A 57,671-nucleotide genomic window follows, 5' to 3' on the forward strand; every position below is an offset into this window, starting at 1 on the left:
GCCTGCTGCACCAGGTCCAGCAGGCCGTGCTGGATCTGGAACCGCTGCCGCTCGATCCGGCCCGGCGTCAGGCATGGCGCGACAACGACGCTTCGTTGCGCTTCCATGTTGCGCACAATCCGCAACGCGAGATCGAAATCCTGCACGACCAGCTGCTGGCGATGTTCGAGGCCGCCGAGCGGCGGGGCACGCCGCTGGCACCGCGCGACGTGATGGTGATGGTGCCGGACATCCAGACCTACACGCCGCACATCCAGGCGGTGTTCGGACGCCTGCCACCCGACGATCCGCGCTACCTGCCCTGCAGCATCGCCGATCGCCCCTCACGCGGCACCGCGCCATTGCTGGTAGCGCTGGAACACCTGCTGCGCCTGCCGGAGTCGCGCTTCAGCGTCGGCGAGATCCTCGACCTGCTTGACGCACCGGCACTGCGTCGCCGCTTCGGCCTGGACGACAACGATCTGCCCGTGCTGCGAAACTGGATCGAGGGCAGCGGCATCCGCTGGGGCCTCGATGGCGAACAGAAAACCCGTTTCGGCCTGCCGCCGCTGGAACAGAACAGCTGGCGCTTCGGCCTGCGCCGCATGCTGCTGGGCTATGCCGTCGGCGACGGTCCCTCGCTCGACGGCATCGCTCCTCATGCCGATGTCGGCGGTCTCGAGGCGGCCCTGGTCGGCCCGCTCGACGCCCTGCTCGAGCGGCTGGAGCACCACGGGCAACAACTGGCGATGCCGGCAACGCCCGGGGCATGGTGCGTACACCTGCGCGCCCTGCTGGCCGACTTCTTCGACGCCGGCCGCGACGACGACGACCTGCTCCGGCTGGAACGCCTGGACGACGCGCTCGACCAGTGGGAACAGGCCTGCAGTGGCGCCGACTTCAGCGCTCCGCTGCCGCTGGCGGTCGTCCGCGAGCACTGGCTCGGCAGCATCGACGAGCACCGCCTGTCGCAACGCTTTCTAGGCGGCGCGATCAGTTTCGGCACGCTGCTGCCGATGCGCGCGATTCCGTTCCGCGTGGTCTGCCTGCTGGGCATGAACGACGGCGACTACCCGCGTCGCCAGCACGCGCCCGACATCGACCTGATGGCCCTGCCCGGCCAGCAACGGCCTGGCGACCGCTCGCGTCGCGAAGACGACCGCTACCTGTGGCTGGAAGCCCTGCTGTCCGCCCGCGAGACTCTGCATGTGAGCTGGGTCGGACGCAGCGCACGCGACAACAGCCCGCTGCCGCCATCGACCCTGGTCGGGCAGCTGCGCGACTACCTGGCCGCCGGCTGGCACTGCGCCGGCGACCATCCGGACGACCCGAAAGCTGGGCAACGCCTGCTCGACGCGCTGACCACCGACTACCCGTTGCAACCGTTCAGCCGTCGCTACTTCGAGACCGGCACCGGTCTTTTCACCTATGCCGCCGAATGGGCGCAGGCGCACCGCGCCGCATCGTCCACCGAGCACGCGCCACTGGCACCATGGGTACCCGAAACAGGTGTGGACCTCGGCCTGCTGCAGCGGTTTCTGCGCGCACCCGCCAGGACATTCTATGCCGAGCGACTACGGGTGAATTTCGCCAGCCTGGACGAGCTCGACGACGACAGCGAACCGTTTGCACTCGATGCGCTGCAACGCCACGGCGTGACCGATGTCCTGCTGCGCACCGCGATCACCGAAGGCAACGATGCGCTGGCCGCCACGGCGATACGGCTGCGCGAAGAAGGCATCCTGCCGCCCGGCGATTTCGGCACGCTGGTCCTGGCGCCCATCGAGACGGCTGCCGCCCAGGCCGGCAGCGCCTGGCGCTCGCTCGTTGCGCGCTGGCCACAGGCGGCTGATGTCCGCGAGTTGCGCTACGAGGCCGACGGCCTGACGGTCGAGGACTGGCTCGGCGACCTGCGCCACGACGCTAACGACGGCCTCGTCCGGTTGATCGGCACGGCTAGCCCGCTGCTGGACAAGAACACGCCACGCTACGACAAGCTGCTGGACGCCTGGGTCGCGCACCTGCTGGGCAATGCCAACGGACTGCGACTGACCACGCATGTCGTCGCCCCGGATGCCACCGTTGAACTGATGCCGCTGCCCGTCGATGCAGCCAGCCGCCACCTCGATGCGTTGCTGGCCGGACTGCGCCAGGGCATGCAGTCGCCACTGCCGATCGCGCGCCGCACCGCCTATGCCTGGCTGCTGGCCGAAGCGGATGGGAAGAAGCCCCCCTACGATGTGGCCCGCACGCGCTACGACCACAGTGACAGTGGCTGGAGTCATGGCGAGGTGGACAGCGATGCCTGCCTGGCCCGCGACTGGCCCGACTTCGCGCGTCTGCACGCCGCCGGGTTCGAACGCTGGCTGCATCTGTATCGCCCGCTGCTGGATGCGGTGCAGACGACCGGACATACGCCATGAATGCGACGGCGCCCCTGCACCCGCTGCGCCTGCCGCTGACCGGTACCCAGCTGATCGAGGCCAGCGCCGGTACCGGCAAGACCTGGACCATCGCCGCGCTGTACCTGCGGCTGGTCCTGGGGCACGGCCAGGACACACCGAAACTGCCTGCGCAGATCCTGGTGATGACCTTCACCAAGGCCGCCACCGCCGAGCTGCGCGAACGTATCCGCGCCCGTCTGACCGAGGCCGCCGCGGTCTTCCGCAGTGACCAGTCCGGCGATGACTTCCTGCGCGGCCTGCTCGCCGACTACCCCGACGCCGGATCGCGAGCCCATGCGGCCCGCCAACTCGAGCTGGCGGCGCAATGGATGGACGAGGCCGCCATTTTCACCATCCATGGCTGGTGCCAGCGCATGCTGGTGCAGCATGCCTTCGACAGCGGCGAGGCGACCGCCTCGGGCGGCATCGCCGACGAGGCGGAGCTGCTGGACGAGGCGGTGCGCGACTACTGGCGACGCTTCTTCTTTCTGCTGCAAGGCGGGGCCGTCGCTCTGGTCGCCCGGCTATGGAAAACCCCGCAGGACCTGCTGCACGATGTGATGCCGCTGCTGTCGCGTCCCGCCGGCAGCCTGCGTCTGGGCGGACGCCCGCTGCCGACCATCACCGATCCTGCTGCATTGCTGAGCGCACAGGCAACGTCCCTGCTCGAGGCGGAGGCCCGCGCACGCGAGGCCTGGCGCGCCGACATCGATGCCATCGAGGCGGCGCTGCAGGGGGCGGTGGACACCAGGATATTCCACGGCAACAAGGTCCGGGCCGCCGACCTGCCCGGACGCCTCGCCAGCCTGCGCGACTGGGCACACGGCGCCAGCATCGACGACGACACGCTGGAACGTTTCACCCAGCATCGTCTCGACGCGTCGGTCAATGCGAACAGGACCGCACCGACGCATGCGGCCTTTGCCGCCATCGGCCAACTGCTCGCCGTCCGGGACGAGGCCGGATCACTGGCGCCGCCGCTGCTGGCCCACGCGGCGCCGTGGATCGACGCACGTCTGGACGACGCACGAAGACAGCGCGCCCAGCTCGGCTACGACGACATGCTGAAGCGGCTCGACACCGCACTGCATGGCCGCAACGGCGACACCTTCGCGCACACGCTCGCCCGGCAGTACCCGGTGGCCCTGGTCGACGAATTCCAGGACACCGATCCACTGCAATGGCGCATCCTGCATCGCCTGTATGTCCGCCATGCAGACACCGCGCTGCTGCTGATCGGCGACCCCAAGCAGGCCATCTACGGTTTCCGCGGGGCGGACATCCACACCTACCTGCACGCGCGCCTCAGCGCCGCCAGGCCCACCTGGACGCTGGACACCAATTACCGCTCCACCGATGCGCTGGTCAAAGCGGTCAACCGCGTCTTCGAGCATGCGGACACACATCCGGAGGGTGCTTTCGGCTTCGGCAAGGCCCTGCCTTTCAGCGGCGTGCGCGCGCACGACCGTGACGATCATCTGCTGCTCGACGGCGTCCCGCTGACCGCGATGCAGATGGCGGTTCTGCCATCCGACGCACCGCTGGGCATGCCGGCCTATCGCGAACAAAGCGCCGCGCATGCGGCAGCCCGGATCGTGCACTGGCTGGACAAGGCGCAGGCCGGCAAATGCGGCTTCAGCGGCAAGGACGGTCGTTTCACGCCACTGAAGCCCGGCGACATCGCGATCCTGGTGCGCGACCGGCATGACGCCGATACCATGCGCAAGGCACTGCGCGAACGCGGGCTGGCCCATGTGTATCTGTCCGACAACCAGTCGGTGTTCGCCTCGGCCGAAGCCGCCGACCTGCTGCGCTGGCTGCATGCCTGCGCCAACCCCGCCAGCGACCGCGCCATGCGCACCGCACTGGCCACGCCGAGCATGGGCTGGAGCCTGGCCGAGCTGGACCGCCTGAACCTCGACGAGCCGCACTGGGAACACTGCAACGAACAATTCCGCCAGCTTCACGAGCTGTGGCTGCGCCAGGGTGTGCTGGCGATGCTGCACGAACTGATGCACCGGTTCGACCTGCCGGCCCGCCTGCTTGCACGCCGTGGCGGCGAGCGCGCCCTGACCAACCTGCTGCACCTGGCGGAACTGCTGCAGCAGGCCGCCACCGGGCTGGACGGCGAGCAGGCGCTGATCCGCCACCTCGCCACGCACATCGCCCGCCCAGGCCACGGCAAGGCCGCCGAGGAGCAGGTCGTGCGCCTGGAAAGCGAGGCCGACCTGATCAAGGTCGTGACCATCCACAAGTCCAAGGGACTCGAATACCCGGTGGTGCTGCTGCCGTTTGTCTGCGGCTATCGCGAAACGAAGCGCGACAGCGGGCTGCTCTGGCACGATCGCGAAGGCATGGCGCATTTCGACCTGAGTCCCGATCCGGCCGCGTGGTTGCAGGCCGAACGCGAGCGACTGCAGGAAGACCTGCGCCTGCTCTACGTGGCCCTGACCCGCGCCCGCCATCTGTGCTGGCTGGGTATCGCCTGCCTCAAAGACGGCGCGAAGAAGGACAGCGGACTGCACAAGTCGGCCTTCGGCTACGTGCTTGGCGGCGCACAGAGCATCGCGCCGGACGACCTGTTGCCGAAAGTGCTCGCCCTATGCGACGGGCAGCCCTTCATGGCGGTGGAAACGCTCGACGAACCGGCCTCGACGCAGCGCCATGTTCCGTCGGCCGACACCCTGCCGATGCATGCCGCCCGCCCGTGCACCCTGCCATCGCGTACACCCTGGTGGATCGCCAGCTACAGCGCACTCGCGCACACCGACACCCCGACCGAACCGGCTGCCCCGGAGACGGCCGGGCAAGCCACCCTTGCCGAGAGCAGCATCGAAATCGATGCATCGCCCGGCATCGCGATCACCGCAACGCCACAAGGCATGCATGCCTTCCCGCGTGGCGCCGCACCCGGCACCTTCCTGCATGATCTGCTGGAAGCCTGCGCCGACGAAGGCTTCGCCCGCGCCGCCGAGCCTTCCGCCGCGATCCGCGACGCCATCGCCCGACGCTGTCAAAAGCGTGGCTGGCAGGCATGGATCAAGCCATTGACGGACTGGTTGCCGGCCTTGCTGCGTACCCCACTGGCATGCCTGGGTGCGCCACCGGTAGCGCTGGCCGGGCTGACCGACAGCTGCCGTTACCGCGCCGAACTGGAGTTCTGGTTCGAAGCCCATCACGTCGACACCCATGCGCTCGACCGCCTGGTAACCCGCTACACCCTCGGCGGTGTGCACCGGCCGCCGCTTTCGGCAACTCTCGTCAACGGCCTGCTGAAAGGATTCATCGACCTGGTGTTCGAGCACGACGGCCGCTGGTACGTGGCCGACTACAAGTCCAACTGGCTCGGTCCGGATGCGACGGCCTACACCGCTGACGCCATGCGCACATCCGTCTTGCAGGCCCGCTACGACCTGCAGTACGCCATTTACAGTCTGGCCCTGCACCGGCAGCTGCGGGCACGCCTGCCCGACTACGACTACGACCGGCACATGGGCGGCGTGCTTTATCTGTTCCTGCGCGGCGTCGATGCCGATGGACACGGCGTGCACCACGAACGCCTGCCGCGCCGGTTAATCGAGGCTCTGGACGCGCTGTTCGCCGGCCACGGAGAGCAGCATGACGCGTGACCTGCTTTTGAAAAGTCTGGCCGAGGCAGAGAGCTCGGGTATCCTGCGCCCGCTCGACCTGGCCTTCGCTCGCTTTCTGGCGCAGATCGACGCGCAGGCACCACCCGCGCTGCTGCTGTACGCAGCGCTGGCCAGCCGGCAGCTGGCCGATGGCCATCTGTGTCTGGACCTGCAGGCGCTACCGTCCCTGCCCGACCGGAAGACCTGGCCGTCGACGTGGCACACGCTGCTGGCCGAGCCCCCCGTGCTTTCATCGCTGCTGGCCGATGCCAGCGGCCTGCCGGCAGCGGCCCCGCTGGTGCTCGATGGCCAGCGCCTTTACCTGCGTCGCTACTGGAATCACGAGTGCGACGTCGCCGCCGCGATCAGTGACCGGCTGCAACAGCCCATAGCTTTGGCGCAAAGCTTCCGCACCGAACTGGACCGGCTGTTTCTGGCCAACCCGGCAGGGCCGGCCGATTGGGCACGCGTCGCCTGCGCACTGGCTGCACGTGGTGCCTTCAGCGTGATCACTGGCGGCCCAGGCACCGGTAAGACCACCACCGTGGTACGCCTGCTCGGCCTGCTGCAGACCCTGCACCTGCGCGATCACGACCGTCCGCTGCGCATCCGCCTGGCCGCGCCCACCGGCAAGGCCGCCGCCAGACTCAACGCCTCCATCGCCGCCCAGCTCGAACAGCTGAATGTCAGCGATGCCGTGCGCGCGTCGATCTCGCCCCGCGTCGATACCCTGCACCGTCTGCTCGGCGCCCGCAGCGGCAGCCGTCGCTATCGCCATCATCGTGCTCAGCCGCTGCACCTGGATGTACTGGTCGTCGACGAGGCGTCGATGATCGACCTGGAAATGATCGCCGCGGTGCTCGACGCGCTGCCGCCCCATGCCCGCCTTGTGCTGCTGGGCGACAAGGATCAGCTCTCCTCGGTCGAGGCCGGCGCGGTGCTCGGCGACCTGTGCCATCGGGCCGATGCCGGTCACTACGACGCGCAGACCGCCGCCTGGCTGCACGATGCCGGTTGCGCAGACATCGGCACGTTCGTGCGTGACGACGCCCGACCGCTGGACCAGCACGTCGCCATGTTGCGCCACAGCCACCGTTTTACCGCGGACAGCGGGATCGGCCAGTTGGCCAGGGCGGTCAATGCCGGTGAGCTGGATACGGTGCGGCAGCTGCTCGCGACGACGCACGAGGATATCGCCTGGCATGCCGATGCATCCTCGATCCTGGACATCGCGATCGACGGTCATGCCGGTGTCGCCACCACAAGCCCGCCACCGTCAGGCTATCGCCATTACCTGGAGCTGCTCCGTCGCAGCCGCCCCGCTCCCGATGCACACGAAAGCGCCTATGTGGCCTGGGCCGACGAGGTTCTACAGGCCTATGCCCGGTTCCAGTTGCTGTGCGCACTGCGCAACGGACCGTTCGGCACGCAGATGCTCAACCAGCGCATCGCCAACGCACTGCTTGCCGCAGGCCTGATTGAATCCGGGCATGGCTGGTACGAGGGCCGCCCGGTGATGGTCCTGCGCAACGACTACACGCTGGGCCTGATGAATGGCGACGTGGGCATCGCCCTGCGCCGACCCGACCGGCACGGTACGCCGCGCCTGCATGTGGCGTTTCCGGACACCCGCAGCGAAGCCGCCTCACGCGTGCGCTTCGTGCTGCCGTCGCGACTCGAGGAGATCGACACCGTCTTCGCCATGACGGTGCACAAGTCGCAGGGCTCGGAATTCAGTCACGCCGCCCTGCTGCTGCCGGATGCACCGGAATCCACGGTGGTGCGCGAACTGCTCTACACGGGTATCACCCGTGCAAAGCATCACATCAGCCTGGTCGGTTCGGCCGCTGCCATCGAACACGCCGTGCGTCATCGGCAGCGGCGCCACACCGGACTGGCCATGCGCCTCGGCATCGCCCAGTCCTAGCCGGCCGGGCTGAGCGCCCGGCAAACGGCAGGCTTACCAGCAGGTATCAGGCGTGGTGGGCGTGCGTGCGCCGGTCTGGCTCAGGGTCAGCGTCCCGCAGGTCGTGTCGTTCTGCTGCTGGCCATTGATCGGCGTCGCCTGCAGGACATAGGCCGTGGACGAGCTGGATGCCAGCGTGTAGTCGTAGAAATCACCGGTCTGCGATGTCGATTCGCAGTCGAGGGTCGGCAGGGACAACGCGTTGCCGCTCGAATCCAGATAGCTGAGGTTGGTGGTGTAGTAACGCTCCATGTAGTTCGCGTATTCGGACAGGCAGCCTTCCGCCGCCACGCGGTGCGTCTTCGTCATGTAGGACACGTAGGACGGATAGGCGATCGCCATCAGGATCGCGATGATCGCCACCACGATCATCAGCTCGATCAAGGTGAAGCCGGCCCAGCCACGAAGGCATGCCACCGTTCGCGACAGAGCCGCCGGACGCCCCGATGATGTGGTTCGCGTACTCATGTTCATTGGTTGATCAACTCCTGCCAGGAGACGCGCTGCATGGCACCGGTCGAACCCGATGTCATCAGGCTCGATGTATTGCCGTTGTCGAAACTCATCAGCATGTCGCCGCCGACGAAAATCGGGTTGTTCGGCAGCGAGCTGAAGCCGACGCCGGCCACGGGTTCGACCGTGCCGTTGGGTAACGTGACGGTGCCCGAGCCACCGTTCAGGAAGAAGGCGCCTGTCGGGTTGGTGCCGCTGAAGGGGTTGACCGCCATCACCCAACCACTGCCCGACGGGTTGCAGATATCGGTGACGACCGGGATGCGTGTGGTGCCCAGGAGCAGATTGCCCTGGAATTGGTTCGGGGTCACCATGCGCTCGCCTTGCGCGTTATAGCTGACAACATTCCCACTACTGTCGGTCACCGGCTGCTGCAGATTCATGTACCAGCCCAGTTTCCCGGTCATGTCGCTCGGTGTGGGTAGCGGGGTCACGGTACGTGCACCCAGCGTGGGTGGTGTCGCACTAGGATCGCCATCCTGTTCGTAAGTGATGTAACGCTGCACCAAATTACCGTCCAGCGTTGTCATGGGCAGCTTGGGAATTGTCGTACCTGTGCCGGCCTGGACGATCAGGCCATACCAGCTCTGCACCTGATTATTTGCGAGGTCACCGCTGGTCAGATACTTGCCAGTACCGAAGAACAACCACACGTTACCGGTCGACGGGTCGCGCCCCGCCAACATGCCGGACGTGATGGGCTGAGCGGCCCCACTGGAATCGGTGGCAAGGAATTCCTCGGTACCCGACGACGACAGGTCGGCGCTGGCAGTCCCGCTCCCTGTCGTCTTGGCGAGCGGAAACTCCCAGACGCGCCCAAGCAGATCGCCAGCATAGGCTTCGGTACTCACGCCATTGCTGGCATCGTCCATCCAGGTGACAGGTGCCGCCAGGCCATTGCCGGTGGAGCTATCGGTCGCGTGCACGCTCAGCGCACCAGTGACCAAGTTGAACTCCAGCAGGGCCGCCGTGCCACTGGCACTGTTGTATCCATTGCCGATCAACACCTGCCAGTTGCCGTCGGCAACCTGGGCGATCACCGGCTTACCGACCATCTGGCCGATGTAGTTGCTGTTGGTCTGACCATCGCCGGCCGAACGTTCCCATAATGGTGTGATGTTGCTGGGATCAGTCACGTCCAGCGCATATATGGCTTCCGCTGGCCCCCGGCCGGTAGTGCCCACCAGGATTGTGTGCCAATACGAGCCACTGGGATCAGGCTGGTTAGGTAGATAGACGTCGGCCACCGTCAGCTCGCCGTCGTTGTAGTACTCGTGAGGTACACCGGCCGAGCCGTAGGACGGATTGGCGAGGTTGGCCACACCAGCGGTGATCACCGCGCCTGGCAGATAGGCATACTTCTCATCGCCAGTGTTGGCATCGAATGCGTGCAACATGCCGTCGTTGGCCGCCACATAGACTAACGGTTCGCGCTGCAATGCTGCACTGGCCACCGGGTTACCGCTGCTGTCGGTGGTACCAACCGCCCAAGCGTAGAAGGAATCCGTTCCGGTAAACGTCTGGTTCTCGAATTCATTGGGATCCGGCGCACCGACGTAGACCGGCTGCGAGTCGACTATGTCACCCAGGACAATGTGGCCATATTGGGGACTTGTCCGGTTACGATAGATCCCCTTGTTGCTCACCTCCAGCGTGCTGTCGCCACGCAGATAGTTGACGATGTCCATCTGCGCAGTCGTCGAGCTGCCCAGAGCGGCGAGTTCGGTCGCCGACAGTGCAGGTGGCGCCGATGAGCTATTGATGAAGGGCACGAACTGCGAACCACTGGACGCGCTCGGATTGAACGTCACGATATCGCGCGTCGGATAGGTAATGACTCCTGTACTGGAGACAGAGGCAGCCTTCTGCAATTGCGTGACCGCCGCCCATTTCGTGGTCGTCACAGCGCCCGTACTGGAGTCGATGTTGAGCGCGTTCAGTTCTCCAGTCCATACACCAGTGTGATATTTGGCCTGGTAGGCCACCGTACCACTGGTCAGCTGGGTGGAGTTCGCGGCAAGACTGGCGCCGCTACCGGTTCGAGTACTGGCATTCTTCAGCGCGCTAAGCAGTCCGCTGGCGAATGTCTGCGGATTGGTGGCCGAATAGAACCCGCCATGTCCGTCGACACCGGTATGGACAAGGTCTGCAATGTTGTAGAGCGAATTTGCCGACGGTTTAGGCCATCCGAAATTCGCGATGGCCGTGGCCGGACTTGGATTATCAGCCCAGTCGAAGATCTGCTGGACCGTGGTGCCTGTGGGGCTAATGCCGTACGGCGTGAAGCCAAGCCCCATGGTGAACGTTGTCATATGCTGCCAGAACGCCGGATCACTGGTATTGATCGGCACCTCGTTGGCCAGGTTCGGGTTTAGATCAGTCTCCCAGTAATGCATCGCTACGTCGGCCAAGGTATTGCTATTGTCGTCTTGGTATGGACTAGTCGGCGTATAGGTATAACTAATCCCGTTGGGACCGTCGACCGTCGCCCCCTGGGTGCCATCGACATTACCGACACCCGAATAGTTGGAATTCCAGAAACCATCCGTGGTGAGAATAGTGTAGGACTGCCGGCATGCAATATTCGAATCAGTCGTCGGATCGGATGACATGGTCGTCCATGGCTGACTGCTCTGGTAATACTGACCCACGGCATCAAGCGCATAACGCAAAGGCGTACCTCCACCCGGATTGATGCTGGTGACCCAGTTCCAGAAAAAGTTCTTCTGGGTGCCGGACGTGCCATCGCCGAAGGGCCAGACTTCGGCGATATACTTGCCGTTGTATTGAGCGGTACGCCCCGTATCGAATATCTCCTGTTGAGCCGAGTTATTGATCGAACCGAAGCCAATACGGAATTTCGGGTCAACATCGGAAAACGCGGTCAGCAACCCAGACTTAGCCATCAAGATACGCGTGTGGTAATACGCGAACCAGTTGGCGATATTCTGCCCGGCAGCAATACCTGCGGGCGCAGCCACGCCACTGGTATCAGTATCCAGTACGCAATTGCTTTGCGTGCCGCAGCCCTGTGTGGCGGGCGCCACATAGTTGACCGTATACGGCCCGGCCGCCAGGCCGGTCGAATACTGGAAATAACTGTACGTGTAAGAGTATGGATACTGAAAGACGCACTCGCCCGAGACCCAGTTTTGACCGTGTTTTGAGATACCGTTGAAAGTAGGTCCTGAACCGATACCATGATAAGTATTGAAATCATTGATGCATACTTGATCGGCGTAAGTGGAGCCCGAGCTAGTCACCACATTATCGAACGTTTTATTCCAAGGCACAGCCTGCTGGTTACTAGTGGAATAGTAAATATTTTTAGCTTGATAATAATATTCACCATTGAAATCATTATTTGAATAATTGGTCAGATTGACCCAGCTTCCCGACGTGCTGTAGCCATTCAGTGGCACGTTGGTGATGTCGTTATAGGACGGGTAGTTGGTCCCTGTGGCGGCCGTCGGCGGAGCCAAATAGGTCACTGTCGGGTTGTAGTAAACGCCATTGTTGTTGGCATCGATTACCGCATCATTGTTGATCGAGGTGATGTAATCGGTGCCTTGGCCATTGATCGGGTTCGTACCGGAGGCAGTACCAGCACAGGAAACGCCATACAGATAGCAGGCATCGGGCATGTAATCCCAAGCCATCGAGCCAGAGTCATCCAGCATCAGCACCACGTTGGGCGGAATTGGCGGCTGCAGCGTCAGTGGCTGTTGGTCAACCGTCACTGTCGTGGCAGCCACGGCAGCGGGCGCATACACCGCGCCGTACAGCCCGACCAGGAGCGCAACACCGGCCATCCTGACAAGGGAGCGCATGGAGCGCTGGAAGAGCGAGGACGTGGTTTTCATGCTAGATCCAGTATGACTCGTGGCCACAACGGCCACCGTTGGTACGACACCCGAACGTTGCCGAGCACATCAACCCTGCTTGATCACAACCTGCAATGTCACCACGGCGCGATCACCCACCACGGCGGGATCGCCGCTGCGGGCCGTGATGCGGTAGTACACCGATGTACCGGATGAGCCCTGCACACCGTAGTTGCGGGAATTGGCCGTGCTGCCGAAGCCGGTATTGGTGCTCTGGTCGACCCAGTTGCCCATGTTCTCGACCACATACTGCGGCTGACTCGCCGCGACCGTACTGGCCGTGAAGTCGCCGGTGTTATTCCCGGTTGCGACCGAGTGAATAGCACTGGTTGGCAGGGTGGGATCGTTGAACGGATTGGGCAGACAGGTAATACCGCCAGCCTGGCAGTTGTGCCAGATAAGCGTGGGCGATGTGGGAACCAGCGCCGTGGCCGCACGCAACGCTGCTTCGGCACTCTGGAAGGCCACCTGCCGGTCGTAGAGATTGGAAGACATCTTCTGCTGCATGATGGTGCCACGCATGGCTGCAAGCCCGACCAGGCTGATCAAAACCAGCAGAATCAGCGCCACCACCAGGGCGATGCCCTGCTGGTGGCCGGCACGCTGACGAAGCGTGCCGGGAAAAGAACGTGGAGCGATCAATGCGTTCATGTCATTGCACCCTGTTCCGCACCGTGGTGGTGAAGGTGAAAACGCGCTGGAGCGGCTTCTGATCGGTCCCTGCCCGCTGGTTCGTGCTTTGCACGGTCAACTGTACCTGGGCCGCAGTCACCGTCGCCCAGTCGGTTACATTCGCCGCAGTCACGAACGTCGTATTCGGCGGCTGCAGGTAAGTCACTTTCATTGCCGTCACGTTACGCACCATTTCTTCCGGTGTCGTCGTCACACCACCGGAGTTGTAACCCACGCTCATGCGATACAGCGAAGTTGTCTGGGGGGTCGCCGAGTTGTACCCGATATACCAATCGTCTCCGGTCAACACTGCGACGCGCGCGTTGCTCTGGAAGGTGTATTTGTTGCCGTTGGCAGTGCAGAGTGGCGGATAGCCCAGACCGTCCGTGCAGTTGCCCGGGCTGACCTTGTTGCCGGTGTTGTGGATTACAACGGTATTATTTTGGTAATCGGTAATCTGCATGATCGTGGCGTGATCGAAATCGCACACCATGATCAGCTGCCCGGTAGACAGATCCGAAGTCGCGGCATTGATTTGGAAGTTTGCCGGGGAACCAGTACTGCTGCTACTTGCAGGTGTAAACGACACCACCACGTTGGAACTGGCTGTACTGATGGTGCGAATCGAACTCGTACCCGCCACCGGTGCCCCTGCGCTAGTACCGGTGTAGGCGTTGAGTGCCGGGTCCTGCGTGGCGTCGTCATAGCCGTACAACGCGTCGCCCCAGTCGGCATACCAGAGCGAGGTGTTGTTCAGGTCGTTGGCTATTCGCCCGCTGCTGTTGTCGCATCCACTCAGTCCTGCATCGCGGATATCGCGTGCCATCAACTCGAAGGCGATACGCGAGCTTTCCTGCACGTCTCCCAGTGCATCGTTGGTGCGATAGGTCTGCTGCCCGGCAAGGAAAACACTGACCACGCCAGCAATCACGATCAGGCCCAGCAGCATCGCCACCATCAACTCGACCAGGGTGAACCCGCGCAGTTTCTGCATGGCTGCAACTCGGTATTTCGTCCTGATATACGCGTTCATAGCATCGCCTTGGTAACGACCGTCTGCGTGCTACCACCGCTGCTACCGGAATAGCTCTCGTCGAACTTGATGGTGACCGTGCAGTAGGCCGTGCTGGTGCCGGTGGCCGCCGTACAATCGATCGTGCCTTGCGTGTTGGAGCCCATGTGGTCGTTTTCCAGTTGGGTGCACCAGTGGTTGAGCTGCACACTCGCCAAAGTCGAACCGCTGGCGGGGCACGCACTGACGACGACTGTCTTGTTATATGCACCCGCCACCGCATTGTTCAGGTCGGCACGCATCGCGTCGAAGATCGAATAGCTATCGATCGTCGCCATGCTCCGCGCCATCGCGCCGTTGTTGGTGGACAGGGACATCGCCTGCAGCGCGGCCATGCCCAGAAAGCCGATTGACAGCACCAGCACGGCCACCAGCACCTCGATCAGGCCCACACCCGCTTGCGCCTTTCGACCGAGGTGGCCTGCATGTGCATGCCTTGGCCCACCATCGGCCCGATGGATAAACACGCTCATGGGCAGGCCCCCGACGTCGGCGTTGTCGTGATAATGGTCCCGGTCGCCATCACGATCAGGATATGGTTGTCCGTGCTGACCGAGGTCGTGCATATGTCTGCGACGGTTCCCGAATATGGCGATGAGGTCGTTCCCGCCTGATAGCCAAGCCCAGTGGCATCGAACCGGATCGCCACGATGTTTCCGTGCAGCTGCACGGGGGACGTCAAGCGAGGCGGTGTCGTCGTGACAGCCAACGCCGAGCTGGCCGTAGCCAGTACTTCGACAGCGCCTTCGCCCGCAGTGGCGCATGCCGTGCCAAGCACATCACTGGTGTTGTTGGTGGCCGAGTCACTGCAGAACTGCGTGTAGGCGTTGCGCTTGATGGCTTCCATCCGTGCCAGGTTGAGCGAACCGACCATCTCGTTGGCAGCGGTGGTCAACTCATTGGAAGCGATCAGCGACTTGAAGCTGGGTACAGCGATGACCAGCAGGACCGCGGCAACAGCGATCGTGATCAGCAACTCCACCAGAGTGAAGCCCGCCGCGGAGCGCCAACCATGGGCACACGACACACTCGGCGCAAACCGCCGACGGCCACATTGGCGCGACACTGGATGCATGCAGATTCTCCCCATTTCCCTCTTTTCACTCTGACTCAGACTCGGCGCCAAGGCCAGCCATTCACCGATCAGCGGCGGTATTCCGCCGACAAGTGGTCGAACAGCCCAGCCTCAAGGTGCACCCCGTCACAACGCCCGCTCACGCGGCGCTCGGCAAGGAAGCCGACACGACTTGCGTGTGGGCCGCATGCCCCGTAAAATTTCCCGCTCGCTGCCGGAATAGCTCAGTTGGTAGAGCGGCGCATTCGTAATGCGTAGGTCGTAGGTTCGATTCCTATTTCCGGCACCATCCGATTCAACAAAAAGGCCGCCCCGCAAAGGGTGGCCTTTTTGTTGGCGCCATATTCGTTGATGGCGCAGTTCCGAGCTGCGTTGGGCCTAGTGGCGACCTTGGTCCTACACTGTGCATCCGTTCCGCCCCTGCCCTGTTCATGAGCGATCTACCGCGCACGCTTGTCTGCGCCAGCCAACACGAACTCGATGTCCGCAAGAGCCGTTTCCTCGCCCAGGCCGCACCGGTCGAATCCAGGCAGCAGGCCCAGGCCTTCATGGACCACGTATCCGACCCCGCCGCCACCCACAACTGCTGGGCCTGGCGGATCGGCTCGGACTACCGCTTCAACGACGATGGCGAACCGGGCGGAACGGCTGGGCGCCCGATCCTGCAGGCGATCGAAAGCCAGGGCATCGACCGTGTGGTCGTGGTGGTGACGCGCTGGTATGGCGGTATCAAGCTGGGGGCCGGCGGCCTGGCTCGTGCCTACGGCGGCACCGCTGCCGAATGCCTGCGTCTGGCGGAACAGCGTCCGATCATCGACATGACGCGCATCGCCACCCGCTGCAGTTTCGCCGAACTGGAGCTGTTCAAGGCACGCCTGGCCGAACTGGATGCCGAAATCGAGCAGGGCCTCTACGAAGCCGATGGCGTCGCGCTGCAGATACGACTGCCGTCCACGCGGCTAGACGAGGCGCGGGTCCGCATCGCCGACATGAGCCGCGGACGCAGCCAGGTGATCGTGCTGGACTAGCCGCGCTGGACTGGCGTCCTGTCGATCATCGGCATCGTCCAGCCGCTGCATCGCCCGCATGTGATTGAATCGGGATCGTTCAGCCCCATCCTAGCCAGACGACCCGCCGAAGCGTCCCTAATGGAACCAGCCTCCCCCGAACGCCCCAAACGTCAGCTGGGCGCACTGCGCCAGCTCTGGCCCTTCCTGAAACCCCACCGCGCGCTGGCGATCGGCTGGCTGCTGTTCCTGGGGCTGTCATCAACCTGCACGCTGGTGCTGCCCGTCGCGGTCAGGCACATCATCGACCGCGGCTTCGGTCACGCCAGCGCAGCGGCGATCAACACCACGTTCCTGGCCTTGTTCGGGGTGGCACTGGTGCTGGCTTTCGCCACGGCCGCGCGCTACTACTGCATCACCCTGCTCGGTGAGCGTGCGCTGGCTTCGCTGCGCAGCACGCTGTACGCGCATGTGGTCCGGCTGGATGTCGCCTTCTTCGAGCGCAGCCGGGTCGGCGAACTGATCTCTCGCCTCGGCAGCGACACGGAAGTGGTGCAGGCGCTTATCGGCTCCGGCATCTCGGTGGCCCTGCGCAGCGTCGTGATGCTGCTCGGGGCGAGCGTCATGATGGTATGGACCAGCCCGCACCTGGCCGGCCTTACCGCGCTGGTCATCCCCGCCGTGATGGCGCCGATCCTGATCTTCGGGCGACGCGTGCAGAAGTTGTCGCGCGCCAGCCAGGACCGCATTGCCGATGCCGCCGCCATCGCCAACGAAACCCTGAACGCGGCACCCGCGGTAAAAGCCTATGCGCGGGAAGATGTGGAAAGCACCCGTTACACGCACGCCATCACGCGCGCACTGGCCAGTGCACGGCAACGCATCAGCATGCGCGCGGCGCTGACGGCCACCGTGATCGTACTGTTCTTCGGCGCGATCACCCTGGTGCTGTGGGCGGGAGCCCGGGCGGTGTTGGGCGGGACGCTGGGCGCGGGCGTGCTCGGCCAGTTCGTGATGTATGCGGTGTTCGCCGCCGGCTCGGTGGCCGGCCTGTCCGAAGTCTGGGGCGACGTGATGCGCGCCGCCGGCGCCATGGGCCGCATCGGCGAACTGTTTGCAGAACGCGCCGACATCACCAGCCCGGCGAACCCGGTGGCGCTGCCGCGACCGGTCAGCGGCACGCTGCGCTTCGAACACGTCGAATTCCGCTATCCCAGCCGGCCGGATGCACCGGCGCTGCACGACTTCAACCTGGATATCCGCGCGGGCGAAACGGTCGCCCTGGTCGGCCCCTCCGGCGCCGGCAAAAGCACCGTGCTGTCGCTGCTGCTGCGCTTCTACGATCCGCAGAAGGGGCAGATCCGTTTCGACGGCGTCGACCTGCGCGCGATGGCCCTGCCCGACCTGCGCGGCGCGATCGCGCTGGTGCCACAGGAAACCGTGATCTTCGGCGGTAGCGCGGCGGACAACATCCGGTTCGGGCGCCAGGACGCCAGCGAGGACGAGGTGATCGAAGCCGCGCGCGCCGCCGAAGCACACGAATTCATCAGTGCGATGGATCACGGCTACGCGTCCGAATTGGGCGAGCGCGGCGTGCGCCTGTCCGGCGGGCAGCGTCAGCGCATCGCGATCGCCCGCGCGATCCTGCGCGATGCGCCGCTGCTGTTGCTGGACGAGGCTACGTCGGCACTCGATGCCCAGTCCGAGGCGGCGATCCAGCAGGCGCTGGAACGCCTGGAGCAAGGCCGCACCACCCTGGTCATCGCCCATCGCCTGGCGACCGTGCTGCGCGCCGACCGCATCGTGGTGATGGATGGCGGCCGCATCGTGGCGCAGGGTACGCACGAGAGCCTGCTGGCCGAGGGCGGCTTGTACGCTGAGCTGGCGCGACTGCAGTTCGCCGCCTGAGCGGTCGGGCCGCGCATATCTCCGTGCGCGATCCTGGCCGAAACGTCGCTGGGCATGCCCGTGGCTGGACACGCCCCTTGCCGACGACGGATTACATTTCGACGCAGTCGAAGCGGCGATCCGAATCCACGTCGGCGCCGTAATCCACGTCGGCGCGATCAAAGCCGAACAGCTTCAGGAACTCGTGCTTGTAACCGTCGTAGTCGGTGATCTCGCGCAGGTTCTCGGTGGTGACGGTCGGCCACAGCGACTTGCAGGCCTGCTGCACGTCGTCGCGCAGCTCCCAGTCGTCCAGGCGCAGACGGCCTTCGCCGTCCATGTCCGCGGCAGCACCGTCCACGCGATACAGCCGGTCGTGGAACAGCCGGTTGATCTGCTCGATGCAGCCTTCGTGAATGCCCTTTTCCTTCATGATGCGGAAGGCCAGCGACACGTACAGCGGAATCACCGGGATCGCCGCACTGGCCTGGGTCACGACTGACTTCATCACGCCGACGCGCGCATCCAGCCCCTCGGCGGCATGGCGCTCGCGCAATGCGCGCGCGGTGTTGTCCAGGTGCTGCTTGGCCTGGCCCAGGGTGCCGTGCCAGTAGATCGGCCAGGTGATCTCGGTACCGACATAACTGTAGGCAACGGTCTTGGCATCCTTGGCCAGCACGCCGGCCTCGCTGAGCGCGTCGATCCACAGCGCCCAGTCATCGCCACCCATCACGGTCACGGTGTCCTTGATCTCCTGCTCCGTGGCGGGGTCCACCGAGGCCTGGATTACCGTGTCCTTGTTGGTGTCCACCGAGGTGGCGGTGAACGGCTCGCCGATGGTCTTCAGCGACGAACGCACCACTTCGCCGGTATCCGGCAGCTTGCGCACCGGCGAAGCCAGCGAATAGACCACCAGGTCGATCGGGCCGCCCATCTCGTTCTTGATGATCTCGATGGCCCGTTCGCGCGTCTCGTTGGCGAACGCATCGCCGTTGATCGACTTGCTGTACAGGCCTGCCTGCTTGGCCAGCGCATCGAACGCGGCGGAGTTGTACCAGCCCGCGGTGCCGGTCTTGTCCGGGCTGCTCGGCTTTTCGAAGAACACGCCCAGGGTCGCCGCGCCGTAGCCGAACGCCGACACGATGCGCGAAGCCAGCCCGTAACCGGTCGAGGCACCGATCACCAGCACCCGCTTGGGACCCTTGCCGGCATCGTGGGCGACCGCCCGGGTGATATCGACCTGCTCGACCACGTTGCGCTCGCAACCGACCGGGTGCGCCGTGACGCAGATGAAACCGCGGACTTTGGGACGGATGATCACTGGACAGCTCCTGCTGACAATTCGCAAGGCGGCATTTTAGCGGAGCGGATTCGACCTGCGGGACCGTATGGCGCGTTTATGTGGAGATCACTCAAACAAGCTGGCGCAGCACGGTCGCCATGGCGCGTACGTCCCGCTCATCGCTGCGTATTTCGCCGCCTGCCATGTCACCGAGCCTGGCGTGGATGCGCATGCCCGACGGATGCTGCCGCTTGGCCGAGGCGTGGAAATCGCTGGCGCCCGTGGCCAGGGCCAGCTCGGCCAGATTGCCCGCATGCACGCCCGCGCCCGGCATCACCGAGAGGCGATCGCCGGCCTGCACGACCAGCGCGCGGATCAGCGCCGTGGCCTGCAGCGCGGTCGGCGCACCGCCCGAGGTCAGTATCCGCTCGCAACCGAGGTCGACAATCGCTTCGAGCGCCTGTTCCGGCTGGCTCGCCAGGTCGAACGCCCGGTGGAACGTCACGCCCATGCCGCCAGCGGCCGCGACCAGCGGGCGACAGCGCGGCACATCCACCTGGCCGTCTGCATCGAGCAGCCCCAGCACCACGCCATCGCAGCCCAGGCGCGCGCACGTCTCGACGTCCCGGAGCATGCTCTCGCACTCCAGGTCGTCGTACAGGAAATCACCGGCACGCGGACGCACCAGCACATACAGGGGAATCCGCAGGCGATCCCGCGCCATCGCGATGGTCGCCCATGAGGGCGTGATACCGCCCAGTTCGAGTGCCGCGCAAAGCTCGACCCGATCGGCTCCGCCCGCCTGTGCCGCACATGCCGAGGCCACCGAATTGGCGGCCACTTCAAGCCGATATGCACTCATGGTCGATATGCACTCATGGCCAAAGCCGGCTACGGGTAACGCGACGAAGCTTCGGGTAAGACCCGCTGCACGAAACAATCGCACGAAGCTGCCGACGATCGGCCATGGACGAAACTCCCGACAAGAAAAACCCCGCGCCCAAACGGGCGCAGGGTTCTGAATTGCAGGTGGCCAACCTGACGGATGGCCAACTCAGCTTAGGCGGCGATCTCGACGCCCGATGCCTGGGCACCCTTCGGGCCCTGAGTGACCTCGAACTTCACGCGCTGACCTTCCTGAAGGCTGCGGAAACCCTTGGAGTTGATGGCCGAGAAATGGACAAACACATCCTCACCACCATCCTCGGGTGCGATGAAGCCGAAACCCTTCGCATCGTTGAACCATTTGACCGTACCGAAACGCATTGCAGGAACCTCTGACTCATGGACAGGATGTACCAAAGTGCTTGCGTGAACCTGACCATACTCCCCCGGTCCATCGCCCCTGGCACAAAGAGAAGTATCAACATGTTTGTGGGCAAAGCGCAATATGCAAAATGCACTTGGCGCATAAAAAGTGCACCCAGTTGATTATCTTTTGAGCAACTCGCCAATAATCACCGGCACATTAGCCGTCGCCGCCGCGAGATGAGCAAAGATCTCCTCGATGCTGATCTCCGCCTCGTCACCACAACCGGCGGCAAAGTTCGCCACTAGCGCGAGGCAGGCATAGTCCAGTTCCAGCTCCCGTGCCAGGCAGGCCTCGGGCATGCCGGTCATGCCAACCAGATCGCAACCGTCGCGCTTCATGCGGGAGATCTCCGCACGGGTCTCTAGGCGTGGGCCCTGGGTGGCGCCATAGCAGCCACCATCGATTGCCGGCACGCCGACGCGCGCGGCCGCCGCCAGCAGCTCGCCGCGCAGCGATGCGGTGTACGGCTCGCTGAAGTCGATGTGCTTCACTTCTGCGCCGTCGACATCGCAGAAGCTGGTGAAACGGCCATGGGTGTAATCGATGAGCTGATCGGGCACGACGATCACGCGCGGCCCCATGTCGTCGCGGATGCCGCCAACCGCATTGACCCCGACGACCCGACGCGCGCCCAGATGATGCAGCGCCCACAGGTTGGCACGGTAATTCACGCGGTGCGGCGGTAGGCTGTGGCTCTCGCCGTGGCGGGCCAGGAAGGCCACCGTCCGTCCCGCGAAATCACCCTGCACCACCTCGCCGGACGCCGGGCCGTAGGGCGTATCCACGGCATGTCGCGTGGCGTTTTGCAGGCCCGGGAAGTTGTACAGGCCGCTGCCGCCGATCACGGCCAGGTCGATGTGCGGATGACTCATGCAAGGATCTCTAGAAAATGGTTCAGATGACGCGCGAGGAAGTCGCGGGTGCGCTCGTCGCTCAAGCGGCCGTCGGTGATCTTGGTGTGGGCCTGGAACACCAGCACCTCGCCCTGCGGCTCCACCACCGCACCGGCCCGGCGCAGGATCAGGCGCAGCTGGTCCTGCGCACGCACGGTCCCGGTGACGCCGGGACTGGCGCCCATGATGCAGACGCGCTTGCCGGCGAGCGGAGCCGCATCGCGCGACACGCCAGGACGCGAAAGCCAGTCGATGGCGTTTTTCAGCACCCCGGTGATGCCGCCGTTGTATTCCGGACAGGCCAGCAGGAGCGCATCGGCCTGCGTCACCGCGTCCTTCAGCGCGACCACCAACGCCGGATCGCCTTGGGCTTCGACGTCCTGGTCGAACAGCGGAAGATCATGCAGGTCGTGGATGGTGATGACCGTGCCGTCCGGCATCAGCTCCTGTGCGGCATGCAGCAGCGCGGTGTTGAACGACGCCCGCCGCAGGCTGCCGGAAATACCGAGAATGTGCATGTTCGCTCCTCCGCTTGGTGGACGCCGCTCAGCGCAGCGCGTAGATCGCAGGCAGGTTGCGCCCCTGCTCGTGGTAATCCATGCCGTAGCCATACACATAGCGATCGGGCAAATCGACGCCATTGAAGTCGCTGTCGATGCCTTCGACCAGCCGGTCATGCCGCTTGCGGCAGAGCGTGGCGATCAGCACGCGCCTGGCGCCGCGCGTGAGACAGTCGTCGCGCACCGCCTTGAGCGTGTGGCCTTCGTCCAGAATGTCGTCCACCAGCAACACGGTGCGCCCCTTGAGGTCCGCCACCGGTTCGCGCAGCCAATGCAGTTCATTGCCCGAGGTTTCGCCGCGGTAGCGGGTGGCGTGGACGTAATCGAATTCCAGGTCGGTACGGATCGCAAATGCGAGCTGGCCCGCGAACATCAGCGCACCGTTCATCACGGTCAGAAAGACCGCGCGCTCACCTTGCAGCGCCTGGTCGATGCGTTGCCCCAGCCCGGCGATCACCGGCTCCAGTTGGGCGCGTTCGAACAGCACATCGGATTGCGACAGGGCTTCTGCCAGGGGATGGGTCTGAGACGTCATGCGTGTTCCTGGGCGCCGAGCGCCGTGATGCGGGCGACAAAGCGGTCGCGTTGCGGGTTGTCGAGCAGGCCTGCCCATGTGGCACCGATCGCCCCGGCCAGCACCGCCAGGCGTTCCCGCACCGTGGGCGCCGGCACCGGCATGGCGGCGATGGCCTCGTCGACAACGTCGGGAAAGCAGGCCAGGATCAGGTCGCAGCCGGCGTCCAGGTGCGCGTGTATGCGTGCGCTCACACTGCCGGCCACGCCGGCAGCGGCCATGCTGATGTCGTCGCTGATCACCACACCGGCAAAACCGAGCTCGTCACGCAGCACCCGGCCGATCCACACCGGCGAGTACCCCGCCGCCCGGTCGTCGACCGCGGGATAGATCACGTGGGCCATCATCACCGCCTCCGCGTGGGCGGCCAGCGCCTCGACAAACGGGCGCAGGTCGGTCGCACGGATGGTTTCCAATGGTCGCGGATCGACCGCCTGCGCCTTGTGCGTGTCCGCCGCAACCGAGCCATGCCCGGGAAAGTGCTTGAGCACGGCCGCCATGCCGCCCAGATGCATGCCGCGGACGTAGGCCGTGGCCAGCTCGCTCACCACCGCCGGGTCGGCGTGGAAAGCACGCGGACCGATGGCCGCGTTGCCGCGTGCAAGATCGACCACCGGCGCAAAACTGAAATCGACACCGCTGGCGCGCAGCTCGCTGGCCATCACCCAGGCGTGCTCTTCGGCAAGCCGGACCGCATGCTCGGGATCGCGGTCGTAGACCGCACCGATCGTCGACAGCGGTGGCAGACGGGTGAAGCCCTCGCGGAAGCGCTGCACCGGACCACCCTCCTGATCCACCCCCACCAGCAGGTGCTCGCCACCGATCTCGCGGATGGAGTCGGTCAACGCGATCAGCTGTTCGCGACTGGTGTAGTTGCGCGCGAACAGGATCACGCCGGCGACCGCGGGCGAGGCGAGCCAGGTGCGCTCGTGTTCGGCGACTTCGGTACCAGCCAGGCCGATCATCAGCATGCGACGGGATCTCCATCGGCGGCGTCGCGCTCGGCTGCCGACCACTGGGCGTAGGGATGCGCGATCAGGTTCACATTGTAGTAGCGCCCAAGCGCGCTCACCTCGCGCCCGAGCCAGGCCGGTCGCGGAAACGCCGCGTCGACGGCCGGCAGCTCGATCTCAGCGACCAGCAGGCCGGCATTCGCACCGAGGAACTCGTCGATTTCGAACAGCATGCCGTCGACCGTGACGTAGTGGCGGATCTTCTCCAGCACGCCGTCGCACAGGGTCGACAGCAGTTCGTCGGCTTCACCCGGCGGCAGCGGCACCTCGTACTCGGCACGGGCCACGCCCAACTGAGCCGCCTTGATGTTGAGCCAGGCCCGCTCGCCACTGCGACGCACCCGTACCGAGGCACGCGCGCTGCCGTCGCGGATCGCTTGGGCGCCGACCAAGTAGCCCTGCGCGATGCGTTCGCTGCGCTCGACCCCGGGACGCCAGCCGTCGCCAGCCAGCAGGAATTTACGTTCGATCTCGATAGGCATCGGCGAAAGCGGGAAATCGGTGTTGAGGAAAGAGACGCACGCGGCGAGCACGCCCGCACAGGTTACCTGCCCGGCGACGCCGGTGAAACGTGGCCACCCAGACATACGCGGCATGCGCCTTCAGGGGCGCATGCGCGGATTCACCGTTCGAACAGTGCAATGGACTCGACGTGCGCGGTGTGCGGGAACATGTCCATCACGCCGGCCGACACCAGCCGGAAACCATGACGCTCGACCAGAATGCCGGCATCGCGCGCCAGCGAAGCCGGGTGGCAGGACACATACACGATCCGCCTGGTGGCCTTGTGCGGCAGGTACTCCAGCACCTTGTCCGCACCCGCGCGCGGCGGATCAAGCAGCAGCTTGTCCCACGGCTGGCGCGCCCATTCGGTACCGCGCTGGTCCTCGAACAGGTTGGCCACATGGAAACGGGCGTTGTCGATGCCGTTGCGGCGCGCATTCGCTGCAGCGCGCTCGACCAGGCCATGCTCGCCTTCCACGCCGGCCACCTCGGCCACACGTCGGGCGATCGGCAAGGTGAAGTTGCCCAGGCCGCAGAACAGATCCAGCATCCGATCACCGGGCTGCGGATCGAGCAGGTCCATCGCGTGCGCCAGCATGCGGCGGTTCATGCCCGCGTTCACCTGTACGAAGTCGAGCGGCTGGAATTCCAGTTCGACATCGCCCGCGCCACCGCCCGCCGGCAGGGTGAACGCCAGCCGCGGCTGTTCGGGCCACAGCGGATGCACGCTGCTGATGCCGCCAGGCTGCAGGTAGATGGCAAAGCCATGCTCGCGGCCGAACCCGGCCAGGGCGTCGCGGTCGCGCTCGCTCAACGGCTTCAGGTGACGGAACACCAAGGCCACCGTGTCGTCGCCCGCGGCGAATTCGATCTGGGCGATGTCGCTGGCCGCATCGAGGCCGCCGATGAGTTCGGCCAGTGCCGCGATGCGCTCGCCCAGCGCCGGATGGATCACTTCGCAGCGCCCGATGTCGGCCACGTAGCGGGGATTGGCTTCTTCGCGGAAGCCCACCAACACGCGCCCCTTCTTGGGCACAGCGCGTACCGACAGGCGCCCCTTGCGACGATAGCCCCACGGCTGGTCGGTCAACGGCGGCAGCCAGCTTTCCGGCTGCACCTTGCCGATGCGGGTGAAATTCTCGGCCAGCACGCGCTGCTTCATCGCAATCTGTGCGCCCGGATCGAGGTGCTGCAGCGAACAACCACCGCATTGGCCGAAGTGCGGACATTTCGGCTCGACCCGGTGCGGCGACGGCTCCAGCAGGCGTACCACGTCGGCTTCGTCGTAATTCCTGTGACGCTTGCGGATGCGCAGTTCGACCCGTTCGTCCTGCAGGGCCCCGCTCACGAACACGGCCTTGCCGTCGATGCGTGTAACGCCCTTGCCGTCATGGGTGAAGTCGGTGATGGTGGCTTCGAATGCTGCTTGCATGGTGCTCCAAACACACACGCCCGAGTCACGGGACCCGGGCGCGTCGATCGGGTGAAGGGATGGTGCGCGGTGCGCTTACTTGCGCGTCCAGGCACCGGATGCGTTCTGATAATACCAGCCCGGATGCGCCTGCTTGATCCAGCCCTTGGCGAAGGTGGTCCGGATCTGGCCCTCCCACTCCGGGTGGCCGTTGGCATTGGCGATCTCGCGATAGAGCGCATTGCGGTCGCGGTTTTCGTCGGCGATCGCGGCATTAAGCTGTGCACGCTGCGCCAGCGGCACCTTGTTGGCGTCGCGCAGGGCCACCAGGCCGTTGTTGGTGAAGCCGATCACGCCCTTGTCGAGCATCGCCTCAAGGGTGCTCTCGAAACGGGCGCGCATGCGTTGGCGCAGGGCTTCGGTGGTCGCCGTCTGCACCCGCAGGTTCGGCGTCTCGGCCGCCTGCGCGGCAGGCACCAGCAGGTTCAGCAGCATCGCCGAAGGTTGCGTGCCAGGCACCGGTGCAGGCGCGCCCTTGGGCGCATCCTTGACTGCCGGCGCGCTGCTGCCGTTGAGCACGTTGCCGATGAACTGGTCAGCCGCCTTCTGCGCCGCGGCAGCCGGAAAATAGACATTGATGGTCACGCAGCCGACCAGGCCGATGATCAGCGTGGTCAGCAATCCATAGGTGATCTTGCGCATGTTCGGCTCCGCTGGGATTCGGGAAGTTCGGGCGGGGTCAACGGATTACCGGCCCCGACCCCTGAATGGCGGCCTTCAGTCGTCGTACCAGCGTAGGCCAGTCCACACGTGTCTGATGGCCGATCACCTGCAGATGCGGCAGGCCACTGCCATCGACGATAGTGTAACCGCCGGCACGGCTGTCGAGTCCGCCCATCTGGCATACATTGGCCTGCAATGTGCAGCTCAGCCCAATGCGCTCGTAGTCGAAGTTCTTGAACAACCGCAGCACGGCTCCCTGCAGGCCGCCCACCATGCCGCCACCGCCAACCGCGGTCAGGTTGTTCACCGCGCGCTGGCTGATCCGTCCGCCGCTGCCAGCCAGCAGCGAAGCCTGGAACGCCACGGGCGTCCAGTCGACCAGGCGCAGGTTGTCGATACTGCCGTTCATGCGGCCGGTGATCCCGCCGAAATCGAACACGCTGGTCAGCGCACCGAGGTCGATCTGCCTCAGCGCGATATTGCCCGTCAGCACCGGACTCACGCCAAACGGCTGTTGCAGCGTCATTTGAGTGATGTCGACGAAGCCGCCGAACACGTTGAGCGACAGGCCGCCGTCGAACACGATGCGGTCCTTCACCCAGCGCAGCGAAGGGATCGCGCCCGCCAGCGTGCCGGGAAACTGCGGCCAGCCCATCGCCTTGCTGAAATCGCCCATGTCCACGCCGGTCAGCACCAGCGATGTCGCCAGTCGCTGTCCTTTCGCCGCAGCCGGGCGCCAAGTCAGCATCGGCACCCGCAACTGGCCGCCAAATACCGGCACGATCAGCGGCTGCTGCAACGCCAGACTGCCATTGCGGCTGCGCCAGTGCGACACGGTCTCACCATTGGCGATGCGGTAGAGCTTCAGGCTGTCCCAACCCAGGGTAGTCGCCGGCCGGTCGCCCTGCGCCGCCCAGTCCAGGCCACCGCGGAGATCCACGACCGACAGACGCCCCGAGCCATCCGCGACATCGAGCCCGCCCGTGTGGAACGAAAAACTGTGCCAGCCGGCGGGCCGCAGGTCGAGCCGGCCATCCAGTTGACCGGCGATCTGCAGCTTCGGCAAGCCCAAGGTATTCAGCCAAGCCTGGCCGTAGCGCTGGTAGGCCAATGGAAAGCTGGCGTGGAAGCGGTCCAGCCGCAGCCGCTGCAGGCGCCCGCGGGCGTCGAAGGCAAGACTGCCGTCCAGTTGCAGCGCGTCCGGGTCACTGATCCGCAACCGGTTGAAGGCGATGGCGCCACGACTGACATCGGCGCCCAGCCCGAGCTGGACCGGATGCGACGGCAGGTTGGCGAAAAGGCTACCGAGCAAGAGCTGGCCATTGCGCAGGCTGCCGTCGAACTCGATCCGCGACGACGCGCCGGTAGTGTCGATGCCGAGTCGCCCCTGACCGTCCAGGCCCTGTCCCGCCAACGTACCTGCGGGACTGTCGAAACCGAGTTTGGTCAGGCTGAAGTCGCCGGAAGCCTGGATGCCGCCATCGCGCGCGTCGAGCGCGAACTGCGCGTCCATCCGTCCGCCGGTGATCCGCCCGGACCATGCCTTGCTCAACAGCCCCTGCAGCCAGCTGGCCGGCAGTTGCTTGAGACTGACCTGGACGTGGGTGGTCTGGTCCAGCGGCAAGGCCGCATCGATCTCGGTCTTGTCCTGCCCGAAATCGATCTGCAGGGTGTTCGACGACGCGTCGACCACCAACGCCGCTGCCGCATTCGCCAAAGCCCGGCCGGGGGCTCCGCTGACCTTGGTGGATCCGCTGAACAGCCAGCGCATCTGGGCATCGCGCTGCAGGGTTCCGTCCAGCGTCAGGCCGACGCGATGCCACCCCAGCGCGGGAATGTCGGCTTTCGCCGCATGCAGGTTCAGCTGTACGGTACCCGGCTCCAGTCCGGGCGACAGCCGGGTTTCGACCCCCTGCAGACTGACCCCTGCCACGGCAACCTGCTTCGCGCTGAGCACGACATCCGCCCGCGCGGACATGCCCCATGAGAGTCCGCACAGGAAGAAAATGGACAGCAGGAGACGGCTTGATATCAAACGCATGCCACGCCATTCTGCCAAAGTCAGCTGAACGACAAGGACTTCGTCATGCCAACCAGCATCCGCCCGCCGATCTCCAGCCCGCCGCCGCCCCGTGTCCTGGTGGCCGACGACGACCCGGCCAGCCGCCGCTTTCTCGGTGATGGACTGCACCACCTGGGCGCCGAGGTCGAAACCTGCAACGACGGCCCCTCGGCGCTCGAGCTGGGTCGCCGCGAGCATTTCGACCTGCTGCTGCTGGACTGCCGCATGCCCGGCGCCGGCGCCCTGGAAATACTCGCCGCGCTGCGCGCGGACCCGGGCGCCGCCTCGCACGCCAGTCCGGCGGTTGCCAGCAGCGCCGAAGCGGGCATGCCGGCACGACGGCAACTGCTCGACGCGGGATTCGGCGACATCCTGCTGAAGCCCTGCGACCTGCGTGCGCTCGAGCGCGTGCTGGGTCTCAGCCGCTGCAGCGACCGCTTTCCATTGCTTGATGACACCATCGCCCTCAACAGCAGCGGCGACGCAAGCACCATGAAGGCCCTGCGCGGTCTGCTTCGCGACGAACTGGTAGTGCTGGAGCGGGACCTGGCCCACCTCGACACGGACCACACCGCCCTCGGCGAACGGCTGCACCGACTGCGCTCCTCCTGCGGCTTCTGCGGCGCCCAGGCACTGGGCGAGTGCGCGGCGGCCCTGCAGCAACAGCTGCGGAGCACGCCGGAGGGATCGACCATAGCGCTGGACCGATTCCGCAATACGCTGCAGGCAACGCTGCACGCACTGGAGCACGGCAATCCCGACATGCCACCCGGCTGATCCTTCGGCAATCAGGGACATCCGGTGCATCAGGCCTGGTCGCGCCGCGTTGCGAGCGCCGCACCCAGTACCCGCCAGGCCCGCAGCTCGGCCCCGCCGAGATGGAACCGGATGACCTCACGCATCATGTCGCGCAGTGCCGCCAGACCGGCACTGTCCGGGGCCCGGTCATCCGCCAGCGCCAGCAGGTCGGCTCCGCGCAGTGCACGCGGGGTACCCGCAGCGACCACGCACGGCCCCTGCTCCACGTCGTACCGGTACGCTCCATCCGGTAACAGCGGCTGGCCCGTCGCCGCATCGAAGTCCAGCTGCAGGCCGTAGCCGATCGCATCGAGCAGGTCGCGCTCGAATCGGCGCAGCGTCCATGCCAGCGGCTCGCCATCGGCCAGCCTGCCAAGTGCCTGGCCATAGGCATCGAACAGCGTCGGATGCGGGTCCTGGCGACCGGTCAGGCGCACCACCAGCTCGTTGACGTAGAGGCCTGCCATGGTGGCACTCCCCTGCAACCTGGACAGCACGGCAGCGGTATCGACACGGCGCAGAGTCGCCAGCTCGCCGCGCAGCAACAGGTCCAGCATGATCGGCTGGAACGGCTCCAACTGGGACCGCAGCAGGCGGCCCCGTTCGCTGCGCACGCCACGCGCGACCACGCCCAGCCGGCCATGGTCGCGGGTCAGGCATTCCAGCAGCAGCGATGTCTCGCGGTAGGGCCGTACATGCAGGACATAGGCGGGTTGCTGGTCGATGTGCATGAGCCGTTACGCAGCCTGGTGTCCATTCATCGCGCGGATGCCGGGTGACTCCGCCCCCTTGTTCAGTCGGTGTAACCCAGCTTCTTGAGCATCGCCTCGTCGTCCACCCAGCCTTCGCGCACTTTCACCCACAGGCGCAGGAACACCTTGCGTTCGAACATGCGCTCCATGTGTCGTCGGGCGGCACTGCCGATAGCCTTGAGCTGGGCCCCACCCTGGCCGATCACGATGGCCTTCTGCCCATCGCGCTCGACCCAGATCACGGCATGGATCTCGGCCACGCCGTCGGGACGGTCGTTGAACTGCTCGATCTCGACCGTGGTGGCATAGGGCAGCTCCTGGTCCAGTCGCAGCATCAGCTGCTCACGTACCATTTCGGCGGCCAGGAAGCGTTCGCTGCGATCGGTGATCTCGTCATCCGCGAAGACCGGCGGACGCACCGGCAGACGGCCGAGAATGTCGCGCTCCAGCGACTCGAGTCCCTTGCGCTTCAGCGCGCTGACGTAATGGATCGCATCGAAGTGATGGCTGCTGCCGAGTTCCGCCACGAAGGGCAGCATGGCGGCCTTGTCCTTGGCCAGGTCGACCTTGTTGAGGACCAGCAGGCGTGGCAGCTTCTGCTCGGCCAGCGCGGCATACAGCGCCTCGTCCTCATCGGTCCAGCGCCCGGCCTCGATCACCTGCACGGCCAGATCCACTTCGCTGATCGCGGTCCGCACCGCCCGGTTGAGGCTGCGGTTCATGGCCCGCTTGGCGCCCCGGTGCAAACCGGGGGTGTCCACGTACATGATCTGGCCCGCTTCGCTGCTGGCAATACCCAGGATGCGGTGACGCGTGGTCTGCGGTCGCGGACTGACGATCGAGAGGCGAAACCCGATCAAGGCATTCAGCAGGGTCGACTTGCCCACGTTGGGGCGCCCGGCCAGCGCCACCAGGCCGCAGCGAAAATCGTCGTGCGGCAACTCGCCGTGGATACCGGATTCCAGTTCGTCGTTCATGAGGGCTGTGATCTGTTCGCAGGAATGAGACTAGCATCGCGCTGCACGCCGGCGAGTGCCAGCACTGCATGCAGCTGCCATGCCGTGAGGGGGTTCAGCGGGTACTTGTTGCCTCGAGCAGGCGCGACAACACAATGCCGGCTGCCTGCTGCTCGGCCGCGCGACGGCTGCTGCCACTGCCGTCGGCAATGATGGCCAGCGGCTCGGTGATCGCGCAGCTGACATCGAAGGTGCGCGCATGCTCCTCGCCGCGGCAATCCTTCAGTTCGTACTGGGGCAAGGGCAATCCCCGTCCCTGCAGCCATTCCTGCAGCCGCGTCTTGGCGTCCTTCGACGACCGGGGCAAGGCATCGATGCGATGGCTGAACAGCTCGCGGACCGTCGCCCGGCAGGCTTCCAGCCCGCCGTCGAGGTGGATCGCGGCCAACAGGGCTTCGAAGGCGTCGGCCAGGATCGAATCGCGCCGGTAGCCACCGCTCTTCAACTCGCCGGGCCCCAGCTTCAGGCGATCGCCGAGCTCCAGTTCGCGGGCGATCACCGCCAGCGCCTGGCCATTGACCAGTTGGGCGCGCAACCGGGACAGCTCGCCCTCGCTGGCATTGGGATGCGCCTCGTAGAGCATCTCGGCCACGAAAGCGCCCAGCAGCGCATCACCCAGAAACTCCAGGCGCTCGTTGTTCGGCTTGCCTGCGCTGCGATGGGTGAGCGCCAGATCGGCCAAGGCCGGGTCGCGGAAACGGTAGGTCAGTGGCACGGAATCACTGCGCGATATTGCCTTGCAGCGGCACGCTCTTGGAGAAGTGGATGAGGAAGTCGATGTTGTAGATGAACGGCGTCTGCTTGTCGTAGGTGATGTTCAGCTGATTGCCGCCGTTGTCATGCGTGATGGTGATGTCGCTTGGCGTGATGCTGTTGTCGTCGGCGTACTGCATGCTGAGCTTGTACGAAAGTTCGCGACGGATCTGGTCCAGCGTCTTGCCGTCCACGCCATCGGTGGCTTCCTGGTTCATGGCCTTCACCACGCCCATGTATTCGGTGTACGGCGGCACGAGTTTCATGGCCATGTAACCGAAAAATCCGACCACGATGAGCACGATCAGAAACCCGATCAAGGTAATGCCCGCTTGCTTCGATTTCATAGTCCCCTCGCCATGCCGTCGATACGGCTTGCCAATGCACCGACCCGGTTGCCGGTCGCCGCCTAGTGTACTGTGCCCGATCCGCACGCTGTTGCCCGATGGCCCGATCACGGAATTGTCCGGTCGGGCCTTAGCACGTAGTGCCGGGTTGATCCGGTTCAGTGGATCAGTTTGCCGATGCGGTGGAAGTCCACCCCGCCGGTACCCCAACCGCGCCAGCTCATCCAGATCAGGAAAGCCTTGCCCGCCAGGGCCGACTCGGGCATGCAGCCCCAGTAACGGCTGTCCTCGCTGTTTTCGCGATCGTCCCCCATCACCAGATAGCAGCCCTTGGGCACCACCGCGGGCACGCGGCTGTTCGGAATCGGCGGCGTGGGACCACGTTCGGGCATGCGCGCGATCAGGTGGGTCACCTTGCCCAGGTGCTCCTTCCAGATGGTCGCGTTGTAGGACATCAGCAGGTTGTCGTCGACCCGAGCCGGATTGCCCTTGAAGGGCCCCACCTCGTCTTCTGGCACCGGCTTGCCATTGATCACGATCTGGCTGTCGTGCACCTGGATCGTGTCGCCCGGAAGACCGATCACGCGCTTGATCCAGTCTTGGCGGGGTACCGGCGTGGTGCAGTCGGGATCGCCGCCATGCACGACCGTACCGTCCGCGCGATGACACGTATACCCGGGCCAGCGGAACACCACCACATCACCGCGCTTGGGCTCACCGATGCTGAGGAACTTGGTGTTGAACACCGGCAGGCGCAGGCCATAGGCGAACTTGTTGACCAGGATGAAATCACCCACGTCCAGGGTTGGCATCATCGAACCGGACGGAATGCGGAAAGGCTCGGCGACGAAAGTGCGCAGCAGCAGCACGATCAGCACCACCGGGAACAGCGAACGGGCCCAGTCAACCGGCACCGGGTCCTGATACGCCTCGTCGGCCGACTCGAACTTCGCCTTGCGCTTCTTGTACAGGAACAGGCGGTCCAGTCCCCAGACCACACCGAACAGAACGGTCAGGCCCAGCAGGATCGCCGAAAAATCGTATTCCATGCCCTACTCCTCAACGTGCCGTATCTACTTGTCAACCTTGAGTACGGCGAGGAAGGCTTCCTGCGGAATCTCCACCCGACCGACCTGCTTCATGCGCTTCTTGCCTTCCTTCTGCTTCTCGAGAAGCTTCTTCTTGCGACTGACATCGCCGCCATAACACTTGGCCAGAACGTTCTTGCGCAGCGCCTTGACGGTCGACCGCGCGATGATCTGCGCGCCGATGGCCGCCTGGATCGCCACGTCGAACTGCTGGCGCGGAATCAGTTCCTTCATCCGCTCGACCAGGTCGCGCCCGCGGCGATCGGCATGCGAGCGGTGCACGATCAGGCTCAACGCATCCACCCGGTCGCCATTGATCAGCACGTCGACACGCACAAACGGGCCGGCATCGAAACGCTCGTGGTGATAATCCATCGAGGCATAGCCACGCGACACCGACTTGAGGCGATCGAAGAAGTCGAGCACCACCTCGGCCAGCGGCAGTTCGTAGGTGATCTGCACCTGAGTGGCAAGGTACTGGATCGAGCGCTGGATGCCGCGCTTCTCTTCGCACAGCGTGATGATGTTGCCGATGTAATCGGGCGGTGTGAGGATGTTGGCCACGATGATCGGCTCGCGGATCTCCTCGATCTGCGGCGACGGCGGCAGCTTGGCCGGATTGTCCAGCGGCATCACGCTGCCGTCGGTCTTCAGCACCTCGTACACCACGGTCGGCGCCGTGGTGATCAGGTCCAGATCGTATTCGCGCTCCAGCCGCTCCTGCACGATCTCCATGTGCAGCATGCCCAGGAAGCCGCAGCGGAAGCCGAAACCCATGGCCTCCGAAGACTCCGGCTCGAAGAACAGCGCGGCATCGTTCAGGCGCAGCTTGTCCAGTGCCTCGCGCAGCGCCGGATAATCGTCGGCGGAGACCGGAAACAGGCCCGCGAACACGCGCGGCTGCATGTGCTGGAAACCGGGCAGCGGCTTTTCCGCCGGCTTGCCGGCGTGGGTCAGCGTGTCGCCCACCGGTGCACCGTGCACATCCTTGATCGAAGCATTGACCCAGCCCACCTCGCCCGCCGAGAGCTTGTCCAGCTTCTTGCGCTTGGGCGTGAACACGCCGACGTCGTCCACTTCGTGGCTGCGTCCGGTCGACATCACCAGCAGCTTGTCGCCTGGTTTGATCTCGCCCTGCATCACGCGCACCAGCGACACTACGCCCAGATAGTTGTCGAACCACGAATCGATGATCAGCGCCTGCAGCTTGTCGGTGTCGCGAGGCTTCGGCGGCGGAATGCGCGCCACGATCGCCTCCAGCACCTCGGTGACGTTGAGGCCGGTCTTGGCGCTGACCGCCACCGCGTCGATGGCGTCGATCCCGATCACCGCCTCGATCTCGCCCTTCACCTTGTCGATGTCGGCCGTGGGCAGGTCGATCTTGTTGAGCACGGGCACCACTTCCAGCCCCATCTCGACCGCGGTGTAGCAGTTGGCGACCGACTGCGCCTCCACGCCCTGGGCGGCGTCCACCACCAGCAGCGCGCCCTCGCAGGCGGCCAGCGAGCGTGATACCTCGTAGCTGAAGTCCACGTGGCCCGGGGTGTCGATGAAGTTGAGCTGGTAGGTCTTGCCGTCGCGCGCGGTGTAAGGCAGCGACACGGACTGGGATTTGATGGTGATGCCGCGCTCGCGCTCGATCGGGTTGTTGTCGAGCACCTGCGCTTCCATCTCGCGCTCGGTCAGGCCGCCGCAGATCTGGATGATGCGGTCGGCAAGCGTCGACTTGCCGTGGTCGATGTGGGCGATGATGGAGAAATTGCGGATCAGTTCCATGGAACACGCTGTCAGCTTGCACCGCCGCACGCGAATGTGGGCAGCGTATCACCGGGATGGCGATATGAACTGGGCATTATCGCATGGAAAAGCACCTTGCCCCCGTCCCCATATCCTGCACGCGAGAGCGGCCCACCCATCCGGATGGACCGCTCCAGTCGCGATCGACGATCAGTTGCCCGAGCCGCTCTTGCCCGAAGGCACACTCAGGCTCACGAAGTTGGTCTGACTACCGCGCCGGACCAGCAGCAGCACCGTATCGCCGGGCTTCACGTGTGCCGTGGCGGCACGGAAGGCATCGACGCTGTCGATCTTCTGCTGGTTCACCATCAGGATCACATCGCCGTTCTGCAATCCGGCCTGGGCCGCCACCGGGCCGGTGATGTCGGAAATCACCACACCCTGGCCCGCCTTTAGACCCAGCTGCTCGCGCGTGTCCTTGTCCAGCGGCTGCACGGTCAGGCCCAGCGCCGCCGTACCGCCCCTAGCAGCCGGATTGACCTGGCCCATCAGGGCATTCTTGTCGCGCGGCATGGTGCCGATGGTCGCCTCCAGGGTCAGCCGCTTGCCGTTGCGCAGCACCTCGACCGGCACCCGCGTGCCCGGCCTGGTCATCGCCACCATCGGCGGCAGATCCGCACCCTGTTCGATGGCATGGCCATTGAAGCCGAGGATGATGTCGCCCGGCTGGATCCCGGCCCGTTCGGCCGCGCTGCCCGGGGAAACCGTCACCACGATCGCGCCATTGGCATCGGGCAGCTTCAGCGCCTTGACCACGTCGCTACCGACCGGCCTGATCTCCACGCCCAGCATGCCGCGCGTGACATAGCCCTTGGTCTTCAGCTGCTGCACCGCGTTCATCGCCACGTCGATCGGGATCGAGAACGACACGCCCATGTAGCCGCCGGTGTCGGAATAGATCTGCGAATTGATGCCGACCACCTGGCCCTTCAAGTTGAACAGTGGGCCACCAGAATTGCCGCGGTTGATCGGCACGTCGGTCTGGATGAACGAGGTGTCCGGCTGGTCGCCTGCGCCGAGGTTGCGGCCCACCGCGCTGACGATGCCCTGGGTGACCGTGTAGTCGAAGCCGAACGGCGAACCGATCGCCAGCACCCACTGGCCAGCCTTGAGCGTGTGCGAGTCGCCGATAGTCACCGTCGGCAACGGTTTGCCGGCATTGATCTTCAGCAGCGCGATGTCATAGGTGGGATCGGTACCGACCACCTTGGCGACCAGGGTGCGGCGGTCCTGCAGGCGCACCGTCACCTTGTTCGCATGGGCGACCACGTGGTTGTTGGTCAGGATGTAGCCATCGCTGGAGATGATGAAACCCGAGCCCAGCGAGATATGTGCCTGCTGTCCGGGCGACGGCATCGACGGCATGCCGAAGAAATGGCGGAAGATCCACTGCGGATCATTCGGATTCCCCTGCCCTTGTCCCTGCCCCTGCATGTACATGGAGTTCGTGCGCGAGCCGTCGTACTTGGCCTCGACATGGACAACGGCAGGCGCATTCTTCTGCACGATGCCAGTGAAGTCCGGTAGCGCGGGGGCGGCGGGGGCACCCTGTGCCTGCACGTCGCCCACGGCGACAAAGCCCACGGCAAGGGCGCAGCACATCAACGTGCGCCAGAAGGGTCGGTTCATGGTTTCCTCCTAGGTTTTTCGGACACACCCCAAGGAGACGGCCCATCGCACGAGCCATCCGGAGCGGATCTGACGGAAACGGTAGGTGGCCGGAGAGGAAGTTCTCACGGCCACCGGCTCACTGGGCCGAAGCGGCCTGCCGCATCGGACTGCGGTTGGCGGCCTGGTTCGGATCGATCAGCAGCAGGTAGCTGCCATCGCCGGTGCTCAGGGTGCGGTACCCGCGCACCCGGTAAGGGCGCATCGCGTCGCTGTTGGGATCGCCCAGGGTCAGCGAGGCACGCTCGCTCAGCTGCGAAGCGGCATTCGCGCTCAGCCACGGCGGCACGACCGCCGGCGCCGCCGCACTGGCCGGCTGGCGTCGGGCAAGCGACACGTCGGCCACCTGCTGCCTGGCCTGCGGCGCAGCCGCGGGCGGCATGCTCGCCATCTGCGGCGATGCGCCACGCACACCGCTGTCGCCGGTAGGCTGGGCCACCATCAACGCAACTGCGGCCACGCCCGCCGCGATCGCGCCACCGGCCGACCAGTGCAGCCAGCGACGCCGGGCATGCGGCACAGCCGTGGAACCGGTCGACACCACCGCGCTCGACTCGGCCTCGATGGTCAGCATGACCCGCGCGGCGAAACCGGACGATGCGAGCAGCGGCAACTCCTTGCGCAGCCCGTCACGCGCCACATGATGCCTGCTCCATGCATCGAGCAGGGCCGCATCGTGATCGAGCCGGCGCAGCAGGAAGCGGAGTTCCTCCCGGGACAGCTCGCCGTCGACGCCGGCAGAGAGATTTTCGCGATGCGATTCAGTCATGATGTGTGGTCCTCGCGGTTCGACAATAGCGGCCGCAATTGCTCATCGATCGCTTCGCGTGCCCGGAAGATGCGCGAACGCACCGTACCGATCGGACAATCCATCGCAGCGGCGATCTCTTCGTAGCTCAGCCCATCCATCTCGCGCAGCGTGATGGCTGTCCTCAGCTCCTCAGGCAGTGCTTGGACAGTGGAAAATACGGTTTGTTCAATTTCCTGCCGCATTAATTCGCGCTCGGGCGTCGCGTTGTCCTGCATGCGGTCGGCCCCCGGCACGAACACGGCATCCTCGATGGCGATGTCGTCGCTGGGCGGACGACGTCCCTGCGCCACCAGGTGGTTCTTGGCGGTGTTCACTGCGATCTTGTACATCCAGGTGTAGAACTGGCTGTCGCCACGGAACGAACCGATCGCCCGCCAGGCCCGCACAAAGGCCTCCTGGGCCACGTCTTCGCATTCGGCATGGTTGTGCACGTAGCGGGAAATCAGACCGATGACCTTGTGCTGGTACTTGCGCACCAGCAAGTCGAAAGCCCGCTTGTCGCCCCCCTGCACGCGCTCGACCAGCGCACTATCGAGTTCGTTCTCGCCCATCCGGGCCGTCTCCTTCGTTTCTCTGCCGCCGCACCCCCAAGGTGCCGCCGGATGGATGAGGTGTCTCTGACCAGCATCGCGCCCGCAAGTTCAGCACGAATGAGCGCCGCAACCAACTATGGCGTAGATTGGGCCTCCGGCGGGCCGCTCAAGGCAACGCGATGGGGTCCCGGCCGCTGAGCACGGTTTCGCGTTCAGCCAGCAGCCGATCGAAACTGGCCGTCGGCAGCGGCCGGCAGAACAGGTATCCCTGCAGTTCGTCGCAGCCGTTCTGGCGCAGGAACTTGAGGTGCTGCTCGATCTCCACGCCCTCGGCCACCACTTCGCGGTTCAGCCGGTGAGCCATGTCGATGGTGGCCCGCACGATCGCCTCGTCATCGGGATCCACCCCGATATTGCGCACAAAGCTCTGGTCGATCTTGATGCGGTCGGCCGGGAGCTTGCGCAGGTAGTCGAGCGAAGCGGCGCCGGTACCGAAATCGTCGATGGCGATGCGGCAACCGAGCCGGTGCAGACCATGCATGTTCTCGATCAGGTTCGGCATGGTCTTGATGCTAATGCTCTCGGTAACCTCGAGCTCGAGCAAGGCCGGATCCAGCCCGGTTTCCGTCAGCACCCGGCTGACCACGGCGACCAGTTCCGGCTGCATCAGCTGCACCACGGACAGGTTCACGCCCAGACGCAGGCGCAGCCCATGCCGGCGCTCCCATTCCATGGCCTGGTGGCAAGCCGTGCGCAGTACCCACTCGCCGATGGATACGATCAGTCCGGTTTCCTCCGCCAATGGAATGAAGAAGCCCGGACTGATCGCGCCGAGTTCCGGATGCTCCCAGCGCAGCAGCGCCTCCATGCCCACGATGTCCTCGCTGACGGCATCCACCTGCGGCTGATAGAACACACGTAGCTCGCCATTACCCTCGGCATGACGCAGGCTGCTCTTCAGCGCAGCGTTCTGCTGGTCCTGGACCGGACTGGCATCGTAGACACGGTAGTTGTTGCGCCCCCGGCCCTTCGCGTCGTACATCGCCTCGTCGGCATGCTTGAGCAGGGTCTCGGCATCCGCGGCATCCTTGGGAAAGAAGCTGATACCGATCGAAGCGGTCACCTGCAATTCGGTGCCGTCTCTCAATTGCAGGGGCTTCTTCATCATCTGCACGATTTTTTCGGCCACCCGCTGCACGTCATCGTTTTTCACGATATGACGCAACACCAGGATGAACTCGTCACCCGCATACCGGGCCACCGTGTCCGATGCACGGACGCTGCTGCGCAGGCGCTGGGTCACTGCCACAAGCACCTGGTCGCCGACCGCGTGACCCAGGTTGTCATTGATCGACTTGAACCGGTCCAGGTCGACGAACAGCACTGCAAAGTATTCGCCGGTGCGGTTGGCCTCGCGGATGATCGTGTCCAGGCGATCGTTGAACAGCAGGCGGTTGGGCAGCCCGGTCAGCGCGTCGATCAGCCCTTCTGCGCGCCCCTGCTCACGTACCCGCTGCAACTCCAGGGCGTGCGCGAAATGCGCCGCGGCACAACGCAGTACCGGCTCGACGATTTCCGGCTCCGCGAACGGCTGCCGGCTCCCGGCCAGCAAGGCACCCAGCACGCCCCGCCGTTCGTCGAGCAAGGGCAAGCCGACGAAGCCATGCAGGCCAAGGCCGGCTATCAGCGGGTCCGACTCGGCCAGCCGCTGCGCGTTGGATGCATGCATCAGCGCCTTGCCATCCAGTACCAGTCGCAGCGAAACCTGCAGAGGCGTGGCCGGCCAGGGATGCTCGTCGCCGCGCCAGCACTGCACCAACTGTGTCGGCTCCGCCGTTTCCTCCGGCAGAGCCGACCAGACAGCGAGATAGTCGAGTCCCATCTCGTCGACCAGCATCTGCGCCACACCGGCAATGTCGGCATGCTCTCCGCTGGTCGCGAAGATGCGCGCCAACAGGGTCAGCGCCACCGCCGGGCGCACACCAGCACGGTCGCTGCGAAAAACCAGTGCCACCGCATCACGGCCGGCATGCCTAACCCGCCGTGCGCTGACCTCACCACTGTCGAAACCCTGAAGCGCCCGGCGTCCGCAGGGATGCCAGCGGCGATCGGCCACACGCAGAACCTGATCGGCACGCACACTCTCGAACGCAATGACACCGTCGATGGGGTGATCGAGCACCGCGTGACTCGCCAGCCCGCTGTGACGGACCATCGCCGGACTGGCCTCGATGATCCGTTCGGTCGCAGGGTCGACGATGACCCACTCGTTGTCGTCTTCCTCGAAGACGAAACGGAAGTCGCTGTCCTGGCTGGCCACGCGCCCCTGGTTGTCCTGCGTCGGTCGCTTCGCCTGGCGCAGACGTCGACAACGTGCACCCAGCTCGCGATCGACCTGTCCTGCATGCAGCCAGTCGTCTATACCACCCGGCAACTGGGCCGGACGGATCGGGGCGTCGTCGGCCAGCACGGCAACCATCGGGACATCCGCACAACCTGGAATGCCACGCATCTGCGCGTAGCTTTCCAGGCAGGTGCGCACATCGCCATCGAAGGCCATCACGATCAGGGCCGGCGGGCTGTCGCTCTGCAGCAGGATCTCGGCATGCGTGGGATTTCGCGCCGAATGGACCTGCATGTGTCCTTCACGATCCAGTGCATCGAACAATGCACGCCGCAATTCACGCTGGGCCGCCACCACCAGCACCCCAGGTGACTGTCCGGTCATGGCCATCACAACAGCCAGCGCCCGTCGCGCAGCCGCGGCCGCAGAGCAACCCGCGGTGCGGCACTCATGCGTATCGCAACCTCATCAAGCCCGGCCACCAGCCGTGGCGGCGCATCCAGCAACACGACTCGACGCACCCGACCATCCGGCGCCTTGGCCAGTTGTCGCAGCAGCGTGTTGTCCATGGTGGACAGAGGTAGAGGAAAATCCGTCAGCAAGTAGATTCCGAAATGCTGACTTTGCTGCATATAGCGCAAGGCATTGCCCAGCCGCTGTGAACCGGGAATCTGGGCGTGCGATTCACGCAGGTTGCGCATACCTTCTTCGGGGCGCCACAGATAGATCGATTGGCCGCTGTGCCGCGCGATCGCCCGGAACTGCTCGATCAAGACCTGACTGTCGCCACCGTCGAGCACGACCAGCCCTCCCGGCGCCGCCAGGATGCGCTCCAGAATGTCGCTGCCGGCTAGCGGCTCGGGGGCCATCATGTTGTTCATCGCCGGCATACGTTACGCGCTCGGACGCGAAGCGCAATAGCTCGCTCATTGACCTGTGACGTGGACGACAGGGCGTTCCGCCACCACCACGCGGGGTGTCTCGCAATCAACGCTACGGGACGGTATGGTGCGGACTCCCCCGCCACATGACCTCCGCCATGTTCGAAGGACTACGCTTCAGCCACTGGAAAACCACCCAAGACGACCGCGGCATCGTCACGCTGACCCTCGACCGGGCGGGCAGCAGCGTCAACGCCATCTCGCGCCAGGTGCTGGACGAACTCGGACAGATCGTCGAGCGGCTCGCGATCGAGCGTCCCGCCGGCGTCATCGTCCACTCGGCCAAAGCCTCGGGCTTCGCCGTGGGCGCCGACATCAAGGAATTCGTGACCTACGCCGAGCGCGGCACGGTGCTGGAGAACATCCAGAACGGGCAGCGCGTCTACGAGGCGCTGACCCGGCTGCCCTGCCCGACCGTGGCGGCGATCCACGGTGCATGCATGGGCGGCGGCACCGAACTGGTGCTGGCATGCCGCCAGCGCATCGCCGCCGATGACGACAAGACCCGCATCGGCCTGCCCGAAGTCATGCTGGGCATCCATCCCGGCTGGGGGGGCACCGCCCGCCTGCCACGCCTGATCGGCGCTCCAGAGGCATTGCCCGTGATGCTTACCGGCAAGCCGCTCTCCGCCAAGCGTGCACTGGCGCTGGGCGTGGTCGACCGGCTGGCCCCACCCGACGACCTGCTCGCCGAGGCCAGGGCCCTGCTGCGCCGCCCAGCCACGCGTCCGTTTGTCCGGCACGTGATGTCATGGGCGACCAACACATGGATCGCGCGGCAGATCCTGGCGCCCATCGTGATCAAGCAGACCGCCGCCAAAGTCCGCAAGGAACATTATCCGGCCCCGTTCGCACTGATCGACGTATGGAAACGTGGCGGCCCGGGCATCCGGCAACGGCTGAAGCTGGAAGCGCGCTCGGTGGCCAGGCTGGCCGAAACCCCGACCGCGCAGAACCTGATCCGCATTTTCCTGCTGCAGGAACGTCTGAAGGGCGCGGGCAGCGGCGTCGAATCGGGCATCCGCCACGTCCATGTGGTCGGCGCCGGCGTGATGGGTGGCGACATCGCCGCCTGGGCAGCCCTGAAGGGATTCGAGGTGACCCTGCAGGACCGGGAAATGAAGTACGTGCAACCGGCCCTGGACCGGGCCCGCAAGCTGTACGAGAAAAAGCTCAAGACCCCCGGCAGGATCGAGCCCGTGATGCGCCGGTTGCGCGCCGACGTCGAAGGCAAGGGCGTGGCCGAGGCTGACCTGGCCATCGAGGCGATCTACGAGAACGCCGAAGCAAAGGAAGCGCTCTACGCCACGATCGAACCGCAGTTCCAGGCCGATGAGATTCTCGCCACCAACACGTCCAGCATTCCGCTGGACGAACTGCGCGGCAGGCTCGCCGCGCCACAGCGTTTCCTGGGCCTGCATTTCTTCAACCCGGTGGCCCAGATGCCGCTGGTCGAAGTCGTGCGTCACGACCAGCTCGACCCTGCCATCGAGAAGCGCGCGCTGGCGTTCTGCAAGGCCATCGGCAAGCTGCCGGTAGCCGTGAAGGGCACCCCCGGCTTTCTGGTCAACCGCATTCTGATGCCCTATCTGCTCGAGGCCCTGCGCCTCTACAGCGAGGGCGTTCCAGGCCCGGTGCTGGACAAGGCGGCAAAGGCATTCGGCATGCCGATGGGACCGATCGAGCTGGCCGACACGGTGGGACTGGACGTCTGCGCATCCGTCGGCAAGGAACTGGCGCCGTTCCTTGGCCTGGAACTGCCGCCAGGACTGGAAGACCGGCTGGACGCCGGCAAGCGCGGCAAGAAGGACGGCGAAGGCCTGTACGTGTGGCACGAAGGCAAGCCGCAGAAACCCGAGGTGGACCCGGACTACACGCCATCACCCGATCTGCAGGACCGCATGATCCTGGCCATGGTCAACGAGGCCGTGGCCTGCCTGGCCGATGGCGTGGTGGACGACGCCGACCTGCTCGATGCCGGCGTGATTTTCGGCACCGGTTTCGCGCCCTTCCGCGGCGGCCCGATCCAGTACATCCGCAGCACCGGCGCGGACACGCTGAAGACCCGACTACTGGCGCTTGCCGATCAGTACGGCGAGCGCTTCACACCCAAACCCGGATGGGACAACCCCGTATTGACGACAAGTGGACTGACGACGAATGGACTGACAGGCGCGCCTGCGGCGCAAACGTGACGCTCACCCAAGCCGACATCGGCTACCAACCGGTTCGGCACGCCCAGGGCTTCACCACATCAGGTCGTCCGGCACGCCATCTTCACCGATGCCGCCGGTGCCCTGCTCGACCAGCAAGGCCACCAGACCCGGATCGATAGCGCGAACCTGCTCGGCCACGGCCCGCCCGACCAGCAGGTAGCGACCGCCCTGCTGCACGATGCCCAGGTCGCCGGCGTTGAGCGCCGCCAACTGGGGCGCATCCACATACACACGCCGGATCTTGCCCGCGTACTCGAAATGCCGGGCCTGGTCCGCCTCCGCCTTGTTCAGCGCCTTGCCCTGCAACGCACTCTGCACCTTCTGCTTGCGCTCGCGCTTCAGCCTGGCCTGCTCAGCCGCTTCACGCTCCGCCTTGCGCCGCTCATCGGCATCCGAACGCGCCCGCATCGCATACGCCTTGGCCAGATCGATCTCGCCGCCGTCGCGGCCGGCAGCCTTGGACTGCGAGGCGCCCTTATGCGTACCGGGGCGCCGGCCTTGCGGTCCCTTCGGACGCTTTTCGTCGCGAACCTGTTTGACGATACCGCTCTTCAGCAGTTGATCGCGCAGGGAATCAGCCATGTTCGGAATCCGTTGAAACGTTGCGTAGGATCGGTTGCGTGCGATCAGTAATGCGGCGGCGGCGGCTCGCTGCGGGGGTCGTCCGACTGCGACAGGCGCAAGGATGCCAGCTCGGTTCGCAGATCATGCACCAGCCGCTCCAGGCCGGCCATGCGCAGGGACCGCTCGCCATCCGCGTCGACCAGTGCCTGCACGGCATCGTCGATGAAGGTGAGCCTGACTTCCAGGTCGGCCAGGCGCTGTTCCAGGGTATCCATCAGCGCCCCGCGCGCAACGAACGTCCGCGACCGATGCCGTAGTAGGCCAGACCGGCCTCTTCCACCAGCGCAGGCTCGTACAAGTTGCGCCCGTCGAAGATCACGGGTTCCTTCAGTGTGCCGCGGATGCTGTCGAAATCCGGGCTGCGGAACAGCTTCCATTCGGTGACGATGGCCAGTGCATCCGCCCCGACCAGCGCCTCGTTCGCCTGACCGCACAGGGCAAGGTCGTCGCGCTCGCCATAGATGCGGCGGGTCTCGTCCTGCGCCTCAGGATCGTAAGCGCGCACCTTCGCACCCGCGGCCCACAGGTCTTCCATCAGCCGGCGGCTCGGTGCCTCGCGCATGTCGTCGGTGTTGGGCTTGAAGGCCAGCCCCCACAGGGCGATGGTCCGGCCCTCGAGCCGCCCCTCGAAGTGCCGGCTGATCAGTTCGAACAGCTTGCCCTTCTGGTCTCGGTTGACTGCTTCCACCGCGCCCAGCAAGCGCGCTTCGTAACCCACACTCTTCGCGGTGCGCTCCAGCGCCTGCACGTCCTTGGGAAAACACGAGCCGCCATAGCCCGCGCCCGGATAGATGAAGTGATAACCGATACGCGGATCGGCACCGATACCATGGCGCACCAGTTCGACGTCGGCACCGACCCGCTCGGCGATGTTCGCCACTTCGTTCATGAAACTGATCTTGGTCGCCAGCATGGCGTTGGCCGCGTACTTGGTCAGTTCGGCCGAACGCTCGTCCATCACCACCATGCGGTCGTGGTTGCGGTTGAACGGTGCATACAGTTTGCGCAGCCGCTCCACGGCACGGGCGCTGGAGCTGCCCACCACGATACGGTCGGGCCGCATGCAGTCGGCCACGGCATCGCCTTCCTTGAGGAATTCCGGGTTGGAAACCACGTCGAACTCGACGCTCGCGCCACGCGCTGCCAGTTCGGTCGCAATCGTCTCGCGCACGCGGTCGGCGGTCCCCACCGGCACCGTCGACTTGTTCACCACCACCGTGTAGCGGTCCATGTGGCGCCCGATGGTCCGGGCCACGCCCAGCACATACTGCAGGTCGGCGCTGCCGTCTTCGTCGGGCGGCGTACCCACGGCGATGAACACGACCTGTCCATGTGCGATGGATGGTGCCGGCGCGGTCGTGAAAGCCAACTGGCCATTGGCATGGTTGCGCTTGACGATCGGCTCCAGACCGGGCTCATAGATGGGAATCTCGCCCTGCTGCAGGCGCGCCACCTTCGACGCGTCAATGTCCACGCACACCACGTGGTTGCCCATTTCCGCAAGGCAGGCACCGGTGACGAGGCCTACGTAACCGGTTCCGAAAATCGTGACGTTCATCGGGGACCTGTATCCGATTCGGGGTCGTCCATTCTAACAGGCGACACCGGCTGCTTCGCTCAAAAAGCGAAGGGGCGCGAACCCGCGCCCCTTCGCCGCATCGGGCTGCCCGAAAGCAGCGTCGAGTCGATTACTGCTGCGGGCTCGCCTCGGCCTTGGTCGGACCGGTCGACAGCAGCGTGACGTTGAAGATCAGCGTCTCGTTCGGCGGCATCTCGCCACGCGGCTCCGAGCCATAGGCCAGGTTGGCCGGGATGAAGAACTCGTAATGACCGCCCACCTGCATCAGCTGCAGGCCTTCACGGAAACCGGGGATCACGTTGGCCAGCGGAATCGCGGCCGGACCACCGCCCGGATGCTTCGACGAATCGTCGAACACCGTGCCGTCGACCAGCTTGCCCACGTAGTTGACCTTGACGGTATCGTCCGGACCCGGACGCGCACCGCTACCCTGCTTGAGAATCTTGTACTGCAGACCGGAAGCGGTGACCTTCACGCCCGGTGCATGGCGGTTCTTGGCGAGGAAAGCCTCACCCTCGGCCTTGTTCTTGGCCGCTTCCTTATCGAACGCGGCCTTGGCCTTGGCGCGCAGCTGGGTCAGGAAAGCTTCCTTGACCGACTTGTACTCGGCCGGGCTCATGGTCGGCTTCTGGCCGGACAATTCCGACTGCACGGCACGGGCCACGGTCGCCGGATCGATTTCCTCGCGGACGATGGGCGGCAACTGGCTGGCCAGATCCCAGCCCACCACGTAGCTGGCCTTGGTGCGGTCAACCTTGGTAGCGGCCTTGGACGTCTGTGCCGCGTGCACGCCGGCCGTCATGCCAAGCGCCACAGCCAGCGTGGCCGCCGTCAGCGTGGGACGCAAAAGATGCTTCATTCGGAACTCCCTCGTCATGGATATGCCGGCGTGCCGGCCGGGCCCCCCCCGATGGAGGGCTGACCCTGCATTGTGCGGGTCCGACCCAGTCTTGGCAACGACGTCCTGCCTGCGACCGCGCCTGTCGCCAAAGGTTCCTCGCAGCGCGGAATTCAATGCCCGGATTCATCCAGGGATTTGTCCAGGGTATCCCGCAATGCCGCCTGCAGGCGGGCATGCACCCTGACCAGCGCACGCCAGAGCACCACGGCCAGCACCAGCACCACCGCCAGCAGCGACAGCGCCACACCGCGCGGCGGCAGGATGGTCGAACCCAGCGCACCGACCAGCAGCGCCAGCAACAGCAGCGCAGCCAACGGAATCAGTCGCGCGAGTACTTGCCGTATGGCTTGCGTGTAACTTCCCGCGAAGCGTTCACGGATACCCAGCTCCGCCAGCAGCATGCCCAGCGCCTCGGCCTTGCGATACACCGCGATCAGGAACGGCAGCGACAGGAACAGCGCCGTCGCCCAGATCAGGGTATGCCGCAGGTTGCGATAGATGCCCACGCGTGAAAACAAGTCCCAGCCATGGGCATTGACGTACGCGCCAATCGTGAACAGCGTCACGATCAGGATCACATTGACCGCAATATGCCAAAGCAGACGGCGCAGCATGGCCGCGATCACCGCGTTGTCTTCCACCGGGCGAAGATTTTCCAGCCATCCGCTGTAGCTGCTGACCAGCAGACGCAGCGCGCGCGGGGTCACGCGCCGCCCCAGCCGAATCACCCCGTCCGCCGAACGGGCCATGTAGGGCGCCGACACCATGCAGATCAATGCCGACGCCACCGCGATCGGATAAATGAAGTGACTGACCGCCCCCAGCGACAGGCCCAGCGTGGCGATCACGAAGGAGAACTCGCCGATCTGGGCCATGCTCATGCCGGCACACATTGCGGTACGTACATCGTGCCCCACGAAGAAGCAGCCCACGCTGCATGCGAGGGTCTTGCCCACGATCACCACCGCGGCGATCGCCAGTGCCGGCACGATGTAATCCACCAGCACGGCCGGATCGATCTTCAGGCCGATCGCCACGAAGAACAGCGCCGCGAACATGTCGCGCAACGGCTCGACCAGGTGCACGACGCGCGTCGCGCAGCGGGCCTCGGCCACCACCGCGCCGGCCAGGAACGCTCCCAGTGCCACGCTGAAACCCAGCCATGCCGCCAGCAGACTGGCACCGAAGCAGATGCCCAGCACACTCACCAGCAGCATTTCGTTGTTGCCGAACGACGCCACGTAGTCCACCAGTCGCGGCACCAGCAGCAGGCCCGCCAGCATGCCCACTACCACGAAAAGGCCAAGGTGACCGATCAGGCTCAAGGCCATGCCGGTCTGCACCGCACCACCAATGGCCACCGCCGTCAGCAAAGTCAGGATGACGATGGTGAGCATGTCCTCCGCCACCAGCATGCCCACCACCAGTCGCGCGAACGGTCGCTGCCGCATGCCACTCTCGCGCAGGGTGCGGGTAGCGACCATCGTCGAAGACAACGACATGATCGCGCCCAGGAACAGTGCGTCGCGACCGCTCCAGCCGAAAACCCGCCCCAACTCGTAGCCCACCCAGAGCATGAAGGCGACCTCGGCGACCGCCACCAGCAAGATGCCGCCGCCGACCTCGCGCAACTTGCGCACGCTGAACTCCAGGCCGAGCGTGAACATCAGCAGCACCACGCCCAGGTTGGAAATGTCGTCGATGGTCCGCGGGTTGGTGACGAACACCCCCGGCGTATGCGGACCGATCAGCACGCCCGCAAGGATGTAACCTGGCAGCACCGGCAGACGCAGACGATGCAGAAGCACCGTCGTGGCGCCGGCAACCAGCATCACGATGGCGAGGTCGCGGATGAAGCCGATGTCGTGCATGCGTTCCTCGCGCCGGTGATGGCAGACCAGCTTAGAACGCGCTCGCAGCGTCGCCTAGATGTGATCGCTTTTCGCCTGTCCATCAGTTCACCGGCGCGCCCTTTGTCCGGCACATCACACCGAATGCGACAAGGCAACACGACTTTTCACACGACCGGCGCGATGACGTAAAAAAATTTTCAAAAAACGCTTGACGGATCCCCGACCCGCTCCTATTCTTTCGGGCTTCCAGCGGCGGGGCCATAGCTCAGCTGGGAGAGCGCCTGCATGGCATGCAGGAGGTCGGCGGTTCGATCCCGCCTGGCTCCACCAACTTATACGTCCCCATCGTCTAGAGGCCTAGGACACCACCCTTTCACGGTGGCGACCGGGGTTCGAATCCCCGTGGGGACGCCAAGGTTGGCTCGCAACGCTGGTAACAATGTGGAGCGGTAGTTCAGCTGGTTAGAATGCTGGCCTGTCACGCCGGAGGTCGCGGGTTCGAGTCCCGTCCGCTCCGCCACTGTTGAGATGAAAAGCCCGCCTTGTGCGGGCTTTTTGTTTGCCCTGTTGCATGCACACGGCCCGTACGGCTGAATCCCCCCTCCCCCGAATCACTCCGACGCGCGGCAGCGCTGCAGGGTTGCCGTGGAATGCCCCTGCCCGCCCAGATACTCCAACCAGCGGGAGAGAAACCCGTTCATCTGCAGGCGATGCTGGAATACTGTGTGCGCTGGCGGAAACGGGCCCAGCACCTGCCACAGGTGCCGTCCGGGGTGGCAGTGCAGCGCCTCGGCCACGTGGGCATCGGTGTACACACGCAGCTGAGCCGACGGCGAACGATGGCCGGTCTGGGCATCGACAAAGCCGTAGGTCATCTCCAGCTCAAGCGTGTACGGGTGGCGCTCCTGCACAACAAGGTGCAACGGCAAGCCGTCGGAGACGTCGGATAGATATTCGCCAGGCACCAGTTCCTGTGGCGCGAACAAGCGCACCAGCCGATGGTAGTTCTCGGCGTACAGCCCCATCAGGAACTCGAAGCGCCCGGGCAACAGGGAGGTACGACTGTCCAGTACGGCACTCATGTAGAAAAGGCGACTCCGGTGGGTCCGACAAGATTGGGGTAATCAGAACATGGTCCGCTCGATGCCGAAGCGGTCGAAGATCTTGCTGGCGATCTCCTCGATCGACACGTGCGTGGTATTCAGGCACGGCAGGCCAGCCTGGCGCATCAACCGATCGGCCTGCTCCAGCTCCCAGCGACACTGCTTGAGCGTGGCATAGCGGCTGCCCGGACGGCGCTGCTCGCGGATCTGCGCCAGCCGATCGGCATCGATGGTAAGGCCGAACAGACGATCCTTCCACGGCCGCAGCCGCGCAGGCAGCTCCAGCTTTTCGAGATCCTCGTCGGTCAACGGGTAATTGGCGGCACTGACGCCATAATGCAAGGCCATGTACAGGCAAGTCGGCGTCTTGCCCGAGCGGGACACCCCAACCAGGATCAGGTCCGCGTCCGCGTAATCCACATCGATGCCGTCATCGTGCGACAGCGCGTAATTGGTGGCATTGATGCGCGCCTCGTACTTCTCGAAGTCGATCAGGCCGTGCGAACGGTTCACCGCACCGGAGCGCTTGGCGCCAAGCTCCTCTTCCAGCGGCCCGATGAAGGGCGCGAACACATCCAGCATCAGCGCACCGCTGGCGGCGACGATGTCGCACAAGGAACGATCCGCCATGGTGTTCACCACGATCGGCCGCTCGCCCGTCTTGGCATAGTGCGTCTTGATCCGCAACGCGGCGTTCTCGGCCTTGTGCAGATTGTCGATGAACGGCAGGCGATGGCGGTCGAACTGGGTGTCCTCGAACTGGGCGAGAATGCTGTTGCCGATTGTCTCGGCCGTAATACCAGTGGAATCGGAGATGAAGAAGACCGTGCGCTGCATGGGTGGCCCGATGGTTGTCGGAAGATGTCCGGCGCACCTTAGCGCATGCCGATACCACCTGTCTTTGCTGGACTTGAGCTGACTGGTATGCAGTTGGCGCGGCGATGGTCTGCAAGGTGGTCTTCTTGTGCCCCGCACCATCCGCATCGGACAATACCAGTCTTTGCGCAGCACTCGTCCATGCGCATCCCCACACCTTCCCACCATCAGGCTCCTGAGGAGATTCCCTTGAACGATCTCGTGCTTTGGCTCGACCAGCTACGCATGTCCGACCTAGGCAAAGTCGGCGGCAAGAACGCGTCGCTCGGCGAAATGATCGGCAACCTTGCCAAGCTCGGAGTCTCCGTGCCGGGCGGTTTCGCGACCACCGCCGACGCGTTCCAGCAATACCTGGAAAAGAGCGGTGTCGCCGAGCGCATCCAGGCCCGCCTGGCCGGTCTGGACGTGGACGACGTCGATGCCCTGACCGCCGCCGGCCGCGAAATCCGCGAGTGGGTGACCGAGACGCCGCTGCCGGCCGACCTCGATCAGGCGATCCGCGATGCCTACACCAAGCTCTGCAAGGATGCCGGAGCCGATGACATCGCCGTGGCCGTGCGTTCGTCCGCCACTGCCGAGGACCTGCCCGACGCCAGCTTCGCCGGCCAGCAGGAAACCTTCCTCAACGTGGTCGGCATCGACGACGTGCTGCACAAGGTGAAGGAGGTCTTCGCCTCGCTCTACAACGACCGAGCCATCGCCTACCGCGTCCACCAGGGCTTTGCCCACGCGGACGTGTTCCTGTCCGCCGGCGTACAGCTGATGGTGCGCTCGGACGTGGGCGCCTCGGGCGTACTGTTCACACTCGATACCGAGTCCGGCTTCCGCGACGTGGTGTTCGTCACCGGCTCCTACGGCCTGGGCGAGATGGTCGTGCAGGGCGCGGTCAACCCCGACGAGTTCTACGTCTTCAAGCCCACGCTCAAGGCCGGCAAGCCCGCCGTGCTTCGCCGCAACCTCGGCGCCAAGCAGCTGCGCATGGTCTATTCCAGCACGCCGGGCGAACGGGTCAGGACCGAAGACACGCCGACCGACCTGCGCAACCGTTTCTGCATCGGCGACGAGGACGTCGAGGCACTGGCGAAACAGGCGCTGATCATCGAACAGCACTACGGCCGTCCGATGGACATCGAATGGGCGAAGGACGGAAACACCGGCAAGCTGTACATCGTGCAGGCCCGCCCGGAAACCGTGAAATCGCGTGCCAAGGCCACCCAGCTTGAACGCTTCCACCTGCACGAAAAAGGCGAAGTACTTGCCGAGGGGCGCGCCATCGGCCAGAAGATCGGCGCCGGCAAGGCCCGCGTGATCCGCTCGCTGTCCGACATGAACAAGGTGCAGCCCGGCGACGTACTGGTGGCTGACATGACCGACCCCGACTGGGAACCGGTGATGAAGCGCGCCTCGGCCATCATCACCAACCGCGGCGGCCGCACCTGTCACGCCGCGATCATCGCCCGCGAGCTGGGCGTGCCCGCCGTGGTCGGTACCGGCAATGCGCTGGACAGCATCCCCGATGGCACCGAAGTCACTGTGTCCTGTGCTGAAGGCGACACCGGCACCATCTACGCAGGACTGCTGAAGTTCGAGCGCGTCACCGCCGACCTGGGTGCCATGCCCGAGGCGCCGCTGAAGATCATGATGAACGTGGCCAACCCGGAACGTGCGTTCGACTTCGGCATGCTGCCCAACGCCGGCATTGGCCTGGCCCGCCTGGAAATGATCATCGCCAGCCACATCGGCATCCATCCGAAGGCCCTGCTGGAATACGGCAAGCAGGACGCCGAAACACGCGCGAAGATCGATCAGCGCATCGCCGGCTATGCCGGTCCGGTCGAGTTCTACGTGGAGCGCCTGGCCGAAGGCATCGCCACCATCGCCGCCTCGGTCTACCCGAAACCGGTGATCGTGCGCATGAGCGACTTCAAGTCCAACGAATACGCCAACCTGCTCGGCGGCGCACGCTACGAGCCGCACGAAGAAAACCCGATGATCGGCTTCCGTGGCGCCAGCCGCTACGTCGATCCCAGCTTCGCCGAGGCCTTCGGACTGGAATGCAAGGCGGTGAAAAAGGTGCGAGAGGTGATGGGCCTGGACAACGTCTGGGTGATGATCCCGTTCGTGCGCACCCTGGACGAGGGCCGCAAGGTAGTCGACGTGCTGGCCAGGAACGGGCTGAAACAGGGCGAGCACGATCTCAAGGTGATCATGATGTGCGAGGTGCCTTCCAATGCGCTGCTCGCCGACGAGTTCCTGGAGATCTTCGACGGCTTCTCGATCGGCTCCAACGACCTCACCCAGCTCACTCTGGGCCTGGACCGCGACTCCAGCATCGTGGCCAACCTGTTCGACGAGCGCAACGCGGCGGTGAAGAAGTTGCTGTCCATGGCCATCCAGACCGCTCGCAGCAAGGGCAAGTACGTGGGCATCTGCGGCCAGGGCCCCAGTGACCATCCGGATCTGGCCGAGTGGCTGATGGACCAGGGTATCGAATCGGTCTCGCTCAACCCCGACACGGTTGTCGACACCTGGCTGCGGCTGGCCAGCAAGAAAGCCGCCTGACGGCGGCGCGCCCGAGTCACCCTTCAAGGCGGGCCGCATGGCCCGCCTTTTCTATGCCATGGACGGCATCGTGCAACGCAACTTGCTCCACCGGATGGCAGCCGCTAGCGTCCGTCATACAGCTGTTTGAACGATCCACCGGATCGAGGCTGCGACGAAGCGAGAGAGGATTCCATGGTCGCCAGCGGCGCCGAAACCCGGCAACGCCTGCTTCAGGCTGCCGAACTGCTGTTCATCGAGCGCGGCTACGAGGCGCTTTCCCTGCGGCAGGTTACCGCCCGCGCCGACGCCAACCTGGCTGCGGTGAACTACCACTTCGGCAGCAAGGAAGCGATGCTGCAGGAACTGCTCTCACGCCGGCTGGACCGGCTGAACGAGGAACGGCTGCGTCTGCTGGACATCTGCGAGGCCAGCGGAAAGCCCGCCGATTACGAAACCATTCTGGGCGTCCTGTTCGTGCCTGCCCTGCAGCTCAGCCGCTCGGCTGAAGGCGGCCCCGCCTTCCTGCGCCTGCTGGGACGCGTCTACAGCGACGCTTCGCCGTTCATCCGCGACTATCTGCAAAGCCATTACCGACCGATCTTCGAGCGCTTTTTCGAAGCGTTCGCCCGCGCCCTGCCCGACACCCCGCGCAGCGAACTCGGCCTGCGCCTGCACTTTGCCCTGAAGGCGCTCTCCGGTGTACTGGCCACGGACGACATGGACGACCTGCTCGCCGAACTCAGCATGGGCCAACCGCTGGGCGATGCCGAACTGCTGGCGCGGCTGGTCGCGCTGGTCTCGCCGGCACTCGTCGCCCCGCTGGGCAACCCGCGACAGGTCGAGCTGATCGAACAGCTGATCCGGCAGGAACGCGCCATCGCCACCTGCTAGTCGAACGCCGTTCGCCGAATCGGCTCAGTGCACGCGCACCACGATGGCGGTCACATTGTCCGTTCCGCCACCATCGAGCGCGGCAAGCAGCAGGTGATCCACGCACTCCTGGGTTGCCAGGTCCTGACGAGCCATCGTCGCCGCGATCGCGCCATCCTCGACATCCTCGGTTAAGCCGTCGCTGCAAAGCAGGAAGGCCATGCCCGGCACCAGCTCGCCGCGCGCCATGCCGACATGCAGCTGGTCCGCGGCCGTGATGCCCAGCGCCTGGGTCACTACGTTGCGCTGCGGGTGCCGCCCCGCGCACGCCGGGTCGAGCACGCCCGCCTCGATCAGTTCCTGCACCAGCGAATGGTCATGGCTGATCTGCCGCAATGCGTCCCGCCATACATAGATGCGGCTGTCGCCGACCCAGGCCACCTCGTAATCACTGCCGGTCACCCGCAGGACGGCCACGGTGGTACCCATCGGCAAGCCTTCTGCGCTGTCCTCGCGCGCATGCTCCATCAATTGCGCGCCCGCCATGCGTACGGCCTCCGCCAAACCCTGTCCGCGTGACAACAGCGCGATCACCGTGTCGCGCACAAGGGCGGATGCCACCTCGCCGTGCCGGTGCCCGCCCATCCCGTCGGCCACCAGGAACACCCCCTGCCGGGGATCCGCGTAATAGGTGTCCTCGTTGCGGGTGCGTCGCAGGCCGGCGTGGGTTCCGTGTCCGAATTCGATCATGGGGGCTGCATCTCCAGTACCGGCGCAGCATGCCGCATGCACCGCCAGTTGTCACGGCGCGCACGAGCGCGTATTATCGCCGGCTCGCACGCGCCACCGTGCAAAAGTTTGGAGAGGTGGCAGAGTGGTCGAATGTACCTGACTCGAAATCAGGCGTACGTGCAAGCGTACCGTGGGTTCGAATCCCACCCTCTCCGCCAGACAAGCAAAGCGCCCCTTCGTGGGGCGTTTTGCTTTTCCGGGGACAGCCGGCTCAGGCCGCTGTTTCGCCGCGACGCCAGAGACTTCCCGCTTCACCCGCACTCTTGTCCAGGGCATCCAGCTTGCGCTCATGCGCGGCGACTTCCTCGGCGGTGGCGCGCAGGATGCGCGGTCGCCGATCCAGCACGACCGGATGCTGGACGGCCGCCGTCGCCGATTCGGCGGCTTCGTCGAAACCCAGGTCGAACGCGACCTGGCCCGAGGTCATCGCCAGGTAGACCTCGGCCAGCAGCTGCGCGTCGATCAGGCCGCCGTGCAGGTCGCGCGCCGAGTTGTCCACGCCCAGGCGCCTGCAGAGCGCGTCGAGGCTGTTGCGCTGACCCGGGTAGCGCTCGCGCGCCATGGCCAGGGTATCGAGCACCGGACAGCGGTCCGCAATCCGTCCGTACTGCGAGCCGGCGCGCGCCAGCTCCGCATCGAGAAAGCCGACGTCGAAGCTGGCGTTGTGGATGACCAGCTCGGCACCGTCGATGAAGGCGAGGAACTCGTCCACGACATCCTCGAAATGCGGCTTGTCGAGCAGGAACTCGTCTTCGATGCCGGTGACCTGGCGCGCGCCCTCGTCGATGGCGCGATCCGGGTTCAGGTAGGTCTGGTAATGGCGACCGCTCAGGCGACGCTCGACCATCTCGACACAGGCGATTTCGATCAGGCGATGTCCCTGGCGAACCTCAAGACCGGTGGTCTCGGTATCGAGGATGACCTGCCTCATGCCCGGTCGCGCCTGCCGTCGCGATAGTGTTCGGCCTGTTCGCGTGCAGCCTGGTCCACGCGCTCGTTCTCGACGTGGCCATTGTGGCCACGCACCCATTGCCAACGCACCTCGTGCCGGCCCACCGCTTCGGACAGACGCACCCAAAGATCCTGGTTCTTGACCGGCTTCTTGTCGGCCGTGCGCCAGCCGTTGGCGCGCCACTTCGGCACCCACTGCTCGATGCCCTGCATCACGTAGCGCGAATCGGTCGTCAGCACGACCCGGCAGGGGCGGGTCAACGCCTCCAGCGCACCGATCGCGGCCAGCAACTCCATCCGGTTATTCGTGGTATCCGGCTCGCCGCCGGCCAGCATGCGTTCGGTACCTTTGGCGCGCAGCAGTGCAGCCCAGCCACCCGGCCCCGGATTGCCGAGACAGGCACCATCGGTGAAAGCTTCCACATCACTCACTCGTACATAGCTCCATGATTTCTAGTCGGACGCGCATTCATGCGGCCGGGTTGCGCCGCGCGCTGGATGCCAGCCCGGCATTGGTCGGCGCCGGCACCGGGCGCGGTCGCGGCCGCAGGCGTGTGGGCAAACTCATGGCGCGACGCTTGCGTGCCAGCATCACATATCCCCCACCCATCGCACCGACTACACCGGACGCATCGACTCTGCTGGTCGGCCACGGGCACCCTACCCGCTGGACCCGCTCCACCTGCAGTTCCGCACGACGCAGCCAGCCGCCGATTTTCAACGGCGAATTCAGCCGGCTGCGGGTACCTCGCGTACGCCAGTGCCACCAGGGCAGCCAGCCGCTTATCGGATGCACCCCAGTGAGCGCAAGCAACCCGCCCGGGGCCAGACAACGCACCACCTCAGCCAGCCACTCGGGCGAAGCCGAAGGCACTTCCAGTGCATGCCGCAGCAACACCAGGTCGAAGCTGCCGTCGGCGAACGGCAAAGACGCGTGCATGCTTGCGCGCACATCACCGGCAAGGCTCTGGCCCGCGATCGTCAACTGTGTCCAGCAGCCAAGCAAGGGCAGACTGGGCGGAACATCGGAGGGCCATGCCGAAACCAGCGCGCCACGCGTGCCGGCACAGCGCTGCAGGAACGGTGTCAGCGCGGCCAGTTCCTCAGCCAGAAGCCCACGCATGGGCTCGCTGGCATAGACATCGTGGTCACGCTTTGGCATGTGCCGAACACCCATCGCGGCGCGGGAATCCTCGAAGTGTAGCGGCTGAAGGCGCAAAGACGAACCGGGACACATGACTGAACACCAGGCGATCGCATTAACACCCAGATAACGAGTCGACCCGACACCCCCCGTATAGTCGAAGGCTTCGCCTGCATGTGCGTGCGCGCCACGCGACTCCAGGCCAGCCCTGGGGGAATCCCTGTTTGCACGTTCAACCGATCCCGGCACTGACCGACAACTACATATGGCTGCTTCACGACGGAGAGGGTTCCACCCTCGTCGTCGATCCCGGCGAGGCGGCGCCCGTCGAGGCAGCACTGAAGGCCCAGGGTCTGCGCTTGCGCGCCATCCTGTTGACCCACCACCACCCCGACCATATTGCCGGCGCCGCGGCACTTCGACAGCAGCACCAGGTGCCGGTATACGCCCCCATGGACGAGCGCATCGATGTGGCGACGCATCGTGTGTCGGATGGCAACGATGTCCTGATCGAGAGTCCCGCAGCGCGCTTCCGCACCTTGGCCGTGCCCGGCCACACCACCAGTCATGTCGCTTATGCCGGCGAAGGTCTGCTGTTCTGCGGTGACACGCTGTTCAGCATGGGCTGTGGCCGCCTGTTCGAAGGAACTCCAGGCCAGATGCTGGCTTCGCTCGACCGCCTGACCGGATTGCCCGACGACACACTGGTCTGCTGCGGACACGAATATACGGCCGCCAATGGCCGCTTCGCGATCACCATCGAGCCCGCGAACGCTGCGCTGCGCGCGCGCGTCGAGCAGGTCGCCGCGCTGCGTGCCATGAACCGCCCCACGGTGCCATCGAGCATGGCCACCGAAAAAGCCACCAATCCGTTCCTGCGTATCGACAGCCCTGAAGTCATTGATTGG

Annotated in this window: 49 protein-coding genes and 5 tRNA genes (2 of these 54 only partly in view); 15 read left to right on the forward strand and 39 right to left on the reverse strand. The window is 65.1% G+C overall.

Features of this window, described 5'->3' with window-relative positions:
- The 3 genes in view from recC to recD are tightly spaced (each overlapping or abutting the next) and all read left to right on the forward strand, a layout consistent with a single transcriptional unit that may run on beyond the window.
- Positions 1 to 2,402: the 3' portion of an exodeoxyribonuclease V subunit gamma gene (gene recC / locus RA164_RS08855; protein ID WP_329740504.1), read on the forward strand. It extends 1,087 nt beyond the left edge of the window; 2,402 of the gene's 3,489 nt are visible here — the last part of the coding sequence; its start codon lies off the left edge, out of view; it ends in the stop codon at positions 2,400 to 2,402.
- Positions 2,399 to 6,052, forward strand: coding sequence for an exodeoxyribonuclease V subunit beta (gene recB, locus RA164_RS08860; protein WP_329740505.1), 3,654 nt, complete (start codon positions 2,399 to 2,401; stop codon positions 6,050 to 6,052). The genes recC and recB overlap by 4 nt, the downstream gene beginning before the upstream one ends.
- Positions 6,042 to 7,979: an exodeoxyribonuclease V subunit alpha gene (recD, locus tag RA164_RS08865; protein ID WP_329740506.1), complete on the forward strand. Its 1,938-nt coding sequence runs from the start codon at positions 6,042 to 6,044 to the stop codon at positions 7,977 to 7,979. Before recB ends, recD begins: the two co-directional genes overlap by 11 nt.
- Positions 7,980 to 8,012: 33 nt before the next feature.
- Here the strand turns inward: recD and RA164_RS08870 are convergent, their stop codons facing one another.
- The 6 genes from RA164_RS08870 to RA164_RS08895 all read right to left on the reverse strand — a co-directional run bounded on the left by RA164_RS08870 (position 8,013) and on the right by RA164_RS08895 (position 15,141).
- Complete coding sequence (locus tag RA164_RS08870; RefSeq protein ID WP_329740507.1) at positions 8,013 to 8,486, reverse strand: type IV pilin protein; 474 nt, start codon at positions 8,484 to 8,486, stop codon at positions 8,013 to 8,015.
- A gap of 2 nt (positions 8,487 to 8,488) precedes the next feature.
- Positions 8,489 to 12,394 carry a pilus assembly protein gene (locus RA164_RS08875; RefSeq protein ID WP_329740508.1) on the reverse strand — a complete coding sequence of 1,302 codons (3,906 nt, stop codon included), beginning with the start codon at positions 12,392 to 12,394 and terminating at the stop codon, positions 8,489 to 8,491.
- Between the two features lie 69 nt (positions 12,395 to 12,463).
- A complete protein-coding gene (locus RA164_RS08880; RefSeq protein ID WP_329740509.1) occupies positions 12,464 to 13,066 on the reverse strand; it encodes a pilus assembly PilX family protein in 603 nt (200 codons plus the stop codon).
- A 1-nt stretch (position 13,067) separates the two neighbouring features.
- Positions 13,068 to 14,081, reverse strand: coding sequence for a prepilin-type N-terminal cleavage/methylation domain-containing protein (locus RA164_RS08885; protein WP_329740510.1), 1,014 nt, complete (start codon positions 14,079 to 14,081; stop codon positions 13,068 to 13,070).
- 35 nt (positions 14,082 to 14,116) lie between these two features.
- Positions 14,117 to 14,551 (reverse strand): type IV pilus modification protein PilV, encoded by a 435-nt coding sequence (gene pilV, locus RA164_RS08890; RefSeq protein WP_412731014.1) that lies wholly within the window; start codon positions 14,549 to 14,551, stop codon positions 14,117 to 14,119.
- A gap of 77 nt (positions 14,552 to 14,628) precedes the next feature.
- Positions 14,629 to 15,141, reverse strand: coding sequence for a GspH/FimT family pseudopilin (locus RA164_RS08895; protein ID WP_329740512.1), 513 nt, complete (start codon positions 15,139 to 15,141; stop codon positions 14,629 to 14,631).
- 306 nt (positions 15,142 to 15,447) lie between these two features.
- Between RA164_RS08895 and RA164_RS08900 the strand changes: the two genes are divergently transcribed.
- The 3 genes from RA164_RS08900 to RA164_RS08910 all read left to right on the forward strand — a co-directional run bounded on the left by RA164_RS08900 (position 15,448) and on the right by RA164_RS08910 (position 18,149).
- Positions 15,448 to 15,523 (forward strand) — tRNA-Thr (locus RA164_RS08900).
- Between the two features lie 142 nt (positions 15,524 to 15,665).
- Positions 15,666 to 16,262 carry an IMPACT family protein gene (locus tag RA164_RS08905; RefSeq protein ID WP_329740513.1) on the forward strand — a complete coding sequence of 199 codons (597 nt, stop codon included), beginning with the start codon at positions 15,666 to 15,668 and terminating at the stop codon, positions 16,260 to 16,262.
- Between the two features lie 120 nt (positions 16,263 to 16,382).
- Positions 16,383 to 18,149 carry an ABC transporter transmembrane domain-containing protein gene (locus RA164_RS08910; RefSeq protein WP_329740514.1) on the forward strand — a complete coding sequence of 589 codons (1,767 nt, stop codon included), beginning with the start codon at positions 16,383 to 16,385 and terminating at the stop codon, positions 18,147 to 18,149.
- A gap of 91 nt (positions 18,150 to 18,240) precedes the next feature.
- Here the strand turns inward: RA164_RS08910 and fabV are convergent, their stop codons facing one another.
- From fabV to RA164_RS08965, 11 genes are all read right to left on the reverse strand, one after another.
- A complete protein-coding gene (fabV, locus tag RA164_RS08915) occupies positions 18,241 to 19,449 on the reverse strand; it encodes an enoyl-ACP reductase FabV (RefSeq protein ID WP_329740515.1) in 1,209 nt (402 codons plus the stop codon).
- Positions 19,450 to 19,540: 91 nt separating this feature from the next.
- Positions 19,541 to 20,272, reverse strand: coding sequence for a copper homeostasis protein CutC (locus RA164_RS08920; RefSeq protein WP_329740516.1), 732 nt, complete (start codon positions 20,270 to 20,272; stop codon positions 19,541 to 19,543).
- A 197-nt stretch (positions 20,273 to 20,469) separates the two neighbouring features.
- Positions 20,470 to 20,676 carry a cold-shock protein gene (locus tag RA164_RS08925; RefSeq protein ID WP_072320702.1) on the reverse strand — a complete coding sequence of 69 codons (207 nt, stop codon included), beginning with the start codon at positions 20,674 to 20,676 and terminating at the stop codon, positions 20,470 to 20,472.
- Positions 20,677 to 20,841: 165 nt separating this feature from the next.
- A complete protein-coding gene (locus RA164_RS08930) occupies positions 20,842 to 21,594 on the reverse strand; it encodes an S-methyl-5'-thioinosine phosphorylase (RefSeq protein ID WP_329740517.1) in 753 nt (250 codons plus the stop codon).
- Positions 21,591 to 22,133, reverse strand: a complete 543-nt coding sequence (locus RA164_RS08935) for an NADPH-dependent FMN reductase (protein ID WP_329740518.1) — start codon at positions 22,131 to 22,133, stop codon at positions 21,591 to 21,593. The genes RA164_RS08930 and RA164_RS08935 overlap by 4 nt, the downstream gene beginning before the upstream one ends.
- Positions 22,134 to 22,161: 28 nt before the next feature.
- Positions 22,162 to 22,710 carry a hypoxanthine-guanine phosphoribosyltransferase gene (locus tag RA164_RS08940; RefSeq protein ID WP_329740519.1) on the reverse strand — a complete coding sequence of 183 codons (549 nt, stop codon included), beginning with the start codon at positions 22,708 to 22,710 and terminating at the stop codon, positions 22,162 to 22,164.
- On the reverse strand, positions 22,707 to 23,720 hold the full coding sequence (nagZ, locus tag RA164_RS08945) for a beta-N-acetylhexosaminidase (RefSeq protein ID WP_329740520.1): 1,014 nt from the start codon (positions 23,718 to 23,720) through the stop codon (positions 22,707 to 22,709). Before nagZ ends, RA164_RS08940 begins: the two co-directional genes overlap by 4 nt.
- Positions 23,714 to 24,244, reverse strand: a complete 531-nt coding sequence (locus RA164_RS08950) for a CYTH domain-containing protein (RefSeq protein ID WP_329743521.1) — start codon at positions 24,242 to 24,244, stop codon at positions 23,714 to 23,716. Before RA164_RS08950 ends, nagZ begins: the two co-directional genes overlap by 7 nt.
- 140 nt (positions 24,245 to 24,384) lie before the next feature.
- On the reverse strand, positions 24,385 to 25,698 hold the full coding sequence (gene rlmD, locus RA164_RS08955) for a 23S rRNA (uracil(1939)-C(5))-methyltransferase RlmD (protein ID WP_329740521.1): 1,314 nt from the start codon (positions 25,696 to 25,698) through the stop codon (positions 24,385 to 24,387).
- A gap of 75 nt (positions 25,699 to 25,773) precedes the next feature.
- Complete coding sequence (locus tag RA164_RS08960) at positions 25,774 to 26,379, reverse strand: YdbL family probable chaperone protein (protein WP_329740522.1); 606 nt, start codon at positions 26,377 to 26,379, stop codon at positions 25,774 to 25,776.
- Positions 26,380 to 26,416: 37 nt separating this feature from the next.
- A complete protein-coding gene (locus tag RA164_RS08965) occupies positions 26,417 to 28,441 on the reverse strand; it encodes a translocation/assembly module TamB domain-containing protein (protein WP_329740523.1) in 2,025 nt (674 codons plus the stop codon).
- Between the two features lie 45 nt (positions 28,442 to 28,486).
- Between RA164_RS08965 and RA164_RS08970 the strand changes: the two genes are divergently transcribed.
- On the forward strand, positions 28,487 to 29,239 hold the full coding sequence (locus RA164_RS08970; RefSeq protein ID WP_329740524.1) for a response regulator: 753 nt from the start codon (positions 28,487 to 28,489) through the stop codon (positions 29,237 to 29,239).
- A 29-nt stretch (positions 29,240 to 29,268) separates the two neighbouring features.
- Here RA164_RS08970 and recO read toward each other — a convergent pair whose 3' ends face one another.
- The 11 genes from recO to RA164_RS09025 all read right to left on the reverse strand — a co-directional run bounded on the left by recO (position 29,269) and on the right by RA164_RS09025 (position 41,259).
- On the reverse strand, positions 29,269 to 29,991 hold the full coding sequence (recO, locus tag RA164_RS08975; protein WP_329740525.1) for a DNA repair protein RecO: 723 nt from the start codon (positions 29,989 to 29,991) through the stop codon (positions 29,269 to 29,271).
- A gap of 62 nt (positions 29,992 to 30,053) precedes the next feature.
- Positions 30,054 to 30,989 carry a GTPase Era gene (gene era / locus RA164_RS08980; protein WP_329740526.1) on the reverse strand — a complete coding sequence of 312 codons (936 nt, stop codon included), beginning with the start codon at positions 30,987 to 30,989 and terminating at the stop codon, positions 30,054 to 30,056.
- Between the two features lie 94 nt (positions 30,990 to 31,083).
- Positions 31,084 to 31,743, reverse strand: a complete 660-nt coding sequence (rnc, locus tag RA164_RS08985; protein WP_329740527.1) for a ribonuclease III — start codon at positions 31,741 to 31,743, stop codon at positions 31,084 to 31,086.
- 4 nt (positions 31,744 to 31,747) lie between these two features.
- Complete coding sequence (locus tag RA164_RS08990; RefSeq protein ID WP_329740528.1) at positions 31,748 to 32,128, reverse strand: DUF4845 domain-containing protein; 381 nt, start codon at positions 32,126 to 32,128, stop codon at positions 31,748 to 31,750.
- A gap of 158 nt (positions 32,129 to 32,286) precedes the next feature.
- Positions 32,287 to 33,177 (reverse strand): signal peptidase I, encoded by an 891-nt coding sequence (lepB, locus tag RA164_RS08995; RefSeq protein ID WP_329740529.1) that lies wholly within the window; start codon positions 33,175 to 33,177, stop codon positions 32,287 to 32,289.
- A 24-nt stretch (positions 33,178 to 33,201) separates the two neighbouring features.
- Complete coding sequence (lepA, locus tag RA164_RS09000) at positions 33,202 to 34,992, reverse strand: translation elongation factor 4 (protein WP_329740530.1); 1,791 nt, start codon at positions 34,990 to 34,992, stop codon at positions 33,202 to 33,204.
- A gap of 171 nt (positions 34,993 to 35,163) precedes the next feature.
- On the reverse strand, positions 35,164 to 36,642 hold the full coding sequence (locus RA164_RS09005; protein ID WP_329740531.1) for a DegQ family serine endoprotease: 1,479 nt from the start codon (positions 36,640 to 36,642) through the stop codon (positions 35,164 to 35,166).
- 118 nt (positions 36,643 to 36,760) lie between these two features.
- Complete coding sequence (locus RA164_RS09010; RefSeq protein ID WP_329740532.1) at positions 36,761 to 37,450, reverse strand: sigma-E factor negative regulatory protein; 690 nt, start codon at positions 37,448 to 37,450, stop codon at positions 36,761 to 36,763.
- The gene (gene rpoE / locus RA164_RS09015; protein WP_329740533.1) at positions 37,447 to 38,043 is read right to left on the reverse strand and encodes an RNA polymerase sigma factor RpoE; all 597 of its coding nucleotides are present in this window, start codon (positions 38,041 to 38,043) and stop codon (positions 37,447 to 37,449) included. Before rpoE ends, RA164_RS09010 begins: the two co-directional genes overlap by 4 nt.
- Before the next feature lie 148 nt (positions 38,044 to 38,191).
- On the reverse strand, positions 38,192 to 40,759 hold the full coding sequence (locus RA164_RS09020) for an EAL domain-containing protein (protein ID WP_329740534.1): 2,568 nt from the start codon (positions 40,757 to 40,759) through the stop codon (positions 38,192 to 38,194).
- A complete protein-coding gene (locus RA164_RS09025) occupies positions 40,759 to 41,259 on the reverse strand; it encodes a hypothetical protein (protein WP_329740536.1) in 501 nt (166 codons plus the stop codon). The genes RA164_RS09020 and RA164_RS09025 overlap by 1 nt, the downstream gene beginning before the upstream one ends.
- A 149-nt stretch (positions 41,260 to 41,408) precedes the next feature.
- On the opposite strand from RA164_RS09025, the gene RA164_RS09030 reads away from it, so the two are divergent.
- The gene (locus RA164_RS09030; protein WP_329740537.1) at positions 41,409 to 43,505 is read left to right on the forward strand and encodes a 3-hydroxyacyl-CoA dehydrogenase NAD-binding domain-containing protein; all 2,097 of its coding nucleotides are present in this window, start codon (positions 41,409 to 41,411) and stop codon (positions 43,503 to 43,505) included.
- A gap of 51 nt (positions 43,506 to 43,556) precedes the next feature.
- Here RA164_RS09030 and RA164_RS09035 read toward each other — a convergent pair whose 3' ends face one another.
- The 5 genes from RA164_RS09035 to RA164_RS09055 all read right to left on the reverse strand — a co-directional run bounded on the left by RA164_RS09035 (position 43,557) and on the right by RA164_RS09055 (position 48,501).
- Positions 43,557 to 44,108, reverse strand: a complete 552-nt coding sequence (locus RA164_RS09035) for a DUF2058 domain-containing protein (RefSeq protein ID WP_329740538.1) — start codon at positions 44,106 to 44,108, stop codon at positions 43,557 to 43,559.
- A 44-nt stretch (positions 44,109 to 44,152) separates the two neighbouring features.
- A complete protein-coding gene (locus RA164_RS09040; protein ID WP_329740539.1) occupies positions 44,153 to 44,365 on the reverse strand; it encodes a SlyX family protein in 213 nt (70 codons plus the stop codon).
- Positions 44,365 to 45,708 (reverse strand): UDP-glucose dehydrogenase family protein, encoded by a 1,344-nt coding sequence (locus tag RA164_RS09045; protein ID WP_329740540.1) that lies wholly within the window; start codon positions 45,706 to 45,708, stop codon positions 44,365 to 44,367. The genes RA164_RS09040 and RA164_RS09045 overlap by 1 nt, the downstream gene beginning before the upstream one ends.
- A gap of 130 nt (positions 45,709 to 45,838) precedes the next feature.
- Complete coding sequence (locus RA164_RS09050; protein WP_329740541.1) at positions 45,839 to 46,588, reverse strand: FKBP-type peptidyl-prolyl cis-trans isomerase; 750 nt, start codon at positions 46,586 to 46,588, stop codon at positions 45,839 to 45,841.
- Between the two features lie 152 nt (positions 46,589 to 46,740).
- Positions 46,741 to 48,501, reverse strand: coding sequence for a cation:proton antiporter (locus RA164_RS09055; protein ID WP_329740542.1), 1,761 nt, complete (start codon positions 48,499 to 48,501; stop codon positions 46,741 to 46,743).
- Between the two features lie 236 nt (positions 48,502 to 48,737).
- On the opposite strand from RA164_RS09055, the gene RA164_RS09060 reads away from it, so the two are divergent.
- The 3 genes from RA164_RS09060 (at position 48,738) to RA164_RS09070 (ending at position 49,003) form a co-directional block, all read left to right on the forward strand.
- Positions 48,738 to 48,813 (forward strand) — tRNA-Ala (locus tag RA164_RS09060).
- Between the two features lie 8 nt (positions 48,814 to 48,821).
- A tRNA-Glu gene (locus RA164_RS09065) sits at positions 48,822 to 48,897 on the forward strand.
- A gap of 29 nt (positions 48,898 to 48,926) precedes the next feature.
- Positions 48,927 to 49,003 (forward strand) — tRNA-Asp (locus RA164_RS09070).
- 91 nt (positions 49,004 to 49,094) lie between these two features.
- Here RA164_RS09070 and RA164_RS09075 read toward each other — a convergent pair.
- Together RA164_RS09075 and ppsR are read right to left on the reverse strand one after the other, a co-directional pair.
- A complete protein-coding gene (locus tag RA164_RS09075) occupies positions 49,095 to 49,565 on the reverse strand; it encodes a DUF1249 domain-containing protein (protein WP_329740543.1) in 471 nt (156 codons plus the stop codon).
- 42 nt (positions 49,566 to 49,607) lie between these two features.
- Positions 49,608 to 50,423, reverse strand: a complete 816-nt coding sequence (gene ppsR, locus RA164_RS09080) for a posphoenolpyruvate synthetase regulatory kinase/phosphorylase PpsR (protein ID WP_329740544.1) — start codon at positions 50,421 to 50,423, stop codon at positions 49,608 to 49,610.
- 228 nt (positions 50,424 to 50,651) lie between these two features.
- On the opposite strand from ppsR, the gene ppsA reads away from it, so the two are divergent.
- Together ppsA and RA164_RS09090 are read left to right on the forward strand one after the other, a co-directional pair.
- Positions 50,652 to 53,024 carry a phosphoenolpyruvate synthase gene (ppsA, locus tag RA164_RS09085; protein ID WP_329740545.1) on the forward strand — a complete coding sequence of 791 codons (2,373 nt, stop codon included), beginning with the start codon at positions 50,652 to 50,654 and terminating at the stop codon, positions 53,022 to 53,024.
- A gap of 174 nt (positions 53,025 to 53,198) precedes the next feature.
- On the forward strand, positions 53,199 to 53,897 hold the full coding sequence (locus RA164_RS09090; protein WP_329740546.1) for a TetR/AcrR family transcriptional regulator: 699 nt from the start codon (positions 53,199 to 53,201) through the stop codon (positions 53,895 to 53,897).
- Between the two features lie 24 nt (positions 53,898 to 53,921).
- On the opposite strand, the gene RA164_RS09095 is transcribed toward RA164_RS09090, so the two are convergent.
- Entirely contained in the window at positions 53,922 to 54,626 is a 705-nt protein-coding gene (locus RA164_RS09095) for a PP2C family protein-serine/threonine phosphatase (protein ID WP_329740547.1), read from the reverse strand.
- A gap of 110 nt (positions 54,627 to 54,736) precedes the next feature.
- On the opposite strand from RA164_RS09095, the gene RA164_RS09100 reads away from it, so the two are divergent.
- Positions 54,737 to 54,826 (forward strand) — tRNA-Ser (locus tag RA164_RS09100).
- Positions 54,827 to 54,879: 53 nt separating this feature from the next.
- Here the strand turns inward: RA164_RS09100 and dnaQ are convergent.
- The 3 genes from dnaQ to RA164_RS09115 are packed head-to-tail and all read right to left on the reverse strand — an operon-like array spanning position 54,880 to position 56,781.
- The gene (dnaQ, locus tag RA164_RS09105) at positions 54,880 to 55,599 is read right to left on the reverse strand and encodes a DNA polymerase III subunit epsilon (RefSeq protein ID WP_329740548.1); all 720 of its coding nucleotides are present in this window, start codon (positions 55,597 to 55,599) and stop codon (positions 54,880 to 54,882) included.
- Positions 55,596 to 56,051, reverse strand: a complete 456-nt coding sequence (gene rnhA / locus RA164_RS09110) for a ribonuclease HI (protein ID WP_329740549.1) — start codon at positions 56,049 to 56,051, stop codon at positions 55,596 to 55,598. The genes dnaQ and rnhA overlap by 4 nt, the downstream gene beginning before the upstream one ends.
- A 37-nt stretch (positions 56,052 to 56,088) precedes the next feature.
- Positions 56,089 to 56,781 carry a class I SAM-dependent methyltransferase gene (locus RA164_RS09115; protein WP_329740550.1) on the reverse strand — a complete coding sequence of 231 codons (693 nt, stop codon included), beginning with the start codon at positions 56,779 to 56,781 and terminating at the stop codon, positions 56,089 to 56,091.
- Between the two features lie 206 nt (positions 56,782 to 56,987).
- Here RA164_RS09115 and gloB point away from each other — a divergent pair, with 206 nt between their 5' ends.
- Positions 56,988 to 57,671 carry the 5' portion of a hydroxyacylglutathione hydrolase gene (gene gloB, locus RA164_RS09120; protein WP_329743522.1) on the forward strand. Its footprint extends 81 nt past the window's final position, so the window shows 684 of its 765 coding nt (coding positions 1-684); it begins with the start codon at positions 56,988 to 56,990; the stop codon falls past the right edge of the window.

The sequence above is a fragment of the Dyella sp. A6 genome, assembly GCF_036320485.1.
GTDB lineage: Bacteria > Pseudomonadota > Gammaproteobacteria > Xanthomonadales > Rhodanobacteraceae > Rhodanobacter_A > Rhodanobacter_A aluminiiresistens.

Coding starts and splice junctions, on each gene's coding strand:
- recB (WP_329740505.1), top strand. CDS start 2,399: ATGAATGCGACGGCGCCCCTGCACCCGCTGCGCCTGCCGCTGACCGGT.
- recD (WP_329740506.1), top strand. CDS start 6,042: ATGACGCGTGACCTGCTTTTGAAAAGTCTGGCCGAGGCAGAGAGCTCG.
- RA164_RS08870 (WP_329740507.1), bottom strand. CDS start 8,486: ATGAGTACGCGAACCACATCATCGGGGCGTCCGGCGGCTCTGTCGCGA.
- RA164_RS08875 (WP_329740508.1), bottom strand. CDS start 12,394: ATGAAAACCACGTCCTCGCTCTTCCAGCGCTCCATGCGCTCCCTTGTC.
- RA164_RS08880 (WP_329740509.1), bottom strand. CDS start 13,066: ATGAACGCATTGATCGCTCCACGTTCTTTTCCCGGCACGCTTCGTCAG.
- RA164_RS08885 (WP_329740510.1), bottom strand. CDS start 14,081: ATGCAGAAACTGCGCGGGTTCACCCTGGTCGAGTTGATGGTGGCGATG.
- RA164_RS08905 (WP_329740513.1), top strand. CDS start 15,666: ATGAGCGATCTACCGCGCACGCTTGTCTGCGCCAGCCAACACGAACTC.
- RA164_RS08910 (WP_329740514.1), top strand. CDS start 16,383: ATGGAACCAGCCTCCCCCGAACGCCCCAAACGTCAGCTGGGCGCACTG.
- RA164_RS08920 (WP_329740516.1), bottom strand. CDS start 20,272: ATGAGTGCATATCGGCTTGAAGTGGCCGCCAATTCGGTGGCCTCGGCA.
- RA164_RS08925 (WP_072320702.1), bottom strand. CDS start 20,676: ATGCGTTTCGGTACGGTCAAATGGTTCAACGATGCGAAGGGTTTCGGC.
- RA164_RS08930 (WP_329740517.1), bottom strand. CDS start 21,594: ATGAGTCATCCGCACATCGACCTGGCCGTGATCGGCGGCAGCGGCCTG.
- RA164_RS08935 (WP_329740518.1), bottom strand. CDS start 22,133: ATGCACATTCTCGGTATTTCCGGCAGCCTGCGGCGGGCGTCGTTCAAC.
- RA164_RS08940 (WP_329740519.1), bottom strand. CDS start 22,710: ATGACGTCTCAGACCCATCCCCTGGCAGAAGCCCTGTCGCAATCCGAT.
- nagZ (WP_329740520.1), bottom strand. CDS start 23,720: ATGCTGATGATCGGCCTGGCTGGTACCGAAGTCGCCGAACACGAGCGC.
- RA164_RS08950 (WP_329743521.1), bottom strand. CDS start 24,244: ATGCCTATCGAGATCGAACGTAAATTCCTGCTGGCTGGCGACGGCTGG.
- rlmD (WP_329740521.1), bottom strand. CDS start 25,698: ATGCAAGCAGCATTCGAAGCCACCATCACCGACTTCACCCATGACGGC.
- RA164_RS08960 (WP_329740522.1), bottom strand. CDS start 26,379: ATGCGCAAGATCACCTATGGATTGCTGACCACGCTGATCATCGGCCTG.
- RA164_RS08965 (WP_329740523.1), bottom strand. CDS start 28,441: ATGCGTTTGATATCAAGCCGTCTCCTGCTGTCCATTTTCTTCCTGTGC.
- RA164_RS08970 (WP_329740524.1), top strand. CDS start 28,487: ATGCCAACCAGCATCCGCCCGCCGATCTCCAGCCCGCCGCCGCCCCGT.
- recO (WP_329740525.1), bottom strand. CDS start 29,991: ATGCACATCGACCAGCAACCCGCCTATGTCCTGCATGTACGGCCCTAC.
- era (WP_329740526.1), bottom strand. CDS start 30,989: ATGAACGACGAACTGGAATCCGGTATCCACGGCGAGTTGCCGCACGAC.
- RA164_RS08990 (WP_329740528.1), bottom strand. CDS start 32,128: ATGAAATCGAAGCAAGCGGGCATTACCTTGATCGGGTTTCTGATCGTG.
- lepB (WP_329740529.1), bottom strand. CDS start 33,177: ATGGAATACGATTTTTCGGCGATCCTGCTGGGCCTGACCGTTCTGTTC.
- lepA (WP_329740530.1), bottom strand. CDS start 34,992: ATGGAACTGATCCGCAATTTCTCCATCATCGCCCACATCGACCACGGC.
- RA164_RS09005 (WP_329740531.1), bottom strand. CDS start 36,642: ATGAACCGACCCTTCTGGCGCACGTTGATGTGCTGCGCCCTTGCCGTG.
- RA164_RS09010 (WP_329740532.1), bottom strand. CDS start 37,450: ATGACTGAATCGCATCGCGAAAATCTCTCTGCCGGCGTCGACGGCGAG.
- rpoE (WP_329740533.1), bottom strand. CDS start 38,043: ATGGGCGAGAACGAACTCGATAGTGCGCTGGTCGAGCGCGTGCAGGGG.
- RA164_RS09020 (WP_329740534.1), bottom strand. CDS start 40,759: ATGGCCATGACCGGACAGTCACCTGGGGTGCTGGTGGTGGCGGCCCAG.
- RA164_RS09025 (WP_329740536.1), bottom strand. CDS start 41,259: ATGCCGGCGATGAACAACATGATGGCCCCCGAGCCGCTAGCCGGCAGC.
- RA164_RS09030 (WP_329740537.1), top strand. CDS start 41,409: ATGTTCGAAGGACTACGCTTCAGCCACTGGAAAACCACCCAAGACGAC.
- RA164_RS09035 (WP_329740538.1), bottom strand. CDS start 44,108: ATGGCTGATTCCCTGCGCGATCAACTGCTGAAGAGCGGTATCGTCAAA.
- RA164_RS09040 (WP_329740539.1), bottom strand. CDS start 44,365: ATGGATACCCTGGAACAGCGCCTGGCCGACCTGGAAGTCAGGCTCACC.
- RA164_RS09045 (WP_329740540.1), bottom strand. CDS start 45,708: ATGAACGTCACGATTTTCGGAACCGGTTACGTAGGCCTCGTCACCGGT.
- RA164_RS09050 (WP_329740541.1), bottom strand. CDS start 46,588: ATGAAGCATCTTTTGCGTCCCACGCTGACGGCGGCCACGCTGGCTGTG.
- RA164_RS09055 (WP_329740542.1), bottom strand. CDS start 48,501: ATGCACGACATCGGCTTCATCCGCGACCTCGCCATCGTGATGCTGGTT.
- RA164_RS09075 (WP_329740543.1), bottom strand. CDS start 49,565: ATGAGTGCCGTACTGGACAGTCGTACCTCCCTGTTGCCCGGGCGCTTC.
- ppsR (WP_329740544.1), bottom strand. CDS start 50,423: ATGCAGCGCACGGTCTTCTTCATCTCCGATTCCACTGGTATTACGGCC.
- RA164_RS09090 (WP_329740546.1), top strand. CDS start 53,199: ATGGTCGCCAGCGGCGCCGAAACCCGGCAACGCCTGCTTCAGGCTGCC.
- RA164_RS09095 (WP_329740547.1), bottom strand. CDS start 54,626: ATGATCGAATTCGGACACGGAACCCACGCCGGCCTGCGACGCACCCGC.
- dnaQ (WP_329740548.1), bottom strand. CDS start 55,599: ATGAGGCAGGTCATCCTCGATACCGAGACCACCGGTCTTGAGGTTCGC.
- RA164_RS09115 (WP_329740550.1), bottom strand. CDS start 56,781: ATGCCAAAGCGTGACCACGATGTCTATGCCAGCGAGCCCATGCGTGGG.